Source organism: Sphingobacterium faecale (assembly GCF_016746095.1).
Taxonomy (GTDB): domain Bacteria; phylum Bacteroidota; class Bacteroidia; order Sphingobacteriales; family Sphingobacteriaceae; genus Sphingobacterium; species Sphingobacterium faecale.
Genome location: NZ_JAERTY010000008.1, coordinates 344,261 through 401,931 on the forward strand (window position 1 = coordinate 344,261; position 57,671 = coordinate 401,931).

At 40.2% G+C, this 57,671-nt stretch carries 52 protein-coding genes (2 of these 52 running past the window's edge); 31 read left to right on the plus strand and 21 right to left on the minus strand.

Annotation, left to right across the window (positions count from 1 at the left end; translation table 11 throughout):
• The 4 genes from JKG61_RS15460 to JKG61_RS15475 all read right to left on the minus strand — a co-directional run.
• Positions 1-743: the beginning of an AsmA family protein gene (locus tag JKG61_RS15460; protein WP_202103844.1), read on the minus strand. 2,437 nt of this gene lie to the left of the window's left edge; only the first 743 of its 3,180 coding nucleotides appear in the window; the start codon lies at positions 741-743; its stop codon lies beyond the left edge, outside the window.
• A 675-nt stretch (positions 744-1,418) separates the two neighbouring features.
• Positions 1,419-2,120 carry a L,D-transpeptidase family protein gene (locus tag JKG61_RS15465; protein ID WP_202103845.1) on the minus strand — a complete coding sequence of 234 codons (702 nt, stop codon included), beginning with the start codon at positions 2,118-2,120 and terminating at the stop codon, positions 1,419-1,421.
• Positions 2,121-2,168: 48 nt separating this feature from the next.
• Positions 2,169-2,741 carry a Crp/Fnr family transcriptional regulator gene (locus tag JKG61_RS15470; protein WP_202103846.1) on the minus strand — a complete coding sequence of 191 codons (573 nt, stop codon included), beginning with the start codon at positions 2,739-2,741 and terminating at the stop codon, positions 2,169-2,171.
• A gap of 55 nt (positions 2,742-2,796) precedes the next feature.
• On the minus strand, positions 2,797-4,482 hold the full coding sequence (locus JKG61_RS15475) for an RluA family pseudouridine synthase (RefSeq protein WP_202103847.1): 1,686 nt from the start codon (positions 4,480-4,482) through the stop codon (positions 2,797-2,799).
• A gap of 196 nt (positions 4,483-4,678) precedes the next feature.
• On the opposite strand from JKG61_RS15475, the gene JKG61_RS15480 reads away from it, so the two are divergent.
• From JKG61_RS15480 to fabV, 3 genes are all read left to right on the plus strand, one after another.
• Positions 4,679-5,635: an aldo/keto reductase gene (locus JKG61_RS15480; RefSeq protein WP_202103848.1), complete on the plus strand. Its 957-nt coding sequence runs from the start codon at positions 4,679-4,681 to the stop codon at positions 5,633-5,635.
• Between the two features lie 57 nt (positions 5,636-5,692).
• A complete protein-coding gene (locus tag JKG61_RS15485; RefSeq protein WP_202103849.1) occupies positions 5,693-6,163 on the plus strand; it encodes a Dps family protein in 471 nt (156 codons plus the stop codon).
• Between the two features lie 140 nt (positions 6,164-6,303).
• Complete coding sequence (gene fabV, locus JKG61_RS15490) at positions 6,304-7,506, plus strand: enoyl-ACP reductase FabV (protein WP_202103850.1); 1,203 nt, start codon at positions 6,304-6,306, stop codon at positions 7,504-7,506.
• Between the two features lie 72 nt (positions 7,507-7,578).
• Here fabV and JKG61_RS15495 read toward each other — a convergent pair whose 3' ends face one another.
• A complete protein-coding gene (locus JKG61_RS15495; RefSeq protein ID WP_202103851.1) occupies positions 7,579-9,252 on the minus strand; it encodes a DNA polymerase/3'-5' exonuclease PolX in 1,674 nt (557 codons plus the stop codon).
• Positions 9,253-9,327: 75 nt separating this feature from the next.
• Here JKG61_RS15495 and JKG61_RS15500 point away from each other — a divergent pair, with 75 nt between their 5' ends.
• On the plus strand, positions 9,328-9,543 hold the full coding sequence (locus tag JKG61_RS15500; protein WP_202103852.1) for a hypothetical protein: 216 nt from the start codon (positions 9,328-9,330) through the stop codon (positions 9,541-9,543).
• Between the two features lie 76 nt (positions 9,544-9,619).
• On the opposite strand, the gene JKG61_RS15505 is transcribed toward JKG61_RS15500, so the two are convergent.
• The 6 genes from JKG61_RS15505 to JKG61_RS15530 form a co-directional block, all read right to left on the minus strand.
• Positions 9,620-10,939 carry an NAD(P)/FAD-dependent oxidoreductase gene (locus tag JKG61_RS15505; protein ID WP_202103853.1) on the minus strand — a complete coding sequence of 440 codons (1,320 nt, stop codon included), beginning with the start codon at positions 10,937-10,939 and terminating at the stop codon, positions 9,620-9,622.
• Between the two features lie 175 nt (positions 10,940-11,114).
• Complete coding sequence (locus JKG61_RS15510; protein WP_202103854.1) at positions 11,115-11,447, minus strand: 2Fe-2S iron-sulfur cluster-binding protein; 333 nt, start codon at positions 11,445-11,447, stop codon at positions 11,115-11,117.
• A 71-nt stretch (positions 11,448-11,518) separates the two neighbouring features.
• Positions 11,519-12,523, minus strand: coding sequence for an NAD(P)/FAD-dependent oxidoreductase (locus JKG61_RS15515; protein ID WP_202103855.1), 1,005 nt, complete (start codon positions 12,521-12,523; stop codon positions 11,519-11,521).
• A 4-nt stretch (positions 12,524-12,527) separates the two neighbouring features.
• On the minus strand, positions 12,528-12,965 hold the full coding sequence (locus tag JKG61_RS15520; protein WP_202103856.1) for a MarR family winged helix-turn-helix transcriptional regulator: 438 nt from the start codon (positions 12,963-12,965) through the stop codon (positions 12,528-12,530).
• Between the two features lie 86 nt (positions 12,966-13,051).
• Positions 13,052-13,792 (minus strand): hypothetical protein, encoded by a 741-nt coding sequence (locus JKG61_RS15525; protein WP_202103857.1) that lies wholly within the window; start codon positions 13,790-13,792, stop codon positions 13,052-13,054.
• A gap of 408 nt (positions 13,793-14,200) precedes the next feature.
• Positions 14,201-14,587, minus strand: coding sequence for a hypothetical protein (locus JKG61_RS15530; protein ID WP_202103858.1), 387 nt, complete (start codon positions 14,585-14,587; stop codon positions 14,201-14,203).
• A 246-nt stretch (positions 14,588-14,833) separates the two neighbouring features.
• Between JKG61_RS15530 and JKG61_RS15535 the strand changes: the two genes are divergently transcribed.
• The 5 genes from JKG61_RS15535 (at position 14,834) to JKG61_RS15555 (ending at position 19,340) form a co-directional block, all read left to right on the plus strand.
• Positions 14,834-16,579: a HEPN domain-containing protein gene (locus JKG61_RS15535; RefSeq protein WP_202103859.1), complete on the plus strand. Its 1,746-nt coding sequence runs from the start codon at positions 14,834-14,836 to the stop codon at positions 16,577-16,579.
• A gap of 152 nt (positions 16,580-16,731) precedes the next feature.
• Positions 16,732-17,424 (plus strand): hypothetical protein, encoded by a 693-nt coding sequence (locus JKG61_RS15540; protein ID WP_202103860.1) that lies wholly within the window; start codon positions 16,732-16,734, stop codon positions 17,422-17,424.
• A 12-nt stretch (positions 17,425-17,436) separates the two neighbouring features.
• Positions 17,437-18,093 carry a hypothetical protein gene (locus JKG61_RS15545; RefSeq protein ID WP_202103861.1) on the plus strand — a complete coding sequence of 219 codons (657 nt, stop codon included), beginning with the start codon at positions 17,437-17,439 and terminating at the stop codon, positions 18,091-18,093.
• Positions 18,094-18,102: 9 nt separating this feature from the next.
• Positions 18,103-18,867, plus strand: a complete 765-nt coding sequence (locus tag JKG61_RS15550; protein ID WP_202103862.1) for a hypothetical protein — start codon at positions 18,103-18,105, stop codon at positions 18,865-18,867.
• 86 nt (positions 18,868-18,953) lie between these two features.
• The gene (locus JKG61_RS15555) at positions 18,954-19,340 is read left to right on the plus strand and encodes a hypothetical protein (protein ID WP_202103863.1); all 387 of its coding nucleotides are present in this window, start codon (positions 18,954-18,956) and stop codon (positions 19,338-19,340) included.
• A gap of 53 nt (positions 19,341-19,393) precedes the next feature.
• On the opposite strand, the gene JKG61_RS15560 is transcribed toward JKG61_RS15555, so the two are convergent.
• Positions 19,394-20,833: a fibronectin type III domain-containing protein gene (locus JKG61_RS15560; RefSeq protein WP_202103864.1), complete on the minus strand. Its 1,440-nt coding sequence runs from the start codon at positions 20,831-20,833 to the stop codon at positions 19,394-19,396.
• A 10-nt stretch (positions 20,834-20,843) separates the two neighbouring features.
• A complete protein-coding gene (locus JKG61_RS15565) occupies positions 20,844-22,166 on the minus strand; it encodes a BACON domain-containing protein (RefSeq protein ID WP_202103865.1) in 1,323 nt (440 codons plus the stop codon).
• 329 nt (positions 22,167-22,495) lie between these two features.
• Here JKG61_RS15565 and JKG61_RS15570 point away from each other — a divergent pair, with 329 nt between their 5' ends.
• The 15 genes from JKG61_RS15570 to JKG61_RS15640 all read left to right on the plus strand — a co-directional run bounded on the left by JKG61_RS15570 (position 22,496) and on the right by JKG61_RS15640 (position 41,120).
• Positions 22,496-25,792 carry a SusC/RagA family TonB-linked outer membrane protein gene (locus tag JKG61_RS15570; protein WP_237249499.1) on the plus strand — a complete coding sequence of 1,099 codons (3,297 nt, stop codon included), beginning with the start codon at positions 22,496-22,498 and terminating at the stop codon, positions 25,790-25,792.
• Positions 25,793-25,810: 18 nt separating this feature from the next.
• Entirely contained in the window at positions 25,811-27,625 is a 1,815-nt protein-coding gene (locus JKG61_RS15575; protein WP_202103867.1) for a RagB/SusD family nutrient uptake outer membrane protein, read from the plus strand.
• A 33-nt stretch (positions 27,626-27,658) separates the two neighbouring features.
• A complete protein-coding gene (locus JKG61_RS15580) occupies positions 27,659-29,215 on the plus strand; it encodes a calcineurin-like phosphoesterase C-terminal domain-containing protein (protein WP_202103868.1) in 1,557 nt (518 codons plus the stop codon).
• 62 nt (positions 29,216-29,277) lie between these two features.
• Positions 29,278-30,282, plus strand: coding sequence for a LacI family DNA-binding transcriptional regulator (locus JKG61_RS15585; RefSeq protein ID WP_202103869.1), 1,005 nt, complete (start codon positions 29,278-29,280; stop codon positions 30,280-30,282).
• Positions 30,283-30,313: 31 nt separating this feature from the next.
• Positions 30,314-31,744 (plus strand): sialate O-acetylesterase, encoded by a 1,431-nt coding sequence (locus JKG61_RS15590; RefSeq protein ID WP_237249500.1) that lies wholly within the window; start codon positions 30,314-30,316, stop codon positions 31,742-31,744.
• A gap of 103 nt (positions 31,745-31,847) precedes the next feature.
• Positions 31,848-32,873 carry a zinc-dependent alcohol dehydrogenase gene (locus tag JKG61_RS15595; protein WP_202103870.1) on the plus strand — a complete coding sequence of 342 codons (1,026 nt, stop codon included), beginning with the start codon at positions 31,848-31,850 and terminating at the stop codon, positions 32,871-32,873.
• Positions 32,874-32,906: 33 nt separating this feature from the next.
• Complete coding sequence (locus JKG61_RS15600) at positions 32,907-33,743, plus strand: glycerophosphodiester phosphodiesterase (protein ID WP_202103871.1); 837 nt, start codon at positions 32,907-32,909, stop codon at positions 33,741-33,743.
• A gap of 7 nt (positions 33,744-33,750) precedes the next feature.
• On the plus strand, positions 33,751-34,794 hold the full coding sequence (locus JKG61_RS15605; RefSeq protein ID WP_202103872.1) for a substrate-binding domain-containing protein: 1,044 nt from the start codon (positions 33,751-33,753) through the stop codon (positions 34,792-34,794).
• Between the two features lie 11 nt (positions 34,795-34,805).
• Complete coding sequence (locus tag JKG61_RS15610) at positions 34,806-36,287, plus strand: sugar ABC transporter ATP-binding protein (RefSeq protein ID WP_237249501.1); 1,482 nt, start codon at positions 34,806-34,808, stop codon at positions 36,285-36,287.
• Between the two features lie 10 nt (positions 36,288-36,297).
• On the plus strand, positions 36,298-37,218 hold the full coding sequence (locus JKG61_RS15615; protein WP_202103873.1) for an ABC transporter permease: 921 nt from the start codon (positions 36,298-36,300) through the stop codon (positions 37,216-37,218).
• Positions 37,219-37,221: 3 nt separating this feature from the next.
• The gene (locus JKG61_RS15620) at positions 37,222-38,706 is read left to right on the plus strand and encodes a mannitol dehydrogenase family protein (protein WP_202103874.1); all 1,485 of its coding nucleotides are present in this window, start codon (positions 37,222-37,224) and stop codon (positions 38,704-38,706) included.
• Positions 38,707-38,715: 9 nt separating this feature from the next.
• Positions 38,716-39,600 (plus strand): carbohydrate kinase family protein, encoded by an 885-nt coding sequence (locus JKG61_RS15625; RefSeq protein WP_317192411.1) that lies wholly within the window; start codon positions 38,716-38,718, stop codon positions 39,598-39,600.
• 260 nt (positions 39,601-39,860) lie between these two features.
• A complete protein-coding gene (locus tag JKG61_RS15630) occupies positions 39,861-40,502 on the plus strand; it encodes a hypothetical protein (protein WP_202103875.1) in 642 nt (213 codons plus the stop codon).
• A 49-nt stretch (positions 40,503-40,551) separates the two neighbouring features.
• The gene (locus JKG61_RS15635) at positions 40,552-40,821 is read left to right on the plus strand and encodes a hypothetical protein (protein ID WP_202103876.1); all 270 of its coding nucleotides are present in this window, start codon (positions 40,552-40,554) and stop codon (positions 40,819-40,821) included.
• Positions 40,815-41,120, plus strand: coding sequence for a type II toxin-antitoxin system RelE/ParE family toxin (locus JKG61_RS15640; protein ID WP_202103877.1), 306 nt, complete (start codon positions 40,815-40,817; stop codon positions 41,118-41,120). The genes JKG61_RS15635 and JKG61_RS15640 overlap by 7 nt, the downstream gene beginning before the upstream one ends.
• A gap of 51 nt (positions 41,121-41,171) precedes the next feature.
• Here JKG61_RS15640 and JKG61_RS15645 read toward each other — a convergent pair whose 3' ends face one another.
• Positions 41,172-42,167: an acyl-ACP desaturase gene (locus JKG61_RS15645; protein WP_202103878.1), complete on the minus strand. Its 996-nt coding sequence runs from the start codon at positions 42,165-42,167 to the stop codon at positions 41,172-41,174.
• A 686-nt stretch (positions 42,168-42,853) separates the two neighbouring features.
• On the opposite strand from JKG61_RS15645, the gene JKG61_RS15650 reads away from it, so the two are divergent.
• Positions 42,854-44,077 carry a cysteine desulfurase gene (locus tag JKG61_RS15650; RefSeq protein ID WP_202103879.1) on the plus strand — a complete coding sequence of 408 codons (1,224 nt, stop codon included), beginning with the start codon at positions 42,854-42,856 and terminating at the stop codon, positions 44,075-44,077.
• A 49-nt stretch (positions 44,078-44,126) separates the two neighbouring features.
• Positions 44,127-44,543 carry a SufE family protein gene (locus JKG61_RS15655; protein ID WP_021069960.1) on the plus strand — a complete coding sequence of 139 codons (417 nt, stop codon included), beginning with the start codon at positions 44,127-44,129 and terminating at the stop codon, positions 44,541-44,543.
• 42 nt (positions 44,544-44,585) lie between these two features.
• Here JKG61_RS15655 and murI read toward each other — a convergent pair whose 3' ends face one another.
• Positions 44,586-45,398 (minus strand): glutamate racemase, encoded by an 813-nt coding sequence (gene murI, locus JKG61_RS15660; protein WP_202103880.1) that lies wholly within the window; start codon positions 45,396-45,398, stop codon positions 44,586-44,588.
• A gap of 231 nt (positions 45,399-45,629) precedes the next feature.
• Positions 45,630-47,045, minus strand: a complete 1,416-nt coding sequence (locus JKG61_RS15665; protein ID WP_202103881.1) for a glycoside hydrolase family 125 protein — start codon at positions 47,043-47,045, stop codon at positions 45,630-45,632.
• 287 nt (positions 47,046-47,332) lie between these two features.
• On the opposite strand from JKG61_RS15665, the gene JKG61_RS15670 reads away from it, so the two are divergent.
• Positions 47,333-48,964 (plus strand): gliding motility protein RemB, encoded by a 1,632-nt coding sequence (locus JKG61_RS15670; protein ID WP_202103882.1) that lies wholly within the window; start codon positions 47,333-47,335, stop codon positions 48,962-48,964.
• A 68-nt stretch (positions 48,965-49,032) separates the two neighbouring features.
• Positions 49,033-49,449 carry a type II 3-dehydroquinate dehydratase gene (gene aroQ, locus JKG61_RS15675; protein ID WP_202103883.1) on the plus strand — a complete coding sequence of 139 codons (417 nt, stop codon included), beginning with the start codon at positions 49,033-49,035 and terminating at the stop codon, positions 49,447-49,449.
• Here the strand turns inward: aroQ and JKG61_RS15680 are convergent.
• Complete coding sequence (locus JKG61_RS15680) at positions 49,442-50,641, minus strand: multidrug effflux MFS transporter (RefSeq protein WP_202103884.1); 1,200 nt, start codon at positions 50,639-50,641, stop codon at positions 49,442-49,444. The two genes, aroQ and JKG61_RS15680, sit on opposite strands and share 8 nt — an antisense overlap.
• Before the next feature lie 44 nt (positions 50,642-50,685).
• Positions 50,686-51,549: a prolipoprotein diacylglyceryl transferase gene (gene lgt, locus JKG61_RS15685; protein WP_202103885.1), complete on the minus strand. Its 864-nt coding sequence runs from the start codon at positions 51,547-51,549 to the stop codon at positions 50,686-50,688.
• A gap of 115 nt (positions 51,550-51,664) precedes the next feature.
• Here lgt and JKG61_RS15690 point away from each other — a divergent pair, with 115 nt between their 5' ends.
• From JKG61_RS15690 to JKG61_RS15700, 3 genes are all read left to right on the plus strand, one after another.
• Entirely contained in the window at positions 51,665-52,780 is a 1,116-nt protein-coding gene (locus tag JKG61_RS15690) for a M42 family metallopeptidase (protein WP_202103886.1), read from the plus strand.
• 115 nt (positions 52,781-52,895) lie between these two features.
• A complete protein-coding gene (locus JKG61_RS15695; RefSeq protein ID WP_202103887.1) occupies positions 52,896-53,219 on the plus strand; it encodes a DUF3467 domain-containing protein in 324 nt (107 codons plus the stop codon).
• Between the two features lie 248 nt (positions 53,220-53,467).
• Positions 53,468-54,976, plus strand: coding sequence for a bifunctional GNAT family N-acetyltransferase/carbon-nitrogen hydrolase family protein (locus tag JKG61_RS15700; protein ID WP_202103917.1), 1,509 nt, complete (start codon positions 53,468-53,470; stop codon positions 54,974-54,976).
• 35 nt (positions 54,977-55,011) lie between these two features.
• Here the strand turns inward: JKG61_RS15700 and asnA are convergent, their stop codons facing one another.
• From asnA to JKG61_RS15715, 3 genes are all read right to left on the minus strand, one after another.
• A complete protein-coding gene (gene asnA, locus JKG61_RS15705; RefSeq protein WP_202103888.1) occupies positions 55,012-56,016 on the minus strand; it encodes an aspartate--ammonia ligase in 1,005 nt (334 codons plus the stop codon).
• Between the two features lie 266 nt (positions 56,017-56,282).
• Entirely contained in the window at positions 56,283-56,609 is a 327-nt protein-coding gene (locus tag JKG61_RS15710; protein ID WP_202103889.1) for a HesB/IscA family protein, read from the minus strand.
• Positions 56,610-56,687: 78 nt separating this feature from the next.
• On the minus strand, positions 56,688-57,671 hold the 3' portion of the coding sequence (locus tag JKG61_RS15715; protein ID WP_202103890.1) for a cysteine desulfurase family protein. The gene runs 189 nt beyond the window's last position; the window shows 984 of its 1,173 coding nt (coding positions 190-1,173); the start codon falls outside the window, past its right edge; its stop codon occupies positions 56,688-56,690.

Consider the following 57,671-nt stretch of genomic DNA (forward strand, 5'->3'; position numbering starts at 1 on the left):
ATGCGTATGTCATTTTTTTCAAATACAAAGGAGAGATCATTGGTGTTGATCTGAGTAATGAGCTGCGCATCTATACTTTTGTGTTCGATATACCGTTCGTGGTCAAACATGAAGGAAAATGCTTCAATCTTAGCATTGGTCTTTAGATCAAAAATAGAAGAGGATAGATCTCCCTTACCTTCGTAATCGATGTTTTTAGCTTCGATAAGCATAGGGACAGAGGCGTCGAAGTAGTGGAGGTTGATGTTTTTAAACTTTAACAGTTTGAAAGCTATCTGTCCATCTGACGTTTCGTTGTTTTCGCTTTGTGTCGTAGTATCTGGATTGTTATAGATGTTATAGTTGGCAGCACCTAGTGAATCTACCAATACATTGATGTTCCCGTCTGTGATGATAAGTTTGTCGAGGACAATTTTGTCTTGAAATAAGGACATTACATCAATACCAATACTGATTTCTTTAACATTTAATAATGTGCTGTCCTGAAAAGGTGCGGAGCCCTTTAGTTGTACGTCGTGTACCGAAGTGGTCAAGGAAGGAAAGTGTGTAAAGAAACTGATGTCGATATCGCGGTAAGCAAGTGTTCCGTTGATCGTTTTGTTGGTCATTTCTTTGATGGTCGCATTGATTTGATCTTTAAAAAAGTAGGGGATAGCGACCATTGCTATCAATATGGTGGTTGTTAAACCCAGGATAACGTATAGAATACGCTTTGATATGCTTTTATATTGTTTGTTGGGCATGGTAGTCTTGCTAATGGTGTTGCAAAACTGCTAAATTTTAAGGAGAATAAGGGGACAGGGAGGGAGAAAAATTTTGAATCTTAAGGAGGTGAGGGGGGAAAAGTTTAAGGAAGGTTTATTATCGATATCTTTTTGTTGCTCAAGCCGCGACTGGCTCCTCCTTTTGTCTTGCCAAAAGGAGGTAAAAGCGCGTCACTGTGCCGACTTGCCACAACGGATCACCATTACTACAATTGGCAACCCGCCAAGGTGACATTTTCAAAAGTGTAAGAAGTTGCGAACAATCAGTGTAAAGTAGAACGATCGACCTTGTAGCATATGAAGTCAAAGGCCGTAAAGCTATCGTAGCACAGCAGTACATCTTGCAATAGATAAGGGTTTACCTTTGGTGAGCTCGCAAGCTCGGTTCCAGTCTTGGGTAGGCCAATAGCCCGGGAGACCTAGAAAACCGCCTTGATTGCTTTACGTGCTGTGATGAACATAGGCTACACAGTCTTGATTTAGCTTTGCTGAGCTCCACTTCGTTCCGGTTTTTTTGCTTCGTTTTTTGATCAAGGAAACCCACGAAGAGGTTCTTGAATACCTTTAAAAAGACAAATTGAAATATGAAAAATAATGAAGGCCCCGTTCTGGGAAGGACAAAAGATGTTTTAATGGTTCCTTTAAAACTAATACTTACTTATCAAAACCATATTTCTTTTCAAGAACTTTAAAATGCAGCTCTTTCTTTTCTTTTAGAAGCAGGTCATAACCTTCTTTTAGATTTTTCCAGAATGCTAAAGTTGTTTCGTTGACTTCAGCCTTATGCTTCGTTATGTTTTCATCTGTCATTTCAAAAGGGAAGATATATACCGGAATATTTTGCTGTCCAGCTTCTTTGGCCCATAGGGCATAGAGGTATATTTCTTTAATCAGGTCATCTGTCATTGGCAGGCAACCTACAGTTTCGCATTTTCCATGAATAAAGATGTCTGAACCGGTATAGCCTAGGCTTTTGTCTAGCTCGTTGGGGTAGTTTAAACCTAAAGAAAGATAGTATAGGCTTTGGGGATTAAAACGATCGATATGGTAGAAGCCTTCAGGCACTTGTTTGTCTCCTTCTGCTTTTTTGGGACCTAGTATTCCAGAACGTTTACATATTGGGTAGGTATGCAGGAGGTTATAGGTGCTTTCTGTTGTCGCTTTTGCATACAGCTCCAATTTGTCTGCATTTTTGTAGGCTACGAGCAAGATGTTCAGCTCTTCCATGTTTAGGTTTTTTGAAGCCAAGAGTTTCTTGAGTTGACCTTCTTTTTCCTGCTTTGCCACTGCGACACGGTCTTCAGTATGCTGTTGCTTCGGTTGGTTTTGACAGGAGAGAGTTATCAATAGTATCATTAAACCTGAGATTATTTTGTGCATGGGTTTTTCTTATTTGGCTATTTTTTAGGTGTGGGCGATTTCTTTACGGATACGGCTCAGGGAGGTATCGGTGATCCCCAGATAGCTCGCGATATATTTTAGAGGCGCCTGTTGTATGATCTGCGGCCGTTCGTGCATCAGCTGTAGATAGCGCTTGGTGGCAGGTTCGGTAATCATCTCGGTTGCTCTTTTTTTACTCTGATAAAGCTCAAATGCCATCCATGCCCGTCCCCATTCACGCATTGCAGGTATGTGGTGGAATAGCTCTTGGAAATCGTCAAATTTTACTTTCCACAAAGTGCAGTCGGTCAGGCATTGGATATACTCTTGGGTGGGGACGCGTTGAAATAACGAGGCGACCTCGATAGCCACTTCTTGGTTCCCTTTGAAGTCGGTAGTGATTTCATTGCCTTCGTAATCGTAGAGATAGGAACGAACCAATCCGCTTTCTACAATATAGTATTCGTTGGCGACCTGATCTTTTTGTAACAGGAAATCTCCTTTCGACTTTAGTACTTTCTCATGGGCTTGACCTATTAGCTCGAAGTCTTTTGTTTCAAATAAAGGGTGTTGGTATACGTAGCGTAATATTTCCATTGTTGGATCTAATTTAGCCCAAGTTAAGGAAATGCATCAAAATTCTATAATTCTATTAAAAGGGGTCTTCGACTTGAAATGTGATCTCTTTTTTTGTGCTAGGATGTATAAACTGAATATAACCAGCATGTAGGTGTAGCCGATTGGAACGTTTGCCATAGAGGTCATCCCCGCATATTGGAGCATTTAATCCCTGTTGGTGGGCAGAATGCACCCGTAATTGATGGGTGCGACCTGTGAGAGGAAAGTAGTGGATACGTGTTTTATCTCCCTCGATAGCCACTACCTTGTATTGTGTGCGTGCATTTTTGCCGTGCTCATAACATAGCATTTGGCGGGGGCGGTCCTCGAGGTCGACTCGTAGTGGAAAGTCTATCGTTCCTTCCTGGCTTTCAATAATGCCATCCAATAAAGCGGTATACCTTTTTTTAACGGTATGTCTGATAAACTGGTCTTGTATAAATTGGTGTGCCTCTTTATTCTTAGCCAGAACAAGGATCCCTGATGTTGACATATCGAGCCGATGTATGATCAGCGGTCCGGTTATTTCAGGATTACGTGCCTGTATTCTGGTCTGTACGGAATCTTGGATGTGTATACCCGGAACGGACAGGAATTCTTCGGGTTTGTTGACCACGATGATATCGTTGTCTTCAAATAATATAGGCAATTCTTTTTCTGAGGCAGGGTTTTCCAGTAGAGGATTAGGATCTACATCCAGTCCCTGTAGCATGTGACTTAATATGGGCTCGCATTTTCCTTTGCAAGCCGGATAGAAATATCGGTGTTTTCTGATCTCGGAACCAGGGGAGGCTCCCCACCAGAACTCGGCTATGCAAACGGGGCTGAGTTCATTTTGATAGGCGTACTGTAGTAGCTTGGGTGCGGCGCATTCTCCTGCACCTGCGGGAGGGAGCATGTGTATGGCTTCCTCAAATATCGGTAATAGTGATTTTGAATGACCGTTGGCATTTAAAAAAACATATTGATCAAATAGCTGCTGCTGTAGGTTGGCTGACAGTTGCTTTCGGAACTCCTTCTTTTCTGTAATTTGAAGTAAAAGGGTCTCTAGCTGCCGTTCTATCTTATTGATACTTTCTTTGGTCTGTTGCTTGAGGATATCATATTCGTGTTGATCTCTGTAGCTTTGTTTGACCAGGTCCTGTTCCAGAGTAAGGTATTCTTCATCAGAAAGTAGTGAGCGTTGTGCTGTGCGTATCTCTTTGCGTTGCTTTTTGTTCTGTTTGTGCAGATTTCTCATGTTGCTCAAAGCGCTGGCTGCTTGTTGCTCAGTGTCAGTTAATTGTTTTTGGAGAGCTGGAATATCAGGAAGGGACTCTAAGTTTTCAATCTCCCGGTTGAGTTGATTTATCGTAGCTTCTTGTCGTAAAAAGAAACCATCGGGATTGAGCATGTCAAAAAGTGGAGGGACGAAATATTTATGAATATTGGTGCCTGCTAATTTTCCGGAACAAGCTGCTAGATAGCCTAAAGTGCCTTGTTTGTTTTCAACAACTAATACACCAAACATTTTACCGATAGGATTACCACCCTGTCCTTCATCAAGACCAAAATTGTGCTGAAAATCTTGTTGCTCGGTTAGGTACTGTTGCAATTCCTGCGCAGCCTGTAGGCTGAGCGGATGGGGATCATAACAGAAAGGAAAGGTGAATTTTTTGGGCGTCTCCATCTCGCTGATGTCCTGTTTAAACGTATGGAAAAAAGGTGTCGATTCATTCATCTTACTTCAATTCTTTATGAAATGCAAAAGTAGGAAGAAATATGTTAAGAAGTTATGAGGTTAAGAAGTTATCGAGTTATCAAGTGAACAGGATCGCTCGACAACCGGCTTACTAACTGACTTAAATATTACATGATAACTTCTGAAATGATTCGAAAAATGGGTAACTTGTAATACTTCAAAAAAAGATATACTTATGCGAGATAAAAGACGATTGGGGAGCTCTTCCCTGGAAATAGTTCCTTTGATATTTGGTGGAAATGTATTTGGATGGACCTTGGATCAACAGGCTTCTTTTGGTATTTTGGATGCTTTCAAAGATCTAGGATTTAACGCGATTGATACAGCTAATAATTATTCGCATTGGGTTCCCGGTAACAAGGGCGGTGAATCGGAAACTATTATTGGTAATTGGTTGCAGGATCGGGGAGGCCGCAGTGATATCGTTCTGATGACTAAGGTGGGAGGTCGCTTTGGATATGACAGTAAGCCGAATGTACGGGGAACCTATATTAAGGAGGAGGTGGAGAACTCGTTGAGACGATTGCGTACAGATTATATTGATCTTTATCAAACACATTATGATGACGAAGCTATTCCTGTAGAAGAGACTTTGCGTGCTTATGATGATCTAATACAGGAGGGTAAGGTCCGTTTTATTGGTGCTTCGAATATATCTCCGGAACGTCTGGTAGAAAGTTTGGATACTTCGGAGGAGAAAGGGATTGCGTCTTATGTTTCACTTCAACCGGAGTATAATCTTTATGATCGGTCCAAATTCGAGAACTTGTACGAAAAAATAAGTTTTGAAAAACAAATCGGTGTTATTCCATATTATTCATTAGCAAGTGGCTTCCTGACTGGAAAATATATAGCAGAAGCCGACTTCGGTCAATCTGCTCGCGGGGCGGATATTCAAAAGAAGTATTGGAATGATCGTGGGCGTCGTATTGTGACCGCTCTTAAGGAAGTAGCCGATTCTTATTCTGTTTCTGCCTCAGCTGTAGCATTGGCTTGGTTGCTTGCACAACGTGCGGTTACTGCTCCTATAGCGAGTGCTACGAAGAATCAACATATGGATGCCTTTGTCGAGGCTGTCAGTTTACGATTGGATGCTGCTAGTTTGGCAAAATTAGAACTAGCAAGTAGTTAGAGAAGTTGAAAGGTAGAATTTTAAATAGTTAAGAAGTTAAATCAAATTATACATATAATGAAAGCAAATATTGGAATTAAAGAAAAGGATACAGCAGCGGTTGCTGTGTTATTGAACAAATTATTGGCTGATGAAAATGTATTGTACATCAAAGTCCGTAATGCACATTGGAATATTGAGGGAGTGGATTTTCACGCACAACATTTATTTTTTGAGGGAATATATGATGAGTTGGCAGAATTGATCGATGAGATCGCTGAACGTGTACGTGCTATCGGGCATTATGCTGTGGGCACGATGAAGCAGTTTTTGGAACTTACGCAGCTTACAGAGATGAAATATGGTAAAAATGATAGCCAAGGTTATATCAAAGAGTTGTTAGGAGATTTTGAGAGCTTGATCATTACGCTCCGGGAATATATCGAGACGGCGGAGAAGCATGGCGATGCTGGTACGGAGGATTTCTTGGTGGGTATTCTTGGTAAGCACGAAAAGACAGCATGGATGCTACGAGCACATCTGAAATAGTAGAACTACAAAGGCTTTCGGAAACGGAAGCCTTTGTAGTTATTTAGACAATTAACTTTTTGTATTACCTATTGCGCGAATGCAAAGCATTTTGCATAAGTTTGTACTTTGTTAACATCATTAACATCTAAGTATTAAATATGATTATTCAACCACGTGTAAGAGGTTTTATCTGTTTGACTTCACACCCTGAAGGAACAGCACAGAATGTTAAAAACCAAATTGAATATGTAAAATCAAAAGGCAAAATCGCCAATGGTCCCAAGAAAGTATTGGTTATAGGAGCTTCTACAGGCTTCGGCTTGGCTTCGCGGATTACGGCTGCCTTTGGTTCGGATGCTGCTACTATCGGTGTCTTTTTTGAGAAGCCGGCTGCTGAGGGTAAGCCAGGTACTGCTGGATGGTATAACACCGCAGCATTTGAGAAAGAAGCACAGTCTGCTGGCTTATATGCTAAGAGTATCAATGGTGATGCATTCTCGGATGATATTAAGAAGCAAACTATTGAGTTGATTAAAAAAGACTTGGGTCAAGTTGACTTGGTTGTTTATTCTTTAGCATCTCCTAGACGTACACATCCAAAAACTGGTGTTGCACACGCTTCTGTATTGAAGCCGATTGCTAATCCTTTTACGAATAAAACAGTGGACTTTCATGCTGGGGTAGTTTCTGATATTTCGATCCAACCGGTAGAAAATGAGGAAGATGTAGCCAATACTATAGCCGTAATGGGCGGAGAGGACTGGAAGTTCTGGATCGAAGATCTGAAAGCTGCTGGTGTATTGGCTGATGGAGTGAAGACTGTTGCTTATTCTTACATTGGCCCTGAGCTTACTTATCCTATCTATAGAAATGGTACGATCGGTAAGGCAAAAGATGATTTGGAAAATACGGTGCCGATTATCAACGATTTGTTAAAGGACCTGAACGGTATTTCTTATGTGTCTGTAAACAAGGCTTTGGTTACACAGTCTAGTTCAGCTATTCCGGTAGTTCCTTTATATATATCATTGCTTTACAAAGTGATGAAAGCTAAGGGCATCCATGAAGGTACGATTGAGCAAATGCAACGCTTATTCGCGGAGCGTCTTTACAGTACAGATGGAAAGCTTGCTTTGGATGAAAAAGGGCGTATCCGCGTCGATGACTGGGAAATGCGCGCTGATGTACAGGAAGAAGTTGCAAAACTTTGGGATGAGGCTACTACTGAAAACTTGGAAGAGATTTCGGATATCAAAGGATACCGTGATGAGTTCTTTAACCTTTTCGGTTTCAACTTCCCTGAGGTAAATTACGAAGCAGATACGAATGAGGTCGTTACTGTCCCGAGTATAGAGGGGTAGTCGTAGCTTCCTATCTTAAATATAATAAAAGCCATCTCGAAGTCAATTCGGGGTGGCTTTTATTATAATAGTTTAGATTTTTGCTTTTCTTTCTTTGAAAAACTGAGTGATCTCTTCTAAGTTGAACGCATTGAGACATTTTTCTTTTGTCAGTCCGCCCTTGCGTGCTATATGTATGCCGTAATGCATATCCAAAAGTCCTTCTGTGCGGTGGGCATCGGGGTTAATGGAAAGAAGCACACCTTTTTCTAACGCATAGCGGTGCCAGCGCCAGTCCAAATCGAGACGTAAAGGGTTGGCATTGATTTCAATGACTACCTCGTTCGCCGCACAGGCATCTATAACCTTTTTGAAGTCTAGCGGGTATCCGGCTCTGGAGAGCAACAAACGTCCCGTAGGGTGTCCTAAGATTGTCGTATAGGGGTTTTCAATTGCTTTGATCAATCGAGCAGTGGCCTTTTCCTCATCCATCTTTAGGCTGCTGTGTACCGAGGCGACTACGAAATCAAATTGAGCTAATACTTCGTCGGGATAGTCTAAAGAGCCGTCGGACAGTATATCGCTTTCTATTCCTTTAAAGATCTTGAACGGAGCGAGCTCTTGGTTTAGCTTGTCCACTTCTGCCCATTGTAGCTGTAAGCGCTCTTCTGTCAGACCATTGGCATATACGGCGGTCTTGGAGTGGTCGCAGATACCGAAATAAGAGAGCCCTAAGTTATCTTTGCAGTATAGCGCCATTTCTTTTAGGCTATGCACACCATCCGAGTATGTGGAGTGGTTGTGGACAGTTCCCTTTAGATCGCCAAACTCTATTAATTTGGGAAGGTTATGCGCCTGCGCCCATACGACTTCGTCCAAGCCCTCACGTAGCTCGGGAACGATGTAATCGAGGCCTAAGGCCTTGTATATTTCCGTTTCTGTATTGCCTGTAGGTATGGAAGGATTTATAGCTTTTAGAAGTTCTAAATGGGCTTCTGAACCCGTTTGCGTAAGCCAATCCAGTGCAAAGGTGTCGACTGTGGAACTGAAAACAGTAAATGGATTGCCATTTTCATCTTTAAACGATATGCTGCGATTATTTTCCTGAATCTCCAGTTCATAGTTTAATCCTGTAATAGCCGTTTGGAGGCTAGATAGATCAGTATCTACGATCAGTTCTATTTGTGACAGCACTTCGCATTTTCTACGGAAATCGCCTGCAAATTCTACTTGGTTTTTGGAGAGTACTGCACGTAGTTTGGTTAAAACAGCTTCTGCTGATCCTTCTATTCTAGCATACAAGAACCATCCTTGATTGGCCAAAGAAAACTCAATTGCTTTTTTAATGTCCTCCTGCGTCTTTAAGCCAAAGCCTTTCGCTTCGATAAGTCTGTTTTCATTGCAGGCATAGTACAATTCTCCTACGGATTCTATTTCTAGTTCGTTCCATATAGTCTGCACTTTTTTAGGACCTAGTCCTTTGATCTTAAGCACTTCGAGAATTCCTTCCGGAGTTTTTGCCAGGAGCTCATCGAGTTCTGGGAAGGTGCCTATATTAACAATCTGTATTATTTTTTCGGCTGTACTCTTTCCTATGCCTGGCTGCTCGCTGAGTTTTTCAAAATCAGCTTCAGCTGCCTGAAAGGGTAGTTTATCTATCTTGAACGAAGCACTGGCCACGGCTTTACTACGAAATGGGTTTTCATTGTGTAGTTCCATTAATTGGGCACAAAGCTTAAAAGTACGTGCTATCGTTTTATTGTCCATGTTTATATAAATTTTGAAGGTTGTCCAAAGTTAGCAAACTTAACTTGTGTTAGGAATAGTTGTTGGTTTATAGTTGTGGAGGGACTGAAGTTAAGGGAGGTTGTTTTTGTCGCTCAAGCCGCGACAGGCTCACAGTTTTCTACGGAGATTGCCTCGCAATTTTGTCTTGCCAAAAGTGTGCAAACCGGAACGAAGTGGAGCTCATCGAAGATAAAGCGCGTCACTGTGCCGGCTTACCAAAACGGATTACTAGCACTACAATTGGCAACCCTCCAAGGTGATATTTTCTAAAGTGAACAGGCATTGCGAATAGTCCTATATCTCATAAAAAATGGGCTACCTTTTTGAAATAGCCCATTTTCTTGTCTTACTTTACTTTTTCCTCTTTCTCTTCATTACTGACCGGTAGTGGTCTGTTGTAGCGATTTATGATCAATCGGATTCCAGAATTCTTTGTTAGGAATTTGATAGACCAGTTCACAAACGTGATTACCTTATTACGGAATCCAAAAATAGAAACCAAGTGAACAAACATCCAGGTCAACCAAGCGATAAAACCTTTCATGTGTATTTTGCCCATATCTACGACAGCCCTATTACGTCCTACGGTAGCCATTGAGCCTTTGTCGAAGTATTTGAAACTCTCTTCGTTAGGTTTTCCTGAAATGATATTCATAATATGTTGGGCTACATATTTTCCTTGTTGTTGAGCCGCGGGTGCTACTCCCGGAAGACCGCGCGGGGTGTCTTCTGTGATCATAGCAGAAACATCACCTATAGCATAAATGCCCTCAAAGCCTTCTACTTGACATTGTCCATTGGTGCGGATGCGATTACCTCTTTCGATATAGTCTGCATGTATGCCCTCTGGAAACTGTCCTTTTACGCCAGCGCCCCAGATTACTGTTTTAGTAGGGATGCTTTCGCCGTTGTTGAATGTGATGGTATTGCCATCGTAGCCCGTAACCTGTGTGTTGAGCATAACTTTAACGCCCAATTCTTTGAGGTAACGTTCGGCATCACGTGATGACTTTTCAGAAAGCGCTCCTAATATTTTTCCTGTTCCTTCGACCAGGTATACTTTCATTTCGTTTTCAGAAAGCTCTGGGTAGTCTTTTTTCAACATGTGCAGTTGAATTTCGGCGATAGCACCGGAAAGCTCAACTCCTGTCGGTCCACCACCTACTACAACAAAGTTCAAGTAACGTTCGCGATCGGATATGTTTTTTCGGAGTACAGCTTCTTCTAGATTCTGTAATACATAGCTGCGGATATTCAAGGCTTCTTTGATGCTTTTCATCGGAAGCGAATATTTTTCTACTTCTGCATTACCAAAGAAATTGGATGTTGCCCCTGTGGCAATGACTAGATAATCATAGTCATATGTACCGACTGAGGTGTGTACTTCTTTATTTTCGTTATCGATTCGTAATACTTCAGCCATCCGAAAGCGGAAATTTTGTTGTGACTTGAACATTTTACGGATAGGAAAAGAAATTGCATCATCAGCTAGTGTTCCTGTAGCGACCTGATACATCAAGGGTTGGAAAGTATGAAAATTGTTTCGATCGATCAATACGACTTCTACCTCTTTGTCCTTAAGTTTGCGCGCAACTTCCACACCTCCAAAGCCTCCACCAATAATGATTACTCGAGGGAAAGAACGTTCTGTACGATTCAACAACATATATCGTTAGTTTTATTGTTATAAATTAATGCAAATATCTTAAAAAAATATAATATTTCAATAGCAAATTTTTATTGATATCACGGTATTTTTATGATTAAAACAGTGTTGTATATTGCGTGGAGGCCTTTCTAGTTGTTTAAACAATGTTTACTTAGTGTTTTTTGTACACATTCTATTGTAACGCTCCTCTTAACCTAATCGATAATCCATGGTCCTGATCTGTCAGGTGAATCTGGCAGGCTAATCTACTGTTGTCATCTGCATCCGGCAGGGTGTCTAACATATCAAGTTCTTGATCCTCAGGTTGAGCTAGGTTCTCTCCACCGGACTTAATTTCCACATGGCATGTAGCGCATAGCGCCATTCCTCCACAGGTTGCAAGGATCTCGTATTCGGATGCTTTAAGGATTTCCATCAGGCTAAAATTAACATCCGTCGGTACTTCGATGGTCGTTGTGCTACCATCTCTGTCTTCTATTTTTATTTCGATGATGTGGTTTTCCATTTTTATGTTCTATTGTTATCTTGTTAACATGTTATCTGGTTAACTCGTTCACTTGATAACACGTTCACTTTCTAAAATGCATGTACTCCATTGACGGTTGTATATTTAAAACTCAATTTTTGGTCGGGGTATACATATTTAAATGCCGACTGAACCATTAGGGTAGCTTCATGATAACCGCAAAGAATCAGCTTCAGTTTGCCTGGGTAGGTGTTGATGTCACCGATGGCATAAATGCGCTCCACATTGGTTGAATAGTCAAAGGTATTTACTTCGATTGCATTCTTGTCGATGTTGAGCCCCCAATCCGCTATTGGTCCTAATTTTGGTGTCAATCCATAGAGAGGGATCAGATAATCGGCATCCAGTAAATATTCCTCTTTACTTTTATTGGCTACTTTTACTTGAGCGAGTGATCCATTGCCATGTACGCTGAGTAGATTGTGTGAAAGTAAGAGGTCTATTTTCCCTTTCTGCGCCAGATCGTATACTTTATCTGCAGAATCCGGAGCTCCACGGAAGCTGTCGCTTCGGTGAACTAAAGTCACTTTTTTAGCAATATCGCTCAAGAATATAGTCCAATCGAGTGCCGAGTCACCGCCACCTGCAATGACGAGTGTTTTGTCGCGATAGGTTTCGGGATTTTTGACCATGTAGTCTATACCTTTGCGCTCAAAGGTATCCACACCTTCTAGTTCCGGTTTTCTAGGCTCGAAACAGCCCAAGCCTCCTGCAATTGCTATGGCTTGGCAGTGTACCTGTGTATTGTCAGAAGTGATGACGATGTAAGAGCCATCTTCTTGTTTTTCGACTTTTTCTACGCGTTCACCTAAGGTAAAGGTGGGGGCAAAGGGTCTTATCTGCTCCATCTGGTTGTCTATCAGCTCTTGTGCTTTGACGATGGGGTATCCAGGTATGTCGTATATGGGTTTGTGCGGGTATATTTCGGACAGTTGTCCACCTACCTGTGGTAATACGTCGATCAAGTGGCAGCGCATTTTCAACAAACCGGCTTCAAATACCGCAAATAGTCCAACTGGACCGGCACCTATAATGCAAATATCTGTTTGTATCATAATACTATTTGTGAGTTAAGTTATCGTATATAGTGTTTAATATCCTTGTGAAATGGGCAAAGTCTTCTTCATTTAGATTTTTCCATGCCTGCATACGGAAATCGGCAACTTTGGGAGCGATTTCCTGTATTTTGTATTCTCCTTTTTTTGTTATATGTAGTCGTAAAGACCTACGATCGGAAGGGTGACTGATTCGCTCAGCAAATTCTTTTTTTATCAATAGATCGATGATTCTCGTTAATGTTGGCTGATCTTTGCCACATAGCTCGGCCATTTCCTTGTTGCTGAGGGAGGGGTTTTCGTATATGGTACGGAGGACTATCCATTGATCTACCGTAAGGTCGAACTGTTGTTCGGCAAAGGCGGTCTGTGCATACTGTTTCACCTTTCTCGCTGTTCGATCGAGAATAAAAGAGTATTGATTGTAACTTTCGTTTAGCATAACAATAATTAGTGTGACAAATATAATTATTGCTTTCCATAATTTAAAGAAAGTTGGTCATATGTAAGTAATAGTAGATTTACATATTAGAGGTTATAAGCTGCAATGATGCCGACTGGGTTTAAGTCTTTGGAATTTAATAGGGAGGTATGGTTTCCGTATTTGGTGATATAAAGTATTGCCAGAGATACTACGATACTATTGTATTTGGTGTTGTTTACGTCATGGACGAGAGTCTGGGGATCAATTCCTTCTCCTTGTTGGCTGTATATGGGCAATTCGATTTCGTGGCTCCCGATTGTTTCAAAGTGCCTGAAACCAAAATTAAAACCTACAGTTTCTATTTTTAGAATGATATGGCTACAGTTTTTGGGTATATGAAAATTGCGTTGTGCGTTGAGAGAAGGTAACGATATGGATGTTGTACCGTTAGACTCGAACGTGACTTGCGGATCACAATACAGGTAATCATGGATATGGCATTTTTCATTAAATTGGAAGTCAACCAGTCGTTGAATGTTACCATCACTGACGTTAAGCATTCCGGAGTATCGTTTTCCATACCCGCGCAGCACACGCTGCATGTGCTGCTGTAAGCGATTGTGCATTCCACTATCGTGCATATCCAGATGTAGGGATCTGAAGGCTCGCCGTATTACTGCACCTGCTGCACTAGCGGTTCCGAAATCGGTTGCTGCGTTTTGTGTCCATTGGGTCTGCTTTAGCTTATCCGATGGTTTGGTCTGTACAACATTTTTGTTGCCTACTTTTCGATTGACCAGATTCCCGATCTGGCCTCTCAGATATCCATTCTCTATAATCGCCATAATCTAAAGATAGCTATTTAAATGTTTGAAAAACAATATTTTGTAGCTTTTTCGGAATTGGAAAACGTGATGTATTGGCTGTTGTGAAATTTGAAATTGGTGGTGCTTTACGATTATGAAATTGGCAATTGGATATTATGTCCAAGTACTGTAGCTATAGTATAGATAGTACTTAGATTCGGTTAAGAGAGTAACTGTGTCCGAAGTGTCTTTTAGGTGCTAGTGATTTGCTACTGACTGAGACACGCTGTCAACTCGGAGAGAACACGGACTCAACACGGAGAGAACGGCCTTTTGAATGGCATATGCTGTGCTTTATCCGTGGATGATTAGCGGATAAGACCACTTTGGTGAATATACGATGTTTTGTTGAATAGAATGGTGGATATTGGATCTCGTTTTAGCTTTTTATATTCCTCTCTTGGCATCAGCTAACTCTTTTTCTAACCGTACGATTTTTTCGGATTGAAGTTCTTTTGTCTCTTCTAGTAGTGCTAGTTGCTTTTGTAATAAACTAATCATTGTATTTGGTTCTAATTCATGGGAGAGTAGTGGGTCTTTTAAGACATCTGTTTTGTTGGGTTTTAACATGCTGCCTTTTCCAGTCACTAGCCACTCTGCATTTAATTCTGGATAGCTTTCTAGTATTTTGGATAAATTTATATCTGATATTCCAGATTTTTGATGCGAACGGTCTACAAAACCTTTTGCTAGGCCTGTTTTTAATAAAAAATCTTTTGGCCTAATGGATTGATTTTCAATAAAATCTATGATTCTTTTTCTAGCTGTATCCAAAATATTTGATATTTATTTGTTTTTATCTAAAATATTGGTCTATCTTTGTTTTGTTGATTAAGACAGTTTAACACTACACAAAACTAATAAAAAACGCGATAACTGCTATAGGTGTGTTGTCCATGTTTTGTGCATAAAAAAGATGTTTTGTTCCTGTTTTTAAATCAATGAAAGATACCCGATTATGAACTATTCCTGCCGCAGATTTGCGCGATAGGTGATAATATTAATATAAACTAATTGATTATGGAACTAAACAAAGACTTATTAATCGAACGATTGTCTTCAAAATTGGAGCTACGTGGCGTTTTCTTGTATGAAGACTGGCTTGGAGATACGCGGGTTGAACATCTCATGCTAGTGGTCAGTGCTGTAAAAGGTGTTTCACCTACTACTATGGCGCCTATAGTCAGGTTGTGTATGGTAGATATGCCCGAAATACCCTTTCATATTATTATTGAGGGGGAGTGGTTGAATCAGTTACGCAAAGGGTCGTTGTACCATAGTTATGCCTCTTTGCCTGTACATCGTATCTACTATTCCCGACCTAAGGAGATCGATCTGTTATTAAATAAGAAAATTATCAATTCCATGGCGGAGGTGAACCAAAAGGAATATGAGAAGGCTTTAGGTTATGCGAAGGAATACTTAAGTGCGAGTAGCGAATTTGCATTGAAAGAGAAGTATGACCAAGGAGTCTTTATGCTACATCAGTATTTAGAAGTAAAGATTCGTGCTTTTTATGGGCTAATGGGGGGACAGTTTGGGAAGACACATAACCTCGAGTATATTATCAAGAAAGTCAGAAGTGCTGCTCCGTCGCTTTTGTCGATATTTGCTTATGACGTTGCTGACGTGGAATTGTACAGGTTGCTGGATACGGCTTATAAGTCTTGTGTGAAGGGAGGTTCTACGGAGGTGTCGGTCGAACAATATGAATTTGTAAGAACGCAAAGTGTCTTTCTGGCAGAGATACTTGATGCGATGGTGGGCCGTATGATAGCGGAGGTGTCAACTTACCGCGCTCAATTGCCCACGGATAAGCCGAAGGAGGAGAAGAGGTCTGCTGTCCAAGTTGTGGAGCAGAAAGAGAATTCGAATAAGTCGCATCAGGTGGTTGTGGAGGATTTTTCGGATTTTCCTTGGCCTCAACGATATAAAGATGATGCTAATGCGTTATTGGATGATATTTATTCGAAGCACAGACCCGAACAAATTCTTTTGGTAAATTATAGAACCGGAGGGTTGACCAAAGGAAATCCTTTTCAAGAAAAGGCGTCTAAGCCTATGGAAGAGCTTGAGATGCATTTGGTCGTGTTGATGAAGAACAGAGGGCCATTTCGTTATCGCGAGGTACGACGAGGTGTAGTTTGCGTGACTATGGTTTTTTTGAACGTTTCTTATGTCGAAAGGAGTCTTAAAGAGGGCGGACGATTTGTGAATGCGGTATGGAAGAATGGTTGGCTGTTGCGGAAGAAGGCTACGTTTGGTACGCCTTTGGGTCCTGTTGAGGTCGATTGGAAGGAGAAGGCAGACAGAATGGATACGCTGGTCTGTAACGCTGAGGCTTCTATGAAAAACATGTTGAGTTTGATAAAGGATTCTCCGATTTTAATGGATGATACGAGTTTGCTTTTATTGCATCAGTTGATCGATATGGGAGTTAAGACATATCTGAGATGTGTGGTAGGGTTTATTCCAGAAGGTGTCAATCTGCAGACGTTAATGGATTGGTGTGCTATTGCGGATACACAGGTTATTGATTTCTTTTTCGAGTGGAATGAAGTGGAAAAGAAGGTTCTTGTTCTCGCCATAGAGTCCGAACGGGTTTGTTGGATGGGGGAGGCAAAGAATTTTAGTTCGGAATCTAAGCAAGTTGTTCGAAAGAGGGCAGAAAGATTGATGGAGTTTTTTGTTCAACTGTGCAAGGAGTCCGTTCAATCTATGCAATCCCGTATTGTAGAGCCGATAGCTGAATCGGCAACTATTTAAAAACTAAACGAAAAACTATATGAAAGATACAGTAAAGACGGATGCCACAGAGGCATCTGCAGCCACCGCTTTGCCTAAGCGGAAAGCTTCTGAACCTTTTTTTTATTCAATTGGCGAGGAGAGGGTTGTTTGACTAATCAAAACTATAAATTATGGAAAAGATAGCAATAGGCCGTAACAGCTACGCTGGTGTGATGTATTCATCTGACTTTGTGTATTGGTACACTTACCTGAAGCGACGCATAGCAAAGGGATGGTCTTCTGAAGAATTATCCTTCTTATTGGGGAAGGCTCCTTTTTACTATAATGATTTTGAGCTGATGCATGTTGTTGGAAAGTTTTTACAAAATGAACGTATTATGCTGGATCGGATTTATCAGGACTCTACTGTAGAGCCTATTATGCCTTCAAGGAAGTCTTATGAAACGAATGAGGAGCGTCTAATTCGGGTTAATATTGAGGAGGGAGAGTTTTATCGGGAATTTGAGCTTATTGTTCCTTGGACTTTTTTGCGTGAGGAGCGGTACAAGGATGATGGCGTATCAAAGTGTAAGAAGTATAGGCTGCCCGAGCTAAGATTTAAGGAATGGTTTTTAGAAGAAAGTCTAGAAATGGTTTCGGATGCGACCATCGATATTCGTAATAAGCTAAATAGATTTCTCGATAACAGAGGTCTAAAGGACGGAAAGACAGCGATGGAGTTGTTTCGAGAAGTGGAGTTTACAGGACGACATAACTTCAAGATATATCCGAGGCACCTGAAAAACGGTTTGTATAATCTGATTAAGGCTGGAAAAGTGTATGTGCGGAATATGAATCAACGGTATGTGTTTTTTGAGGCTTAAAGAAGAAAAAATATGGAAAAACAAATAGAACACGTTGGAGAGGGAACGTATAAAGCGACGTGTAAGCCGCAATACATAAGCTTTTTGTACTGCCTGCTTATCAGTAGGATTAGTCGTGGTTGGTCGGCTGAAGAATTATCTTTTTTGTTGGGGCAAGAAGATGATTTTATAGGTAATCTAGAACGGTTTATTGTATTTGATTATAGCGTGGACCTATATGGGCACTTGTTGCAGATTATGCCGGAAGCGCATTTGCTGATGAGTTCCGTAAGGGAGGTCAATGAATTTAATTACAAGCATAGCATTATCATGGAAGGGCATCTGATCCGCTACCGTATGGAACAGTATGTAAATGAGTGGGAGAGTATAACTGTATTTGAACTACTAGAGGAAGATGGGGCATATCGGGATAAGGTTGCGTCAAACTCTATTAAAGAGGAGTTGAGTCAGGCCAAGGCGTATTTGGCCATGCTTATGGAAGAGGGGTATTTCAGAAGGTATATTACAGCGTTAGAGATTTTCATGGTATTGAAAAGTGATTTCTGCAGTCATTTCCAGCCCAAGCAATTAAAAACTGAACTGGATAAATTATGGGGAAGGAAAGGTACAGCCCCCCTTAAACGAACGAAAAGACGGAGTTATGGTTATCGTTTTACCCTGCATAGATAATTTAATAAAATGGATAATAGAATAAATAAGGACGTGTTGGAAGTGCCTATGGACTTTCGTATTGCCTGCGAATCTTTTGGGATCCAAGTGGCGGACTTTTTACAGTTAATGGTGAGTCAGTTTGCATTTGTGAATCTTTTTGGAGAAGATGATTCGGTTTATAATTTGATTGTGAGGAGTTTTATGGAGGCGGAGGAAGTACTTGAGCGACAGGGAGGTTATAAAACCAATTATTCACTGGCTGATAAAGCAAATCAGGCGTTGCCGATCTTTAAACAGCTTTATAAGTTGGGCGCGAACCGTAATTATTCCTGGAATGCGAAGCGAAGCCGATCTAAGAAAATTGTGGATAAGCTATTTTTAATTACGGGGAAGGATATAAGGGCTCAGCCTAAGGTTTACCTAGATGAGGATACTGCTATAACGCTCAGCCGTGATTTCCGAATATGGAGTACAATTCATAACTGTCCAGTCATACCCGTATTGAATGCAATGATGCAAAGGGTGTCTTTGGCTGATTTGTACGCTAGACAGCATCTCGATGAAATCGAATATAATCCAACGTTAGGTATGTATCTCCGAATACAGCAAGGTTACGGTGATCTAGTTAACAGGGACCATTTAAATGGTTTAGGGTTTAAGGATTTTCTATGCGACCTACAAGAATTCGAAATGCGTTACTTTCTGTTTCATAGGTTGGCTGATAGAGTCGAAATGTATAGAGAACAATTTTTGGAAAATTATAATGAAATGAATAAAGCAAATATAATATGAAATATCCATGTAGTAGCAACTGCACAAACACGAATGAATATAGTTTGGATATTCCATATGACAACTGAAAGACAAATTATATACATATGAAAAATTTAGAACAAGTTACGGTCCCAAAGCCTGTTTCGCAGATTTGCGATATTTTTGGTTTGACTGTACAACAATTAGTACAGCGGTTTTTAGATCATGTGGATTTGGGGTTGTATTTCTCTAATCCATTTAGTACTGATCGATGGGCAAATGTTTTTACAACCGAGTGTGTGCTCCAAAATATGGGGGAAGAAAAGTACTTAAAGCGGTATGCAACCTTTGTAGATCGCATTACCGAAGCGGTATTGTCGGGTACAAAGGCAGATGCCTTGGATAAAGTTTATCACATCATCGACGAATGGCATAAAGCTGTATTGGAAAATCGTATTCACGAAATTATGAAGGATGATAGTGATACAGAAGATGGTGAGCTAATTTTTTGAGCTTGTGATAGCAACACTATGGACTGCAATCATTACTGAGCAGTCCATAGTATTTATTTAAGCTTGATTATTATATCGTCAATTAAAAACCGTGTTTTATTTGTGCTTGTTCCTGACGGATCGGAGGAGAATGCAATTCGTGAATTTGGAGATACGTTGGTCAGGGTGACTGTGTAGTTCTCAAATTTTCCAATCGCATCACTTATGTCTAGGGCTTTGCTATCTTTTTTTATGACGCTAGCCAAGTTGGAGATTGCACCTTTGGCCGAAAATTGTGAGCCCTCTATATTTTCGATGACTATCTTATCACAATAGTTGTTAAGTCCTTCCGAATAGACAGCTGCTTTAAAACTCACTTCGACCGTTTTTAAATTTCCACTGTATGATAAAATAGGGGTGTAAAGAATCCCTACAGCTCCTGATCCACCTATTTTGATATATCCAGGTCTTGTGGAAGTATTACCACTTTTGCCCCATCCCTCCATACCGACTCCTTTGGTGTAATCAATTGTAACATTACCGCCATCAAAAACATTGAACTCGGCGCCTAGATCACAGAAACTTTGACCTAAATCTGTGTTTACAGGATTATCGCCCTGGGCTTTATGCCATTGGGCACGTCCGGCAGCTGTAGTGGCATTATATCCACCTGCTTTAAATAATATATCTCCACCATGTATGAAATTTCTAAAATCCTGATGAAGGATAACGTCTCCTGTAACCGTCGGGTTGGAAGCAACCTGTATGCTGGCCGAGTTTGCCGTTTTCATGGCGAATGCAGGAGTCTCGAAGGACGAAGCATTATCTTTTACTTTAAGATAATAGCTAGTGTTTGCAGCTAAGCCTGAAAATGTAAATCTTAAGGGTTTTGGTAAAGACGTGGTCGAAGCTGCAAAAATACCAGTTATATTTTTCCAACTTATTTCTAAATCCGTACAAGCTGGATCTTTGTAAAGGTAAAGGTCAAAGGATTTGGTGATTTCACTGTCCATATTGGCGAAATCTGTAAATGACCATTCTGCTGTTAATGTAGAGTTTGAAGCTTGTATGTTTTTTATGTATATAATTTCAAAATCTTGGTCTACTATGCCGTATTGAGGGATTATTCGTGCCTTTTCAGAGTTTTGTTGGACATAAATCCAATTTGATGTGGCTGAATTTGGATAGTTTGCCCGTACGCGTGCATAGTAAGATTGCCTCGGATTTAGACTGGCGAATTCATAATAATCTTCATCATCGGTTGTATAAGTATATAATGGGTAATCTGAGTCTGGCGAACTTAATAATTGTACGGTATATGATCTTGCATCTTTTATAAAGTCCCAAGCTATCGTTATACTCTTACTATTGTATTCCAGTAATTGGACTTTTTCTGGAGTGTAGTTTTGAAAAGCGGAGCTTATTTCCATGTCTTTATCTGTTTTGCAAGATTGTAGCCCTACACAAAAAGTTATAAATAATAATCCGTCGCGCAATAGTTTCGTTATGTTCATAATGCGTAATTTAATAAGTAACGATAATATCATCAATGTAAAGTCTGGATGCTTGTACGGTTCCATTTTGGTTGGTGTCTTCGGGGAGCATAATAGTTAAAGCAGAAGCATTGGTCGCCGCTTTAATAACACAGCTCACTTCAATCCATTTCATTGTAGCTACATTAAACGGAATTGAAACTTTGTTAGTTAAACTATTGATGTTTGCAAGGGTCACGCCTTGAACTGCTTTAGGGAAGAGGCCTACTAAGATCGATGATGGACCAGGGTTATTATAAAGGGCTGCCTTAAAGGTAACTAAAAGATCTTTGTTCTCTCCTGTTGGGATAGGAAGGGCTGGGGTCAGAATAGAACCAAATTCCGTTGCCGTTGCACTAGCAGCTCCCAGTTGTATATAACCTGGACGCATATAATTCCTTACGCCTAGCCACCCCTCCAGTCCAATCGATTTATAAAACGTTGGATTACTGGTTCGGATTGTAGACGTAACTCCTGAACCATTAGCACCATTTGTACCTACCGCACAAAGTATGGTTTCATCTCCAAGTGCCATTTCTGCAGTTGCTTTTATGGAAGTGATGCCATCCTTATTGGCAATACAGTCACCGCCCCATAAGAAATTATCGAATGATTGCTTTATGATTGTTTGTCCTTGCCCAGCGATAGTCTGCATGGTTCCAAAATCTTGGTTGTCAATTTTAACTGCAATTTCTACTAATCCCTGTGTCTCGGTAAGGCCGTTAAGGGGGATATATAGAAAACCATCTCCAGAAGTCGATACCTGAATTGGCCCCGTTGGTGCGTTTATTCCGGTAGCACCTTTGCCAGATAATTCTATAGTTACCGGAAATTTTTCATCACCAACAGCTTTGCGGTAGGGAACTTTTAATTTAGCAGTTATTGTTTTTCCAACAGTTAAATCGCCCTCGAGCGCCAGATATTTACCGTTAGAATGGGTTGCCCATTCAAATAGTCCATTGTTCTGGTTGATTTTAATGGGTACGTTTTGCTGACTAGATCCACTCAAGTATATAGTGCCTTTACGGGCCTCACTGGTATTTCGAATACAAGTTACTTTTACTTTCTGGTAAGTATTTCCATCTCCAGTACCAGATTGCGGCTCAACTTTGATCCAATTGTCCTCGTCTGGTATCTGTATTGACCAATCGCCTGTGGCTCTTACCGTGAATTCTTTGCTTTCTTCTATATAGTCAAATGAAAGTTGTTCGACGTTCCGCTTAAGAAAGGATTCGGATTTTTCCTTTTCACAGTTGGAAAAAAACAGGACGAAAGCAAAAACTAGATAGAGATTATAAGATTTATAATATTTCATTTCTAATAGTTTTATTTGATTTGTGATAACTCTCAAATAGAACCCTTATAACTGAAACTTGGAAGACTTGCTGGCTCAAATATGGGACAATAAAGTGATATTGTCAAAAATAATGTCGAAAATATTTTTAAAATTTAAACGTTTAACTATATTTGTTTAATCGTTTAATCAATTAAATTGTAAATCTGAATAAATAGTTCCCTTTTTCGACTGATGTAGCAGACTTGCCAGTTGCCATATAATGAACCACGAAAAAAAGAACAATTATGGATATAGTTTTTAAGTTCACTAAACAAAGTGGATATCGGACAATCTTTAAATATTTGTCCATGTGCTTTCTGTGTTTGGGTTTTAGCAGTACAGTAGATGCTCAAATTAAAACACTAGAGGGAAAAGTGTTTGATGCTGATCGTAAATCTCCTTTGGCGGGGATTACAATTAGTATTAAAGGTAAAAATGTAACTACAGTGAGTAATGCAGCAGGTGTGTTTAGTATCAGGATTAATATAGCCGATACACTGTTGTTTACATCATTAGATCGGATTAATTTAGAGCGAATCTATAAAGGCGAGTCTAACATGGAGGTTTACCTGGAGTCTCAAGGGCGTGAAATGGAGGAAGTTGTCGTAGTGGGGTATGGGGTATTAAAGAAGAAGACTGTTGTCGGTGCTGTAGCCGAGATTAACGGAGATGAAATCAAGGACCGGCCGACTCCCAATGTAACTCGGGCGTTGCAAGGGCAGATACCCGGGTTAAACGTCATCCAATCGGATGGTAAACCGAATCACGGAGGAAACATTACTGTTCGGGGGCAAAATACAAGCTTCAAAGCTCGCAAAATGGGCGGTGGCGAACACAGTAATACACTGGGACAAGGGGGTGGTGCCTTGGTATTGATTGATGGTGCAGAAGGGGATATCAATACCGTCAATCCTGAAGATATTCTAACAGTAAGTGTGTTGAAAGATGCTTCGTCAGCAGCGGTTTATGGAGCAAGGGGTGCTTTCGGTGTTATTCTTATTACAACTAGAAAACCGAAAGGTAATGTCTCCAAGTTATCCTATGGTTTTGCGCAATCTTTTATGGAACGCACTGTACGATGGGAAGAAAATGTAGTTTCTGATCCGGTTGCCTGGGTCGAAGGATTTCGCGAATCGTATCAAAATGCTATGCCCAATGGAACTGTACCTTCATTGATGAATAACTATTTTCCTTATTCAGATGCTTGGTATGAGGAGTTAAAGCGTAGACAAGCTGATCCAACACTTGATAATTATAATTTAGATGAAAATGGAAATTATATCTATTATGGGGCTACCAATTGGTTGGAAGAGTTTTATAAACCGAATAATAAAGCTACGGTACATTCGCTGAATTTCTCCGGGGGTAGTGAAGCCGCCAACTATTATCTTTCGGGAAGGATGTATACTCAAGATGGTATTTATAAAATCGGGAATGAAGATTTTGATAAATACAATGTTCGAGGAAAAGGTAGTATCAAAATTAAGCCATGGTTGACCATAGATAACAATACCAGTCTTAATATCAACAATTATCTACAGCCGATGGTGCATTATGGCCAGAATGTTGTGGGAAGACAGGTTGATTTATTCGGTTTTCCTGTGGCAACCGTAAAAAATCCAGACGGAAGCTGGACGCAAACTGCCGCAAAAGTAGGTTATGCTGCTTTTTCAGAAGGAACTTCTTTTCAGGATAATAAATATTTGGAAGTTGCAAACACTTCATCTTTGCTTCTGGACATTGTCCCTGCTATTTTTAATGTTCGTGGAGATTTTACTTATAAAGCTATTCGTTCTCAACGTCAACGTGCTGAAAATCTGTATACCTTTTATACAGGTCTGACTGCATCAGGGAAAGATTATAATGAATCTTCGCTAGAAGATTGGCGTTATGATACTGATTATATCTCTGCAAATGTGGTAGGTACCTATACGCCTGAATTGGGGCATGGGCATAACTTAAATTTAGTTGCAGGTTGGAACCTCGAAGATAGCCATTATAAAAATCAAAAGACTTACCGTACCGGTAATTTATACCCTTCAAAACCTGGTTTTACACTGATGGATGGTGAATATTACTCCACGCTTTCAGGAGGTAATACTTGGGGGCTGATCGGCTTATTCAGCCGGATAAATTATAATTTTCATAATAGGTATATTGCTGAAATCTCCTTTCGCTATGATGGATCCTCGAAGTTTCCGAAAGATTCGCAGTGGGGATTTTTTCCCTCAGCTTCATTGGGATGGAACTTGTCAGAAGAAAGTTTTTTAAAGGAAAGAACCGCTAGCTGGTTAAATAATTTTAAAATCCGTGGCAGTGTTGGGTCTTTAGGGAATGCGAATATTAGTCCCTATCAGTTTTTAGAAACGTTGACATTTGCTAAGTCAAGTGTTCTTATTAATGGAAATAGAGTCCCATATACAGATGCACCTTCATTGATTCCAGAGGGGATAACCTGGGAAACCGTTACGACGTATAATATCGGAGCAGATATCGCGGTATTAAATAATAGATTAAATTTTGTTGGCGATTATTACCATCGTTATACTACCGATCTGTATACGGTCGGTCCCAATCAACCACAGGTACTCGGTAGCTCAGCACCTAGAGGTAATTTTGCTAGTCTCAAGACAAGAGGCTGGGAAGCAAGTTTAACCTGGAAAGATAAATTAGATCTACCTACGTCACCTTTACAATATAGCATCAAAGCGATGGTCTGGGATAGTAGGAGTTGGGTGACCGATTATTTCAATGCAAATGGTGATTTGACGACCTACTACGAAGGTATGGAGCTGGGAGAAATCTGGGGATTCCGTACAGCAGGTATTTATGCAAGTAATTCAGAAGCGAAAAATGGCCCGGCCTATCATTTCTTTAAGAATGGTGAAATGTTTGAAGCCTATGCCGGTGATTTAAAATTTGTGGATTTAGATGGAGATGGTATAATGACCAAAGGAGACCGTACGCTAAATAGTCATGGCGATATGGAAATCATCGGAAATACGTCGCCTAGATACCAGTTTGGATTTAATCTTGCGGCGAATTGGAAAGGTTTTGGAATATCGGGTTTCTTTCAGGGAGTTCTAAAAAAGAACTGGTATCCATGGACAGAATCAGGCTTTTTCTGGGGACAACATAATCGAGCATACGGTTTTCTTATGAAATCACAAACAGGCGATAATATTGTACAAGTAGATAAATCATCATCCGATTGGGTTGTAACGAATATGGATAAAAATCCTTATTGGACACGTCGGGTTTCCTTGGCTGCAAATCGAAATGATGGACCTTTAACTTGGGAAAATACACATTACTTGCAGGACGCAGCTTATATCCGGCTTAAAAATATAACATTAGATTATAGTTTGCCAACTTCGATTCTTGCTAAAGTAGGCGTCAGTTCTTGCCGAGTTTATGTAACAGCGGAAAATCTTTGGACATACTCGCCTATGTTTAAATATACAGCGATGTTCGATCCAGAAGTTATAGATTCAGGAGATAGCGATTTTGCCAGCTCTACAACTAGTGGATTGAGCGGAACAGGTAATGGATACTCCTATCCAATGCTGAAAAATATAACTCTTGGTCTAAATATTAGCTTTTAACCGTCCAATTTATTAGAAATGAAAAAAATAAGCCACGTTATACTATTGAGTCTCAGTCTTGGACTGATGACATCATGTGAAAAGTTTTTCGAACGCGATACTTACGATTCCATTAGTTCTGATAATTTTTTTAAAACAGAATCAGATCTTGAATTATATGCAAATGGGTTTATTCAAAAAATGACCCCATCGGCAACGACAATTGGTTACAGTGACTATCATGCCGATTACTGTGCCATCAATATTCCAACGGACTTGCTACGTCCAGATGGAAATGTTTCACCAGGCAACCAAGGAGGATGGACAGAAAGCTCTTGGAGTAATCTTCGCAACATCAATTATATGCTCACTAATATGACTAAGCTAAAAGGCAAAATAAGTGATGATGTTTACCGACATTATGAAGGAGTAGGACGATTTTGGAGAGCTTGGTTTTACTACGACAAAGTTCAGACTTTTGGTGCGGTTCCCTTTTACGATATGGTGGTAAAATCGAATGATGAAGAGGCCATGAAGAAGCCTCGGGATTCGCGCGAATTTGTCATGCAAAAAGTTTTAGAGGATCTGACTTTTGCAGCAGAGAATTGTCTAAGCACAGATAAGTTTAGAGGAGGAGGAACGCTGATTAACAAGTATGTTGCCTTGGCTGTAAAATCTAGGGTATGTTTATTTGAAGGTACGTATAGAAAATATCATCAAGTAGATCCTTCAACAGGTAAAATCTGGGAGAATGCTGGAAATAATATCAATCTTTTTTTAAACGAAGCTATTGAAGCAGCAGAGGAGTTGATGAATTCGGGAGCATTCAGTCTGGTTACTGGCGATGTTACTAAAGCTTATCGGAGTCTGTTTACTTCAGATAAACTTCTAACTAGTGAAGTAATCTGGGGTCGGATGTTTAGTAAAGATCTGTCTTTATTTCATGACTTGTCGTGGGTTTATTATTCACCTACTTATGGTAATAAGGTTTCTTTAACTAAGTCCTTTGTCAATAGTTACTTGATGAAGGATGGAACGGCCTTTACCAATAAAGGAAATTATAAAACGATACCTTTTGCAGATGAATTTAAAGACCGGGACAGCAGGTTAAGTCAGACTGTTATCTCACCCACCTATACCATGACAAATAATGGCGTTACTGCATTATACCCGCCCAATTGGTTGGTAACGCGTACGGGCTACCATCCGATAAAGTTTTCTTTAGATAATAATGCGGATAATGTGTTGTCTAGGGCAGCAAGTTGGAATAGTCTACCCATTATACGTTACGCTGAGGTATTACTTAACTATGCAGAAGCTAAAGCAGAGTTAGGACAACTTGGGCAGGCGGAGTGGAACCGCTCGATTACTCCTTTACGTAATAGAGCGGGAGTTGCGTCAATTTATCCTTCTGTTGCCGACCCTTATTTAGCAGCGTATTATCAAAATTCTATTTCAGATCCTATCTTGTTGGAAGTGAGGCGGGAGCGTGGAGTGGAACTTTGTTTGGAAATGGGACTGCGCTGGGGTGACTTAATGCGTTGGCATTTGGGTGATCTATTGAGTAGTAGCGTAAACCCATGGACGGGTATGTATATTCCCAATAGCAATGTACCAATGGATTTAAACTCGGACGGGATCATCGATTTCGAAATTGGAACAACAGAAAGTGTTAAGAGTATTGTGGTAAACTCAAGTAATGCAAATCAAACTTTTTCCATCAATGGCGATAATAATCTCCAGTGGAATTACCAAAGAGTTTGGTCAGAGTATAAATATTTACGGCCAATACCTACAGAAGCAATAATTAGAAATGGAAACCTTACGCAAAACTATCTTTGGGAAAGCAAGTAATCCTTTTTTTAGTCGTTATATAATGAAAATACAATGAAACAGTTAAGTAGATTTATATTAGTATATTTTTTATTCCTGTCTTGCGGTAAGGACAAGGTTGCCGAGATAGATTTAGACGCAGTTGAACCGGTAAAGACCGAACTGAATGGATCCACTACATTATATGGATTGATCGTCGATCAAAATAATAAACCTGTAGAAAATATGGTTGTCAGTGATGGCTTTAGTACTGCAAAAACTGATGCTAATGGGGTTTATCAACTGGAAAGACACAAAAAGGCAAAGTTCGTGTTTTATGTTTCATCCGCTGATGTAGCGATCAATGTCGATGAGGATAATTATCCTATGTTTTATCAAAAGCTTGTACTTAAAGACAAAGTCATCAGACATGATTTTAAAGTCGTAAAAACAGATGTGGAGGATAAATTCACGCTCTTCGCTATTGCGGATCCTCAATGTCGCAATATGTCCGAGGTTGCTCGTTTCAAGAATGAAACTATGGCTGATATTAAAACCAATATTTCTAGATACACGAATGTAATAGGGCTTACATTAGGCGATATTGTATTTGATGCTCCCGAATTGTTGTCCGAAATGAAAGGGGCAATGTCCAATCAAGGAATACCCTTTTTTCAGACTATTGGTAATCATGATCACCTACAGACGGCGAGTTCCGAAGATAAATCAGAAGAGGGGTTTCGAAATACGTTCGGCCCAACCTATTATTCATTTGATCGAGCCAATGTACACATTGTTGTGGTCGATAATGTTATTTACGAAGGAAAGCAGTCTTATCGGGGTGGTTTAACGGAGAGTCATTGGAAATGGCTTCAATCCGATCTTTCGCACGTAAGTAAAGATAAAATGATACTTTTTGTTTGTCATATTCCGTTTCGTAATGGAAGTGCGGTTAATCATGTCGATTATTATAATGAAATATTAGACTTGTTAAGTACTTTTAAGGAAGCTCATATTTTAAATGGACATACGCATTACCAAACAAATTATCTGCATAAGCGAAATGGGAAAACTATTTATGAGCATGTTCATGGGACAGCATGTGGGGCTTGGTGGAATTCGACAATTTGCGCAGATGGTACACCTAATGGTTATGCGGTCTATGAAATAGAAGGTAACAGTATGAAAAATTGGAAATATAAGTCGACCAATTACCCGGATAATTTTCAGTTACGTGTTTATGATGCGAGTCAGGCTTTTGGTCCAACAAATAAATACAACTACATTTTTGCGGATTCAGGAAACTTGAATTTATCTGGTGATGGTTGGGTCGTGGCGAACGTTTGGAACGCTGACGATAACTGGAAAATTGAACTTTTCCAAAATGGGGTGAAGGTTCAAGATATGACAAAAAAGACAAGTCGCGATTTATGGGCTACTTACTATCATTTAGAGACATTAGGGAAAACTAAAGGCTCTGATTTTGATAAATCATTGAATCATTTCTACGTGGGTAAATTGAACAGTCCAGCAGGTATCTCAAATTTCGAAGTCCGTGCTACCGATATTTTTGGAAATGTATACAAAGCGACGACGTTAAAAACGGATTTTATGGGAATTGGTGCATATTAATTGAAATTCTTTTTATTTTCATATTTATTAAGAAACAGAAATTCGATAGAACGGGATTGCCCATGATAAAAAAGACATCTTTAAAAGATATAGCACACGAAGCAGGGGTATCTATTGCCCTTGTTTCGTATGTCCTGAACGGGAAAAATACGAAGCGAATAAACGTAGAAACTGCTGAGAAAATAAAGCAAATAGCAAAAGCTCTGAATTATCAGCCTAACCAGATTGCTAAAAGTCTTAAAAGTAACAAAACTTATACCCTTGGGCTTATAGTAGCCGATATTTCTAATTTTTTTTATAGTTATATAGCTGGGCATATCGAAGACGAAGCTAATAGATTTGGCTATAATGTACTCTTTGGGAGTGCCTATGAAGACCCCAAACGATTTCAAAAATTGTTAGATGTTATGTTAGCAAGGCAAGTAGATGCATTAATATTGGCTATTCCGGATGGGGCTGAAGATAGTTTGAATACTATAAAGGATTCCGGTGTTCCTTTTGTCCTTATTGATCGTGAATTTCCAGAATTTGGCGAATTGAACTCGATCGTATTGGATAACTACAATGCCTCGGCTTCTGTGGTACGAAAGTTTGCATCTCTAGGCTGTCGTAAGGTTGCAGCTATTGGATTGGAAAGCAATCTGTTTCATTTGCAAGAGCGGAGTCGCGGATTTACGGAGATCGCGGAGCAGATATTAGGTCCATCTACTGGAAAAGTATATAATCTTTCAGAGGGAAGTTTGCCCGATAAGATCCAACCGCTGATTAAGCAGATTCTTGAAGAAGAGCAGGTTGATGGAATCTGTTGTTTTACCAATAAGATTGCCATGGCCACTTTGCCGCTACTTTTATCGCTTAAGGTACAAGTACCTAAAGAAATAACAATAATCTGTTATGACGAGGTTGAAGCCTATAAGCTTTTTCCCTATCCTATGTCCTTTGTAAGGCAGCCGCTAGAGGAGATGAGTAAGGAGGCAGTTCGATATCTGCTGGGACAAGACAAGCATAAAGTAATGGGGGTACGCAAGTTTGAAGCAGTTTTGATTGATATGCAAGGATATTCCTGATTAGAAATTTACCATTTAAACCTATATAATAATGCGAGTTATTTTATCTTTTTTTTATAGCTGTATTTTGTTGTTTTCTGTGACAACTTTACATGCTCAGTTACGACTGCCATCGTTTTTTTCGGATAATATGGTTCTTCAGCGTGATACGGTTACGAAATTTTGGGGATGGGCAAAAGCTGGATCCAAAGTGAAAGTTAAGGCGAGTTGGTTGTCTGATACACTTGAAGCTGTTACCACGGGTGAAGCCGCTTGGTCTGTAGCATTACCAACAAGTAAAGCAGGGGGACCTTATACCTTAACGGTTTTATCAGGTGCTCAGAAGCTTGAATTGAAAAATTTGCTTATGGGGGAGGTCTGGATTTGTTCGGGTCAATCTAATATGCAATGGAATTCAACTAATGACCTGAAGGAGATGAAAGATCGTTTGCCAAACATCGCGAATTCAAAGATACGTTTGCTAAACGTCAGTAATATAGCTTCGGCGTTTCCACAAGATGATTTGAGGAATAGCTGGCAGGTATGCGACCCTGTTTCAGCGGAGACTTTTAGCGCTATCGGGTATTTTTTTGCTGAAAAGCTAAATCAAGAACTTGATGTACCGATAGGTATTATAAATTCGAGCTGGGGAGGTACCTGTGCCGAAGTATGGACTCCAGAGCAGGTTGTACTGCAGGATTGGACATTACAGGAAGCGTCTCTTTTGAAGAAAACAGCTCCAAGGAAGCCAAATTTACCGGGTAGAGCTTGGAATAGCATGGTTCGCCCCATTGTTGGCTACGCTGTTGCTGGCGTGTTATGGTACCAGGGCGAAGATAATGTAGTTTCTTGGTCTTCTTATGAAAAGTTGTTCAGCGCTATGATTTCCGCATGGCGCGAAGAATGGAAAGATCCATTTCCATTTTATTTTGCACAGATTGCTCCATATAGCTACAATAATAAAGATTTGCCGCGGGCAGCATACCTAAGAGAGGCTCAGGTACACACTGCTTTACACCATGAAAATGTATATATGGTGCCGACTTCTGATTTAGTGCCTGATGTGAAGAACATACATCCAACAAGAAAAAAAGAAGTTGCCGAACGTTTTGCAAATATTGCTTTGGCTAAAAATTACGGTTTGCAGCGAGCACAGGTTTTAGCACCTATTTATAAAAATCATGTCATTGAGGGGAATAAAATATTAATAGATTTTTATCATATGGCGCAGGATGAACTTGTCTCCCCATCAGGAAAACAGATTCCACATTTAATGATTGCTGGAGCAGATAAAGTATTTCATCAGGCTGATTTTAAAATAAAGGGAAGCCAACTTCAGGTTTTTAGTAAATACGTTCCGAAACCTGTGGCAGTACGTTATGCATTTTCTGAAACAGATTTAACCGATTTAAAGGCTACAAATGGGCTGCCTGTATCATTATTTCGGACGGATGACTGGTTGCAGTTTACGGAAGCTCAATAATTTTATGATGATTAAAAAAGTAAATAATATTGCTTTTCCTCCTTGTTTAATCGTTTAAATTTTTTAATTTTAAAGTCTAAACGTAATTCAACAATTATAAATCATGAAACAAGCAATCTTAGTTTCTCCTGAGCATATTGTATTTTCTGAGGTAGCCGAGCCTGCTCAATTGGGGTCTAACGACGTACTTATACATATTAAAAAGATAGGAGTTTGTGGATCCGATATCCATGCTTATAAAGGCAAACATCCCTTTACCCAGTTGCCTGTAGTCCAGGGGCACGAGTATAGTGGGCAGGTCGTACGTGTAGGATCTGCTGTCATGAAGGCTAAGGTAGGGGATAAGGTAACCGGTAGACCACAGCGTGTGTGTGGAAGCTGTGGGCCATGCCGGTCCGGTCGTTATAATGTATGTGCTAATCTTCAGGTAGAAGGTTTTCAGGCGCCTGGGGTAGCTCAAGATTATTTTGTGCTACCTGAAGATCGCTTATATGTCATACCGGAATCTATAGATTTTGACGCAATCGCACTGATAGAGCCTGCTGCAGTGGCTGCCCATGCTACGGCGATGATTCGAGATATAGGTTCCAAAAATATCGTCATTTCTGGTGCGGGGCCAATTGGCAATATCATAGCTCAATTTGCTAAGTTACGTGGTGCAAAGCGCGTGATTGTAAGTGATTTCAATCCGTTTCGTCTTCAGAAAATGCACGATCTAGGTATTACGGAAACAATAAACCTTGCTGAAGAAAACTTTGAAGATGGTTTAAAGCGTATCTTAAAAGATGAATCCTTTCAAGTAGGTATTGAAGCTGTTGGAGTCGAGCCCGCGTTACATAATCTCGTAGATCATATTGAAAAGGCGGGGCAGGTAATAATTGTTGGGGTCTATGAAGAGTTTCCTAGATTAAATATGGGATATGTTGGAGAGCACGAGCTTACTATTCAAGGGAGTATGATGTACAAGGACGAAGATTATCAGGAGGTGATTAGGTGTCTCACCGAAGGTAAATTACAGCTTTCTGCATTGATCACACAGCGATTTCCATTTGAGAACTATAATGAAGCTTATCAATTTATAGAAAAGCAAGCTTCCAGAACTATAAAGGTTTTGATTGATGTAAACTAATAAGAGAAATAAAAACTTTCAAATTTTGAAGAGATGAACAAATTAATAAAAACTACTCGTTTGATAGCAATTGTCGTTTTGTGCTTATCAGGTTATTCCTATTGTTTTGCCCAGAAAGCTGAAGTTAAGCTTTTTGCACATCGGGGTGGTATGGCCGAAACGGATGAAAATACAATCAGTGCATTTGAAACAACCTATAACAGAGGGTTACGCGGGTATGAAACAGATATACGTATTACAAAAGATGGGCATTTGGTTATTTTTCATGATGACTCTTTTGATCGAATGTTGGGAATCAAGGGTTCTATAGAAACATTAACGTTAAAGGAAATTAAAAAGCTCAAAACAAAAAAAGGTAACCCTATTCCAACATTGGATGAGTTCTTGACTTTTTTTAAGGATAAAGATGGGGTTTATATTGAGTTTGAAATGAAAACCAACAAGCCGTTGTATGATGAAACGACGCTGGAAAAATACTGTGATATGTTGTATACCAAAGCATATGCAGCTAAACCTGCTAACTCTGATTATGTGTTAACTTCTTTTGATCCAAGACCACTGAAATATTTAAAGCAAAAATACCCAAATGTGGATCTACTATTGATCAAAAGCGAAGCGTTGAGTCAAAAAGTGTTGGATGAAGCAAAAGGATTAGGGGTTACGCGAGTGGGCTGTAGAGCAGAGAAAACAACACGTAGCATGGTGACAGAAGCAAAGAAACAAGGATTTACCGTAAGCCTTTGGCCGGGGCATAGCGTGGAGGACTTTTTTCTTGGGGTAGCATTAGGCAGTGATTATTTATGCTCGGATGTACCTTATGAAGTTACAGAGAGGGTACGCAATAGTGCACCTTGGATCACCTTAAAATAATTAAGCTATGCGGTTTAAAAAAATAGCTAGCTGTTTGTTGACGAGTATCATCTCTGTTCATGTTCTCCTATTTACCGGGTGTCTACCCAGAGAAGCCAAGCTGCAATCTAAAGCAGAAGAAAGTACATCGTTGACCGATCAGTATCAGTCCAAAAAAGATTTATCCCTTGTTAAAGTTGGTTATTGCGGCCCATCCATGGTTGCTCCCTATTATGTAGCGTTAGAAACAATCATCAAAAAGCAAGTTCAAGCATATGGGATGCAATATTTTACGGCTGATGGTCAAGAAGATGTCGCAAAGCAGGTCGCAGCAATCGAAGATCTTTTGTCAAAAGGGATACAGGTATTAATATTGAATCCGTTGGATTCCAAAGCCGTTGTCCCGGTGGTGAAACGTGCACATGAAGCAGGGGTAATGATATTTATTGTCGATTCAATGATAGATGAATCGGCACCCTACATTGCTTCTATAGTGGCTGATAATACGCTGAATGGAGAATTGTTAGGACTATGGCTTGCCGACCAAAGAAAGGAGGAGTTGAAGATTGCAGTTATATCAGGAAACCAAGGGAATCCGGTAGGACGGGAGAAACGATTAGGCTTCGTACGTGGTTTGGTGGACGGTCAGTTACATCATACTGCGAAGACCAATTTCAGTATTGTTGCGCAAGGCTGGGGAAAATGGAACAATAACGGAGGTGTAAAGGCGATGGAGGACATTTTGGTCGCTCATCCCTACGTAAATGTTTTGTTGGCAGAAAATGATGCAATGGCCATGGGCGCATTGAAGGCAATAAAGGAGATGGGGAAGGATAAGCAGATAACTGTTTTGGGATATGATGGACAAAAGGAAGCCTATGAAATGATTAAGGAAGGTACATTTGCGGCAACTGCTCAAAATAGTCCTAGAATATTAGGAGAAATGGTGGTTGAGACTACAGTTAAATATTTAAATGGAGAAAAGAATATTGAGAAACTCATCTATACACCGTCGGTACTAATCTCTAAAAAGAATGTAGATGCGTTCTACGATCCAAAGGCTTTGTTTTAAACTATATTTTTATGGATACCATGTTATATCTACAGGATATCACTAAATCTTTTGGTGGGGTAAAAGCTTTGAAAGGCGTCAATCTCGAGATTGCTGGCGGTGAAATACATGCTTTATTAGGCGAAAATGGTGCTGGAAAGTCTACATTAATGAAGATTATTTCGGGAGCACACCAATCAGATACCGGTTCACTTATATTTCGAGGAAAGGAGATCAGTAATAACAATCCACATTTAGCAAAAGGTCTTGGTATTAGTATTATATATCAAGAGTTTTCTTTAGTGCCAGAATTGTCTGTGTCCGAAAATATTTATTTGGGCCGTCCTGGTAGCTGGATTGACTGGAAGCAACTTGATAAAGATGCTGAAGCGTTGATCCATTCTTTAGGATTTGAAATCGATGTAAAAAAAAAGGTATCACAACTTCCTGTGGCACAGCAACAGGTTGTAGAGATTGCTAAGGCATTAGCACAGCAAGTAAACCTGTTAATACTGGATGAGCCCTCTGCTGTATTGGGTACAGCAGAGATTAAGAAACTTTTTTCTCTTTTGCAAAAGCTGAAGGAAAAAGGTGTCGGTATAATTTATATTTCACATCATTTAGAAGAACTTTTAGAGCTGTCAGACCGGATTACTGTTTTAAAAGATGGGAAGACTGTACAGACCGTTAAAACCAGTGAAGTATGCAAAGATAAGTTAGTACAGCTTATGGTGGGAAGGGAAATGTCACAGCTTTATCCCCAAAAGATAAACACTATTAAGTCTGACGAATACTTACAAGTTTCCAACTTAAAAAGCTCGTTTAGTAAGGAAGTGCTATCGTTCTCCATACGTAAAGGGGAAATTCTAGGCGTCGGGGGGCTTGTGGGATCGGGGCGGACAGAGCTATTAGAAAGTCTTTTCGGACTACTAGGAGCGAAGGCCGGTATGATCAATTTTGAAACAGGCACGTTGCAGCTACACTCGCCACGTAAGCTGGTGGCGCAAGGATTAGGGATGGTACCAGAGGATAGGAAGCGATACGGAGGTTTATTAGAATTAAGCATTCGAGAGAATGTTAGCCTAGCCAATATGGGAAAGATTTCAAATAAATACGGGTTTTTAGATTTAAAAAAAGAACGAGCAGTTGTTTCTGATTTGATAAAAAAGCTTCAGATTAAATTAGGTGATATGGATGATCAACTCGCTACACTTAGTGGCGGAAATCAACAAAAAGTAATCTTAGCCAAATGGCTGAATTTAGATCTAAAGGTTTTGCTAATTGACGAACCTACCCGTGGGGTAGATGTCGGCGCTCGTTTTGAAATTTATCAGATCATTCAAGAGTTAGCTGATCAAGGAATATATATACTCATGGTTTCTTCAGATATGGAAGAGCTTATTGGACTTTCTGACCGTATTCTTGTACTAAAAAATGGCCATCTACAGGGGATCATTGATCGTCGCGATTTTAGCGAAGAATCGATTTTACGTATGGCTATCGGAGCCAATTAATTTGTGAATTATGAAAGAAAAACTAATTAAAAATAATACCTTCATTATATTTATTGTGTTGTTGCTGGCTTCTAGCTTGCTCTCTGAGTCTTTTTTGACGATGACAAACCTTACTAATCTCTTACGTCAGGTGGCTCCTATAGGCTTGGTGAGTATTGGTATGTTTCTCGTTATCTTAACCGGAGGAATTGATTTATCTGTTGGATCAATCCTTGCATGTATCGGGGTGGTTTTTGCTGTGCTTTCCCATGAAGTCTACTATAGTGCGGGTTTGGTAATCTCTTTGCTGGTAGGTGTCGGAATTGGTGCTTTTTCCGGTTATTTAGTTGCCTATCAAAGAGTAGCACCATTCATAGCTACATTAGCCTTAATGACTATTGTTCGTGGTGCAGGTTTTTTACTCTCAAAGGGTGCTCCAATTACGATAGGAGAACATTCATCTGCGATTTTGACATTGGGTACAGGTAGTTTGTTGGGTATTCCTTATTCTGCTTTTATACTGTTTGTTGTATTTGGAGTGGTATATTGCCTACTTCGCTACCACGTGCTCGGACGTCACATCGTTGCGGTCGGTTCTAATGAAGAAGCCGTGCGTTTATCGGGAATATCAGTTGAAAGGACCAAGTTTGTTGTTTATGTAGTTTGTGCATTTTTGACGGCGCTTGCCGCGTTACTTACTGTTGGTCGAACAGGAGTTGGGACACCCAATATTGGTGTTGGTTTAGAATTGGATGCTATAGCAGCAGTCGTCATCGGAGGAGCTAGCCTTTCCGGAGGTAAAGGAAGTGTCTGGCATACCCTTTTGGGCGTACTTATATTGGCTATGATTGGGAATATCATGAATTTACTGGACGTTACTTCTTACTTGCAGCAATTGATAAAAGGGGTTATCATTATTGTCGCTGTTATTTTTCAAAAACATCAAAAGTAATTTATGAATACGTTAAACAAGGAGACGGCAAAGCAATTGGCTTCCTCTGCTACTATACTCAATGGAGGCGCTTTGGACGTTGAAAATCAAATTGTACACATAGGTATTGGAGGATTTCATCGTTCGCATCAAGCTTTTGCTTTAGCAAAGCTTATTAATACTGATCCGGAACAATACCAAAAATGGCAAATTACGGGTGTAGGGTTAATGCCCAATGATTTAAAGTTAGTCGAGCACTTTAATCAACAAGATCATATTTACGCCTTGCGGACGATAGCTTATGATAAAAAGGAGAAAACATATTTGATATCTACTATCAAGGATATGCTTCATTCCAGTTTAAATACGCAGGGTATAATTGATAAAATTGCAAATCCCAACACAAAGATCATCAGTTTTACGATAACAGAAGGTGGGTATCTGGTTGATTTTGATAAAAATCAGTTTCAGATAGATAATGTTGATATCCAGTATGATTTGCAGCACAGAGGTCGACCTAGAACAGTTTTTGGCTTTTTAGCTGCCGGCTTAGCCGCTCGAATGGCACAGGGAGGGACACCATTAATAATGATGTCCTGTGATAATATCTTAGGGAATGGAGATGTCTTACGTTTGGCCTTGTTATCTTTCCTTGAGGCTTATGATACTCAGATTAGGGAGTGGGTGGCGAGCGAGTTTACCTTTCCCAATAGTATGGTCGATCGGATCACACCTATAACAACAGAAAAAGATAAAGACAATTTTGAAGAACAGTATGGATTGCGTGACAATTGTTTGGTGGTGTCCGAAGACTTTTTCCAATGGGTGATAGAGATGCCTGCTAGCCATGACGATTTCCCTCCACTTGACCAGGTGGGTGTACAATTTGTTCAGCATGTTGCACCGTACGAAGGTATGAAATTAGGCATATTAAATGCAGGACATACCTTGGTAGGTTTGTTAGGAGATGCCTTTGGCTATGATAGAATACACGATGCAGTTCAGGACAGGACAATCTGGAAGTTGTTTGAATTGTTTGTTGATAAAGAGGTGATTCCGGTATTGGAGCCGATTGATGGAGTTGATTTTAAGCAATATTTTGAACAGGTTCGAACTCGTTTTGCTAATCCGATGATCAATGATAGTACGGCAAGGATAATTTCGGGAACCTCAGATAAGTTTCCAAAATTCGTCTTACCGACAATTCAAAAGCAGCTAAAGCGTAATGACAGTAGGATAGATATATCTGCTCTGATTGTTGCACTTTGGTGGAAGTATTTAAACAAACAAATGTGGGATGACAATATGGCGTATGTGCAGGATAGTTTGAAGGAAGAGTGGCTAAGGGTTTTTCAGGACGAATTGGATTCTGCGGACGATTTTTTGGCTTACAGTCCTGTTTTTGGTGAATTATCCGATATTACGAACTTTAATTCGAAATATAAGGATGCCATAGCCGCTATACGGGAGAATCGATTAGGGCAATATATAGATACAATACTATTTTAAGAGATATACGTGGAAAAGAAAGTTATATGTTTTGGAGAGGTGCTTTGGGATAAGCTGCCAGAAGGAGCACGTGTCGGTGGTGCGCCGTTAAATGTCTGTTACCATTTAAGTAAAAACGGCATATCGAGTAAAATTATTTCGAAAGTTGGAGATGATGTTTCTGGCCGTAAGTTAGTTTCAGAAATGAAAAACTTAGAAATCGATCTTGAGTATCTGCGGACGACTGACGATCATCCCACTTCTAGTGTGGAGGTTCATCTTAAAGAGAATGGTTCAGTAACTTATGAGATTGTGGAAGATGTGGCTTGGGATCATATTACCTATGAAGAGCGTGTTGCTACAGCTATCGGTCAAGCAGATGCTTTTGTGTTCGGCAGTTTAGTTGCCCGGACCGAGGTCTCAAGAAGCACGCTATTGATGTATTTAAAATTAGCTAATTGGGTGGTTCTTGATGTTAATTTACGGAAACCTTTCTTTTCGAAAGATATTATTTTCGATCTGATAAGCCATGCTCAAACATTAAAAATCAATGAAGATGAAGTCGTCCTACTGGGGGAATGGTTAGGGACACTTGATCCGAATGAAACGGACATATTAAGAAATATTTTAGTTCGATTTCCTAAATTGAATGAAATTATACTTACCAAAGGGGCCGAAGGTGCTCGGTATTATTCATCGCAGTTTTCTTACCAAGTACCCGCTAAGCAGATAATTCCGAAAGATACGATCGGCAGTGGGGATTCATTTTTAGCAGCATTTTTGGCGAGTAGATTAAATGGGAAAACCATAGAAGACAGTATGCAGAGCGCGGTATTGCTTAGTGCCTTTGTGGCAACGCAAGCAGGCGCTTGTCCAGAATATGATGTTGATACATTAAGAACAGCCTTAATGTAGAATTACCTTTCTCTGTTCCGCTTCGCTGCAATCGAGATGACGGGGATAAAACTTGTTTTTTCATAGCTAGAGAATAGCTTTGCATATACTCTTAACGTCTTTAATTCTAAAGACGTTATTTTTTTGTGGATTTCTGTCCGTATAAAATTGGCTTGACAAACTTAGATTTATGAGAGTAATGATTTTGTTATGGATAAATGAGCAGTTGAATAAACCAATGGTGTATTAACTAGTCTACCTTTGTAAAGAACCTTATGTGTATGAAGAAACTTATAATTATCCTTGCAATGTTATTGTCATCTAGTCTGCTATTTGCGCAGCGAGGTACTGTGGATACTGATATTTTTGGCAATCTCCAATTTAAATCTATTGACGGACAGTATAAAGCAAGTTTAGAGAAAAACATTTTTGATGATCTGGTTTTTACGGATAGCAGGAAGAACAAGCTGCACTACGAAAAGAAATATCTCGATAAAATGGAACCTGGCTTAAGGGCTGATAAAGAGGCGCAGGCTCGTATGCTGAGAAGGTTGGTGCGGGAAAATAAACGGAGTTCGGAGTATAAGGCTACTTTCAAGATAGATATCTTTGATAAGACAATAATTGAGGATAATAAGGGGTATAAATTAGAAGAGGGTAAGGATATATTCGGTAATACCAATATTCAGGAGCAGTTGAATGGGACGAAGTCTATATTTAAAAGGAACTTGAGGGGTGGGTTGGAATATACGGAAGGTAGAAAAACAGCTTCGCTTGAAAAAGATATATTTGATCGATGGATCTATAAAGATAGTTTTGGAAATGAAATCCAATTTGGTAAAGAGACTTGGAGGCGTATATTAAAGCAATATGGTACTGATGAAAAGTTTTTTTGGGACCTGCTTGATCGCTGGTTTTATTGAGATAGAGGAATACTAGCTGAGCAGTTGTTAGATGATTTGTTATATTAAAATGGCTTTACTAACTTTGATTAATAAGATGATAGATAAAGTTATGGCAACAGTTATTGAAAATGAAATGCTTAGCTACTTTACTCAATTGGATGAGTCGGAGAAGAGGTCTGTCGTGCAGTTGCTTAAAACCTTTATCAAAGCGAGAAAAGAAGATAAGACAGTTACGGTCGAAGATTATAATCTGGACTTATTAGAGGGGGAAAAAGAGTTTGAACGAGGAGAGTATATAACTCATGAACAGCTGAAAAATGCTATTAAGTCGTGGTAGCGAAAAAAGTAAGTATTGTATGGACGAAAAGCGCACAATTGCAACTCAAGCATATTTTTGAGCATATCAGTGTAGATTCGGCTAAAAATGCTTTAATGGTCGTGTCTGAAATTGTCGATAGTATAGAGAAAGCCGCTGTTAATCCTGAAGCTAATACTTTAGATAAATATAAAACTGATAATGACGGAACATTTAGGGCATTTGAAATATATAAATATCGTTTGTCTTATCGATATTCGAAAGGAGTAATTCGTGTTTTAAGAGTGAGACACACTAAGATGAAGCCGAGGTCTTTTTGAATAATATTTATGGATAACAAAAAACCGTCATATAAAATGACGGTTTTTTTGTTATCCATATATCCACTTGAACTTGTACTGTAGTTCGGGGATTTTGATGCGGTCGGCCAATCTGGCCAAGCGATCGGGAAGTTTCATCAAATAGTCTCTTGCTTTTTCGCCCTGCTCATTTAATCCTGATACTTGGTCGATTTTCCACTCGCTAAGTAATTCTTTTAGGATGTCGATATAGTCTAATGCTGTATATACTTCCATTCGCTGTGCGGCATCGGAAAAGTGTGCGAATGCTTCTCCTTGTGGGCCTCCTGACTCTCTTAAGAAGTGGGCGGGCATCACAATTTTCTTGCGCATCATATCTTCGAAGGCCAACATAACCTCGCTGGCGTCGACAGTCAGTGCTTTGGAAATAAATGACATATAGGCTTTGGCGTGTCTGGCTTCATCGGCAGCAATAACGCCACACATTTTAGCCAATAATTTGTCGCCGCTTTTTTTGGAGATACCTGCTACGCGGCGGTGTGATACGTTGGTTGCCAGCTCCTGAAAAGAGGTGTATATAAAGTTGCGGTAGGGATCTGCGCCTGTACCTATATCGAAGCCGTCAGCGATAAGATATTGGGTGCTCATCTCGAACTCGCGCATGTTGACCCTGCCGGATAGGTAGAGGTATTTGTTCAGCAAGTCGCCATGTCTGTTTTCTTCTGCAGTCCATGCACGTACCCATTTCATCCAGCCTCCTTGTTCGTTTTTCTCTACGTCCTCTACCATAGTCAGCCAAGACTCATAAGTGGGAAGAGCTTCCTCTGTGACTGTATCGCCGATTAAAACGGCTACTAGGTCATAGGGGAGTTCTCGAGAACTTTCTTGCAAATCGCGAACCTCTTCAAAGAACGTACTGCGGGAAGCATCAGGCAGAAAATCTGCTGGTTGCCACATCTGCTCTATGGGCTTAAGATACTCGCTCATCTCATTGAGCATGAAGGGTTCTAGGTAAGTCATCACTTCCTTACGGGATCCTTCGGGTATATTTAAGGGTTTTTCTTGCATAATTAATACAAAATTAATTAAAATGCTTAGCATTCACGAATGTGGAGGAAAAAAGCTTGATTTAAATATTGGGGTATAGATGATTTTTAATGAAGATTTATTATCGATATCTTTTTGTGACTCAGGCCGTGACTTGCCTGTACTTTTTTTCCGCAAAAAAGTACACAAAAAACTCGTCACTGTGCCGGCTTGCCACAAAGTCTTCCCATACCTGCAGTTGGCAACCCGACAAGGTGACATTTTTCAAAGTGAAAGAAGCTGCGAACAAGGTGTAAAATTTTGAGAAATCGACCTTATAGCATATGGAGTCAAAAGCCGTAAAGCTATCTTTTCACAACGGTACATCTTGCAATAGATAAGGATTTACCTTTGGTGAGCTCGCAAGCTCGGTTCCAGTCTTGTGGGGTGGACAAGCGTAATGGAGACCTAGGAAACCGCCTTGATAGCTTTACGTGCTGTGATGAACATAGGCTAAACAGTCTTGATTTTTTTGCTTCGTTTTTTGATCAAGCAAAAAATGAAGGCCCTGTCCTGTCAAGGACAAAAGATATTTTAATGGTTCCTTAAAAAATGACATACCATTCATTACCTTGTTGCATAACATAAAACCAAAAAGAATACACTATCTTGATACTATTTGGTTATATATATAGTAACTTTGTACCTCAAAATTACTTAGAAACGTCTTGAAAACATTTGATATCCATAAAGTACGTGCTGATTTTCCATTGTTGAAACGAGAGGTGAATGGTAAGCCTTTAGTGTATCTGGACAACGGTGCTACTACGCAAAAACCGCAATCGGTCATCGATGCTATTATCCATTATTATTCGGATATGAACTCTAATGTGCATCGTGGGGTGCATTATCTCAGTCAAATCTCTACGGATGCATTTGAAGTGACTCGCCGTAAGGTGAAAGACTTTATTAATGCTGCGGAAGAGGTGGAGATAATCATTACGAAAGGGACAACAGATAGTATTAACCTTGTAGCTCAATGTTACGGTAAGGCTTTTATCGGTGAGGGTGATGAAATCATTATCTCGGCAATGGAGCATCATTCGAATATTGTGCCTTGGCAGATGTTGTGTGATGAGAAGGGCTGTGTGCTGAAGGTGATTCCTATGGATGAGCGAGGTATGTTGGATATGGAGGCTTATGCGAAATTGTTTTCGGATAGGACTAAAATTGTATCTGTGACTTATGTTTCCAATGCACTGGGTACTATCAATCCTGTCGAGGAAATTATTTCTGTGGCTCATAAGCATGATGTTCCGGTATTATTGGATGCAGCGCAGGCGGTACAGCATATTGCGGTTGATGTTCAGAAATTGGATGTTGATTTCTTGGTGTTCTCGGGGCACAAGATGTATGCTCCTACGGGAGTGGGGGTGCTATATGGTAAGGCAAAGTGGCTGAATGCGATGCCTCCTTATCAAGGTGGTGGGGATATGATCAAGGATGTTTCTTTTGAGAAGACTACTTATAATGAGTTGCCATTCAAGTTTGAAGCTGGTACGCCTAATATTGAGGCGGGAATATGTCTAGCAGCTGCTATTGATTATATCAATGAAATCGGTATTGACAATATCAAGGTCTACGAGGACGAGTTGTTGGCGTATGCTACAGCGAAGTTGGGCGTGATAGAAGGTGTGCGTATCGTCGGAACAGCTGATAAAAAGTCTTCGGTATTATCTTTTGTAGTGGAGGGGGTACATCCTTATGATATCGGTGTTATCCTTGACAAGCAAGGTATAGCGGTCCGTACGGGACATCACTGTGCTCAACCGATCATGGATCAGTTTGAAATACCAGGTACAGTACGTGCGAGTCTGGCGATGTACAATACGAAAGAAGATGTAGATGTTTTTATTGCTGGTCTGGAGCGTGCGTTGAATATGTTGCGGTAAAGGATAGGTGAAAAGGTGAAGTTGTAAAAAGGTAAATTCGAGAATTAAGATGACGATAAACGAAGTACAGGACGAATTGGTGGAAGATTTTGCTTTCTATTCGGATTGGATGGAGAAATATGAATATATCATTCAACTGGGAAAAGAGTTGCCCTTAATAGAGGAGCAGTATAAACAGGAACAGTATATCATAAAGGGATGTCAGTCCAAGGTGTGGTTATATCCGGAGCTGAAAGATGGTAAGTTGTATTTTTCTGCGGATAGCGATGCAATCATTACCAAGGGACTGGTGAGTCTGATGGTGAAGGTGCTGTCTGGACACAGTCCGAAGGAGATATTGGACACTGATTTATATTTTATTGATCAGATAGGCTTGAAGGATCATTTGTCTCCTACGCGTGCAAATGGGTTGTTGTCTATGGTCAAGCAAATGAAGCTTTATGCTTTGGCGTTACAGAATAAATAGAAAGTATAAAAAAGTCCTGGAAAATATCTTCCAGGACTTTTTTTATACTTTAATATGCTTAGCCGTTATATCTTGTCCAAAGAAGATGGTGGCTTTCTGCTCAAAGTCTGCGGCATTATCTGTTGTGTAAAAGGTTGTCTGTTGCTCTTTGCTGCAGCTGTTTTCTATTTCATGGTGTCTCTGTAGGTAATTTTCTAGACTTTTTGCTACTAGTTTGCCCTGTGATAAGATCGTTATGCCTTTGGGTACATATTGTTCAATAATAGGCAATAACAACGGGTAGTGGGTACAGGCTAAGACGAGTGTGTCTATATTCTCCGAAAGGGATAATATGGATTCGATGTCTTTCTGTATAAAATAGTGTGCCCCCTCGCTATGGATTTCGTTGTTTTCAACCAGAGGCACCCAAAATGGGCAGGGATGTTGGAAAACTTCTATTTCGGGATGAAACTTATGTATTTCTATTTTATAGGACTCCGATAGGACTGTACCCTGTGTGGCCAGTATGCCGACCTTGTTGGTCTTGGTGTATTGATCAACTGCTTCGGTGGTAGGTCTGATGACTCCTAGTACTTTTTTTCCGGAAGGTAAATCCCGCTGTTGTATGGTACGAAGGGCTTTGGCTGATGCAGTATTACAAGCTAATATCACCAAATTGCAACCTAGATCGAATAGTTTGAATACGCATTCTTTGGTAAACTCGTAAACGGTTTCGAAGGAGCGTGTGCCATAAGGTACGCGAGCATTATCTCCTAGATATATGTAGTCATATTGAGGTAGTCGCTTTTGTATTTCTTTAAATACTGTTAGTCCTCCGTAACCTGAATCAAAAATGCCTATTGGACCACTCGTCATATGTTTTTTATTTAGTATGGCACGTCACCCCGACCTTGTGGAGAGGTCTATGGACTATCTAGCGGAAACTATGTCTTAAGATCTCTCCGCTAGGGTTCCCGAGGTTAACTCGGGACTTAGCGAGAACCGGTTCCGATATTTCGGAGCAACGGTTATAAAGCGCAAATTAGATTTTTATTTTTTTTAATCTTGGTACAAATCTCCTTAAAAAAAATTAATCTCAAGCAATTATTAAACCAATAAATGAGGCTTTTCTTTATAGGTTTTCCATAGGAGCTCCCCGAATAGGGTATTGGCCCAAGCGAACCAGTGTCGTGTGAATTTTTTTGGGTCGTCTTTGTGGAATGATTCGTGCATAAAGCCGGTGCCACCATGCGTTGCGGCCAGTGTCTTGATACATTCCCTTATTTCATTATCATCGGTTGATGTGAAAGCACGCATAATGATTGCCATGGGCCAAATCATGTCCCGTCCGATATGTGGTCCTCCGACTCCTTCGGCAGCGGTGCCTTTGAAGAAGAAAGGGTTGTTTTTTGAAAGTATATAGTTTCTGGTACGTTGATATACTTCGTCCCTGACATCTATGGATTCTAGGTAGGGTAGGGCAAGGAGTGAAGGTACATTGGCATCGTCCATCATCATATAACTACCGAAGCCATCTACTTCGAATGCGTATACGCGTCCGTGTTGTGGGTGGTTGATGATACCGTATTTCTGCACAGCCTGATCTACTTCATGAGCTAAACTCTCCATTTTTCCTGCCAACTCGGTATTATTGATGCTTCTTAGGATTTCTGCGGATTGACGTAGGCTTTTGATTGCAAACAAATTCGATGGAATCAGGAATAGGAATATTGTACAGTCATCCGAAGGACGGAAGCTTGAGCATATAAGTCCTACTGGATTGACGGGGTATCCCCAGCCATCAACCTGTAGGGTGTCTGTCCCTCGTGATGTGGTACGTGAAAAATTGTAGGGACCGAGACTATCTTTGCGCTGTTGCTCCACAAAGGTTTTGTAAGTACTTTCCTGAGCTTTGATCCATTCTGCATCAAATGGTGTCGTGTCACCAGTTTCTTTCCAATAGCGGTGTGCCAATCGTATGGGGTAGCATAGGGAATCGATCTCCCATTTGCGTTCGTGTATACCGGGCTTCATTTGGGTGTGGTCAGAAAACCATTCACCTTTTTTAGTCGGGTCATTATAGAAAGCGTTGGCATAAGGATCGATATTGATACATTGCGATTGTTTATTGATTAAGCCTAAGATCAAGTCTTTAAGCTTGGGATCCTTTTTCATAAAAGGAATGTATGGCCATACTTGTGCGCTGCTGTCTCGGAGCCACATGGCATCGATATCACCAGTAATGACGTAGGTCAGTTTTTTTTCTGCTGTAGACTCGTCATATATAGTAGTGTCGAGCGTATTGGGGAAGCAGTTGTTGAATAACCAACCTAATTCTGGGTTTTTGACATTTTTTTGAAATTCTTTTATGGCATTTTCGACAATGGGGCTGCTGAAGTGTCTCTTGTCGGCAGCGATACGTACCGTAGGAAATGTCATTGTTCCGGTTGCAAAAGAGAGCTTGCTCGCTAAGGCACCTGCTCCTAAGAGGGCACTCTGTTGTAGGAATGTTCTGCGTTTCATTATAATTTATGTTGTGTTTATGGTCCAAATTTAGACAGCAATATGCAAATAAAAATTTACAGAAACAATAGTAAAAACGTTTTAGCAGTGTTTGTTGTCGTTTGTTTCAATTTTTTAATTGATGACTTGATTTTAGGAGTTCCGTTCTTTGCCCCCACAAAGAGGTGTTAATAAACATTCTTTTAAAAATGACTGTTTTAGTGCGTTTCAGAAAAAAACTTACCTTTGCGCAAGGAATTGGGAATGGATTTTGATAATGACACAGAAGTTTTAAAAAGCAAGAGCATATGAATAGAAAGATTACTACCGGTTTATTGGCGACGTTTTTATTATCCGGTTCCCTGATTAGCTTACGGGCGCAAGTGCAGAATCACCCCTATTCATTTCAGCAAACACAAAAATACAGTGATATTCTATATTCTACAGATACGCGTTTACATACCTCTTCTAAGCCCTTTTTATATAAAGGTAGGCTTTTGGACCGTAGGGATTCGCTAGCATCTGCAAATCCTACGGAGTCTCAAAATTGGTTTATGCGTAAGCTATTCAATGAGCATCTAGTGCAGGTGGAAAAGGAAGATCATACCTTTTACATGGATTTTTTGCCAGATTTTCAGATTGGCTCGGAATTGATGGGGACGGACAAAAGAACGACCTGGCTGAATGGGCGTGGCTTTCAGGCCGGATTGACAATCGGTGATAAACTAACGTTTTATACGAACTTTTTTGAGAATCAAGGGGTGTATCCTAAGTATATTGATGATTATGCCTTAGCAAATGGTGTAATGCCAGGGCATGGTACGGTTAAGAACCAATCAAAAAATGTAAAGGATTGGATGTATGCAACTGCTAGTCTTACGTATGATTTTAGTCCTTATTTTCAAACTACGTTGGCTTATGATAAAAACCATATCGGAGATGGCTACCGTTCGATGTTACTGTCTGATTTTTCAGGAAACTATACGCATCTGAAGTTAACAGGGACAATAGGTAATGTACAGTATACCTCCATATGGGCGTATATGCTCGATCAGAAGAACCCGAGAATAGATCCTGCCGATCCTGCTGCTAGACTAGGCGACGGTATCAAATGGGGGGCTTTTCAATACTTGGATTATAATGCGACCAATAGATTGTCTGTAGGTTTTTTCCAGGCTATCACCTGGGCGAATGAAAATGAGGCTGGACATCGGGGATTTGACTTCAACTACTTGAACCCTGTTATCTTCTTAAGACCTGTAGAATCTAATAATTCTTCTTCTCCGGACAAGATGTTCTTGGGACTGAATGCAAAGTATAAGGTGTTGAAAAATGTGTCTGTATATGGACAGTTTTTGCTTGGCGAGTTTACGGCTAAGGAGTTCTTTGCTAACAACGGCTATGCCCACAATAAATGGGGAGCACAAATCGGTGTGCGTGGGTTTGATGCTTTTGGTGTAAAAAATCTTAATTTCCTTGGTGAGTATAATCTCGCTCGACCTTATACTTATCAGCATTTTTCTTCGATATCTAATTATAGCAATCATGGTGAGCCATTGGCACATCCTCGTGGGGCTAACTTTCGAGAGTTGGTCGGTATAGCAAACTACTCCTGGAAACGTTTTGATTTCTCTTTACAAGGAATGTATAATCTGTTTGGTACTGATCCGGCGGATGGATCGAATATGGGGGGAGATATATTCCAATCCTATAACACCATTCCAAATGTATATGGAAATAAAATCGGACAAGGGGTAAAGAATAACCTATATTATGCTGATGCGAAAGCTGCTTATGTATTGAACCCGAAGTATAATTTGAGGTTGGAGCTGGGCTATACGCAACGGTACCGTAAGATTGAAGATCAGGCGACTCAAAAATCGGGTGTGATCTCTGTTGGATTGCGCTCGTCGTTCCGTAGTTTTTACAACGATTTTTAATATATTTACTTCTTTAAGCGGTAGTTTATTATACGGTGCTTGCTTAAGCTGACAATTGTTCTGGATCTATGAAGAAAATATTGATAATGAATGGACCTAACCTCAACTTGTTGGGGATTAGGGAAAAGAGTATATATGGGGATCAATCCTTTGAAGAATACTTTGAGACTTTGAAAAACAAGTATGGGGCTGTAGATCTGTATTATTTCCAAAGCAATACGGAGGGGATGCTTATTGATAAGCTTCATGAAGTGGGTTTCGATTTTGACGGTGTTGTCCTTAACGCTGGGGCGTATACGCATACGTCAGTGGCTATAGCGGATGCTATCGCCGCAATACATACGCCTGTCGTCGAGGTACATATTTCGAATGTACATCAACGAGAGGCATTTAGGCACCATTCTTATCTTTCGAAGAATTGTAAAGGAGTAATCCTTGGTTTTGGCCTGGATAGTTATCGCTTGGCTATAGAAAGTCTTATTTAACTTCCTGTGTACCCTCGCGGGGAGGTACGGCAAAGAGGTGTAATAGTAAAGCGATACATGCACAGCTGCACATAACTAGCAGCATGGGGGCTTCTGTTCCATTGTGAAAGAGGCTGACTATGCCGGATGAGACGGCCCCTAATCCCATCTGGAGACAGCCTAATAATGCCGATGCACTTCCCGCTGTCCGTTTAAAGGGTGCCAATGCCATGGCGGAGGTATTGGGGAAGATGAAACCTTGGCACAGAAGATAGCCAAAAACTAAAGCTATTAGAACCTGAAGGTTGAGGGTATGTGTCCATACAGTCACTAACATCGCTATGCCTACGAGTGCCTGCCCACAGTTTGCTATCCTGCTAATTTCAGACATTGTCCAGCGTTTCAGAAACTGACGGTTAAGCTGTGTAGCTATGATGAGTGCTGATGCCACAAAAGCAAATATCAACCCATACTCTTTTTTGGAAAGTCCGTATAATTCTTGAATAATAAAGGAAGAACCAGCAAGGTAAGCATACAGACCCGCCGCAGCGATAGATCCAATAAGGCAATAGCTGATAAATGTTCTGTTGATGAAGACGTTCCAGTATTGGCTTACTATGGCGGGTGGGAGCAGAGAAAAATCGGGATTCCCTTTGTAGCTCTCTGGTAGAAAGAAAATGGTGCCAATGATGATTAGCACGCCTAGTGAGGCTAGTGTTATAAAGATGTAATGCCAGTCTAGATGTTCCATTAGAAATGCCCCTGCGGAAGGTGCTAATATCGGAGAGATGGCGACGACGAGCATCAATAGGCTAAAAGTACGAGCAGCTTCCTGCGGCTCATAATAGTCTTGTACCATGGCTCTAGAAGCAACCATTCCGGCACAGCTGCCTAGTGCCTGTAGAAAACGGAGGACAATGAGGCTTTCAATATCTCTGGTGAATACACAGAGTATGGAAGTGGTTATGTAGATACAAAGACCTATGATCAATGGTTTCTTGCGGCCAAATCTATCCAAAAGCGGGCCGTAGATAATCTGTCCAATGGCTATTCCTATGAAAAATGCTGTAAGCGATAACTGAACTTTATCGATGGAGGTGTTGAAGTCTTTGGAAATAGTTTCGAATGCAGGTAAGTACATATCGATAGAGAAGGGGCCTATTGCGGATAGGAGGCCAAGGATAAAGAGGATTAATTTTTTGTTTTTGTGCATACTAATTATCAAAATAAAAGCCCCTTAGTAAAGGGGCTTTATGTTTATTTTTTTACAACGGTATGTTGTTTAGGTTTTCTAAATATAAAGTATAAACCTATAATTATTAGCGGTATACTTAGTAGTTGTCCCATGTTGAACAGCATGTCTGCCTCGAAGTCTTCTTGATTCTCTTTGAAGAACTCCATAAAGAAACGTATAGCAAATAGTACTGCGAAAAATAATCCGAATAATAGTCCTGGTTTTGGACTTTTATTCTTTTGGTACATACTCCAAAGTATAAGGAATAGAATGACATAACCGATGGCTTCATACAATTGTGCCGGATGTCTAGGAATCATATTTAATTCGGCAGGTCTCAGGCCTGCATTTTCGAATATTACAGCCCAAGGTAAGCTAGGGTCAGCAGGTTTACCGATAATCTCGGAATTAAAAAAATTACCTAAGCGTACGAAGGCACCAGCTATAGGAACTACTAGTACGAGGCGATCTGCAATCCAGAGGAAGTCTGTTTTTGTTTTTCTAGCATAAAGGTATAGGGCTATGAGTGTGCCTATTACTGCTCCATGGGACGCTAATCCTTGAAATCCAGTGAAATGCCATTCGCCACGGGCGTCGATTTGGAAAGGGAGAAACATCATCCAAGGCTTGGTGATATATTCGTCAAATTCGTAAAATAGACAATGACCGACGCGGGCGCCGAGAAGTATCCCCACGAAAATGTAGATACTGAGTTTGTCTAGGTCTTCCTGTGTTTTATTTTCTCTTTTGAATACCTTGAGCATAAGCACATAGGAAAGAGCGAAGGCCAGTAACCAACAGAGAGAATAATAACGGATTCCGAAAGAGCCAATTTTGAACAACTCTTGGTCTATATTCCAATGAATAGCATTAAAGATAAAATCCATAGTGTAATTTTTTGCGAAGTAAACTTAGATAAAATGCTTGGCATTCGCCAATTGTTATTGTATATATTTTAGGATTAGCATAATTATTTTTATTTTGTGAGCAAACTAATTAGATATGGCAAAGAAGAGTAGTAAAGAAGTAGAACATCAATCTGTTGTTACGAAAACATCACTGACATTTTTTGAAAAATATATAAATAACCCTTCGCCTACAGGGTTTGAATGGGCAGGGCAGAGATTGTGGTTGGATTATTTAAAGCCTTATGTAGATGAAACTTATATTGATAATTACGGTACTGCGGTAGGTATCATCAACCCAAAAGCGAAGTATAAGGTGGTCATTGAGGCGCATGCTGATGAGATATCTTGGTTCGTCAATTATATTACGAAAGATGGTTTGATCTATGTAATCCGTAATGGTGGTTCTGATCATCAGATCGCTCCTTCAAAACGTGTGAATATTCATACAGACAAAGGAATAGTGAAAGCTGTATTTGGTTGGCCAGCAATCCACACGCGCTCGGGGGAGAAAGAGGAAGCTCCTACGTTGAAGAATATTTTTCTAGATTGTGGCTGTACGTCTAAAGAGGAAGTGGAGGCTCTGGGTATACATGTGGGATCGGTGGTGACTTATGAAGATGAATTTATGGTGCTTAACGATCGCTATTATGTAGGGCGTGCATTGGATAACCGTGCTGGTGGCTTTATGATTGCTGAAGTAGCGCGTCTATTGAAAGAGAATAAAAGGAAGCTTCCTTTTGGTTTGTATATCGTGAATTCGGTACAGGAGGAAATCGGCTTGAGAGGTGCTGAGATGATTGCTGACTACATCAAGCCTAATGTGGCTATCGTGACGGATGTGACCCATGATACGCAGACCCCGATGATTAATAAAATAACCCAAGGAGATCTCGCTTGCGGAAAAGGACCTGTAGTATCTTATGCACCAGCTGTACAGATCAATCTGAACCGTTTGTTGGTGGAAGTGGCTGAGAAAAATGGAATTCCTTTTCAACGTCAGGCTTCTTCACGGTATACGGGAACGGATACAGATGCTTTTGCGTATTCTAATGGCGGAGTCCCTTCGGCGTTAATTTCCCTGCCATTGCGTTATATGCATACTACAGTGGAAATGATCCATAAGGAAGATGTGGATAATGTGATACGTCTTATATACGAGATGGTGCTGACGATACAGGATGGTCAGGATTTTAGAAGTTTTACGAAATAGGTTTATTAAGTCAACAAGTTATCAGGTTAACAAGTTATCGTGTTATCGAGCTATCAGGTTAACAAGTTGTCAGGTGACGATGTAACTAGAGATTGAAATAAAAACATAAAATAAAATGAATAACGATAATAATATGCCAAATGGCGATAATAATGAGATCAGTATTGAGTTAAGTGAAGAGGTTGCGGAGGGAATCTATTCTAACTTGGCTATAATCACACATTCGAATACCGAGTTTGTATTGGATTTTGTCCGAATTATGCCTGGGTTGCCCAAAGCAAAAGTGAAATCTAGGATTATATTGACGCCTGAACATGCTAAACGTTTATTGGGAGCATTGCAGGATAATGTTAATCGGTTTGAGGGACAGAATGGTTCCATATCTTCTAAGGATGTGCCGTTTCCCTTGAACTTTGGAGGAACAAAAGGAGAGGCTTAGGTATTATAGCTTGTTCTGGAGTAAGCGTCTTGTTTGGTTATATGTTCTGCGGTAACTATAGCTAAAAGAGACGCTTTTTTTATAGAATTTCTTTATGCATATTACTCAAGAGTACAGCAAGCACATCCACGTGTGATTTGTTTCTAGTTGTGATTCAGTAGAATTATGAAGTTTTTGTACAGAATGGTATCACTTTTGAATGGGTAATTGAAAACTGTTTAGCTTAAATATATACTGTAGAATATATGATGGATATTAAAGTAAGGTTGCTTTCGAAGGAAGATTATAAAGATCTTAAAAAGTCCATGTCGGAAGCATATCAAGGTGTAGGTGAGGTGTGGACCCGAGAGAATATCGTGGATCTGATAGATGTTTTTCCTGAAGGGCAACTCGCTGTTGAAGTGAACGGTCGCGTGGTAGCCTGTGCGCTATCGATTATACTTAATTCGAAAAAGAGTAATATCTATGATAGTTATTATGAGATTATTGACGACGGTAAGTTTTCCAAACATGATTATGAAGGTGATACGTTATATGGTATTGAGGTGTTTGTACATCCTGATTATCGATCGTTACGTCTGGGCCGACGTTTGTATGACTCTAGAAAGGAATTGTGTGAGGAACTGAATCTAAAAAGTATTGTGGCAGGGGGACGTATCCCCAACTACTTTAATTATGCTGATGAGATGAGTCCTCGGGTCTATATCGAAAGGGTGAAGCGTAAGGAAATATTTGATCCTACACTAACCTTTCAGCTGTCTAATGATTTTCATGTAAAGAAGATTCTTAAGAATTATCTGCCGGAGGACAGTGAGTCTATGGAGTTTGCGACGTTGTTGGAATGGAATAATATCTACTATGAACCGGATGCACGCTCGCACTCTGCTTCTAAGCAGACCATACGTTTGGGGCTGATCCAATGGCAGATGCGTTTGTTTACAGGCTTGGAGGATTTCTATGATCAGGTGGAATTTTTCGTTGATGCTGTTAGTGATTATGGCGCTGACTTTGCATTGTTTCCCGAGTTTTTCAATACACCATTGATGCGGTATTATAATGATCTGCCAGAGCGGGAGGCGATGGAGAAGTTGGCTGGACAGACAAAGGAAATCATCAATAAGATACGGCAGTTTGCGGTGTCTTATAACGTGAATATTATCGCGGGATCAATGCCTTTGTATGAGCGGAATAAGTTGTACAATGTGTCTTATCTTTGTCACCGTAGTGGGCAGATCGATTCGTTCCGTAAAGTACACATTACGCCGAATGAGTTTAAGCACTATGGTATGGTTGGGGGGAATGAAGTGAAGGTGTTTGATACGGATTGTGGTAAGATAGGTCTGCTGATCTGTTATGACGTAGAGTTTCCCGAATTGGGCAGAATACTAGCGGATCAGGGAATGCAAATTCTTTTTGTTCCGTTTATGACTGATACACAGAATGGCTATATGCGTGTTAGGCATTGTGCACAGGCCCGAGCAATAGAGAATGAATGTTATGTAGCGATAGCCGGATCTGTGGGCAATTTGCCTCGGGTAAACAATATGGATATACAGTACTCTCAGTCTGCTGTGTTTACACCATCGGATTTCGCTTTTCCTAATAATGCTGTTAAAGCGGAGGCAACACCTAATACGGAGATGGTGCTGATTGCGGATGTAGACTTATACGCGTTGCGTGATCTACATGAATATGGTACAGTTAAGATTTTAAAAGATAGAAGGAAGGATCTTTATGAGGTGAATCTGTTGAAATAATACAAAAGGTCGGATTCAAAATCCGACCTTTTGTATTAGAGTAGAAATATATTTTCTCCGGCTAACTTTTCTTTACGCTCAGGATCCCAAATGCTAACTTGCACTTCACCGATATGGGCAAGCTTTAGCATAAACATACATACGCGAGATTGTCCGATCCCACCTCCGATGGATTCTGGTAGAAGGTCACTCAGTAGCATCTGGTGAAAGGATAGTTTACTGCGCTCAGTGCAGTTGCGTATTTCCAACTGTTTTACTAAGGCTTCTTTATTAACCCTTATTCCCATAGAAGATAGCTCAAACGCACTATTGAGGAGTGGATTCCAAACGAGTATATCTCCATTTAGTCCTTTGTACCCCGCATCGTTTTCTGTGCTCCAGTCGTCATAATCTGCCGCCCGCCCATCATGGGAAAAACCATTGGAAAGTTCTCCTCCAATGCCATAGATGAATACAGCTCCGTATTCTTTCGCGATAGCATTCTCTCTCTCTTTAGGACTGTGCCCAGGGTATTTGCTTAATAATTCTTCGGATGATATGAAAAATATCTGTTCTGGAAGTATTGCCCTTCTTTCGGGATATTGATGTTCCACGGCTTTTTCTGTCTCTACTAAGGCTGCATATATCTTTTTTACGGTTTCCTTTAAATAGTTGAGATTACGATTTTCACTATGGATCGTCTTCTCCCAATCCCATTGGTCTACATATATCGAATGTATTGGCGAATAGTCTTCGTCGGGGCGTAATGCGCGCATATCCGTGATAATTCCCTCTTCGGGCTCAAGTTCAAGTTCCTTCAGGCGTACCCTTTTCCATTTGGCAAGGGAATGCACGACGACAGCGCGTTCTTCATTCAATGATTTGATGGGGAAGGAGACGGGACGTTCTATGCCATTTAGATCGTCATTTATGCCTGTTCCGTCCAGAACTATCAGGGGAGATGATATTGGTATTAGATTTAAAGCCTGCCTCAAATGAGTCGAAAAAGTTTCCTTAACAAAGGTTATCGCTTGTTCTCTTTTTAATAGGTTGCGTCCCATAAATTATTACACTTTTTTTGCTTCATAGAAGCTTGTATCATCAATTTAGATATTAATATAGCAACATTGCTTTGCAAATGTAATCAAAATGATAATTGTTACAGGGTTTTTGTTGTAATATTTTTAAATCAAAATGTGGGTTGCAGCAATCATAAATAATAGAGCGGGTTGTGTCTATAAAAAGGAGTTGTGTGAAACGGTCAATAAGTTGGGGATATATAGGTAAAACAATAGTTTTGTTTTACCTACTAAGGTGCTTGGATAAGCTATACGGAGAAGCTTTCGCCACAGGCACAGGTCCGTGATGCATTTGGATTGTGAAATTCAAAACCTTTGCCTGTTAGACCATCTGAATAATCTAGTTCTGTACCTGCTAAGTAGAGGTATGATTTTATATCCAGACAGATTTTTATTCCTTTGTCTTCGCAGAATTGATCTCCTTTTTTCTCTTCGTTGTCAAAGTTAAGATGATACGAAAGACCGGAACATCCTCCACTAGTGACCGCTACTCGAACAAAATAGCTTTCATCATACTGTTCGTCCTCGATAATTTTAAGGATGCGCGCTTTAGCTTTGTCTGTAATCGTTACCATAGTATTATTAATTAATCTCTTACAAATTTCGTAAAATATTTGCTAAACGCAAGTACGGCGCGTTAAGGAACTGTCATATTATCCCAAAAGACCATCTTTGTACATTTGCCATATGGGGGAGTAACTTCTTATGTCGTTTACAGCTGTTTTTAATGCTTCTACGGTATGATCTATTTCCTGTAAGGTGGTGTGTTTTGATAGGCTGACACGTAAACTACAAAAGGCGTCTTCATCGCTAAGCCCCATCGCTTTAAGTACATGTGATGGGTTTCTACTGCCGGATACGCAGGCAGATCCGGAGGATATAGCTATATTAGGAATCTTTGTCATGATTTCGCTGCCACGGGCATATTTAAATGTAATATTGCTGGTATTGCAGATTCTGTTTGCCTTTTGGGCGGTGACGGTACACTCTTCGATTTCGCTTAAGATGCGCTTTTCGAAATAATCACGTAATTGGGTTATTTTTGAAGTGTTTATTTCTTTTATTCGTTGGATAGCTATCCCCATTCCAACAATCGCTGGGACATTGTATGTACCTCCTCTAAGTGATTGTTCCTGATTACCTCCAGTAATGAGGGGGGCGACCTGTAGGGGTTTGGTCTTTCGTCGTATAAATAGTGCTCCGACCCCCTTAGGTCCGTGGAATTTATGTGCACTGAGGCAACAAAAATCCAGGTGAAGAGTTGTTAAGTCGAAATCTTGCTTGCCAATGGACTGTGTACTGTCGCAAAAGAAGGCAACATCTTCTTCTCTGCATATCTGTGCGATCTCTTTTATAGGGTGAATGACACCTGTTTCGTTGTTAACGGACATTAAGCTCACTAGGATGGTCTGGGCTGTGATGTGCTCCTTCAGTTCGTTTAAATCTATAGCACCGTTTTTGTCAACGGGCAGATAGCTTATCCGTGCACCTTTTTTTTCGAGGTATGCGCAGGTCGATAGGGTAGCTTTATGCTCTGTCTGGCAGGTGATGATGTGGTTGCCTTTGGATTGATAGCGTTCGAATACACCTCGAAGAACCATGTTTATACTTTCTGTAGCTCCCGAGGTGAAGAAAAT

What these genes read in the sequence shown, in the direction of transcription:
- JKG61_RS15485 (WP_202103849.1), top strand. Translation starts at nt 5,693, where the DNA reads ATGAAAGCAAATATTGGAATTAAAGAAAAGGATACAGCAGCGGTTGCT.
- JKG61_RS15540 (WP_202103860.1), top strand. Translation starts at nt 16,732, where the DNA reads ATGGAAAAGATAGCAATAGGCCGTAACAGCTACGCTGGTGTGATGTAT.
- JKG61_RS15535 (WP_202103859.1), top strand. Translation starts at nt 14,834, where the DNA reads ATGGAACTAAACAAAGACTTATTAATCGAACGATTGTCTTCAAAATTG.
- JKG61_RS15550 (WP_202103862.1), top strand. Translation starts at nt 18,103, where the DNA reads ATGGATAATAGAATAAATAAGGACGTGTTGGAAGTGCCTATGGACTTT.
- JKG61_RS15515 (WP_202103855.1), bottom strand. Translation starts at nt 12,523, where the DNA reads ATGATACAAACAGATATTTGCATTATAGGTGCCGGTCCAGTTGGACTA.
- JKG61_RS15495 (WP_202103851.1), bottom strand. Translation starts at nt 9,252, where the DNA reads ATGGACAATAAAACGATAGCACGTACTTTTAAGCTTTGTGCCCAATTA.
- JKG61_RS15470 (WP_202103846.1), bottom strand. Translation starts at nt 2,741, where the DNA reads ATGGAAATATTACGCTACGTATACCAACACCCTTTATTTGAAACAAAA.
- asnA (WP_202103888.1), bottom strand. Translation starts at nt 56,016, where the DNA reads ATGGGACGCAACCTATTAAAAAGAGAACAAGCGATAACCTTTGTTAAG.
- JKG61_RS15575 (WP_202103867.1), top strand. Translation starts at nt 25,811, where the DNA reads ATGAAAAAAATAAGCCACGTTATACTATTGAGTCTCAGTCTTGGACTG.
- JKG61_RS15615 (WP_202103873.1), top strand. Translation starts at nt 36,298, where the DNA reads ATGAAAGAAAAACTAATTAAAAATAATACCTTCATTATATTTATTGTG.
- JKG61_RS15695 (WP_202103887.1), top strand. Translation starts at nt 52,896, where the DNA reads ATGAATAACGATAATAATATGCCAAATGGCGATAATAATGAGATCAGT.
- JKG61_RS15580 (WP_202103868.1), top strand. Translation starts at nt 27,659, where the DNA reads ATGAAACAGTTAAGTAGATTTATATTAGTATATTTTTTATTCCTGTCT.
- JKG61_RS15665 (WP_202103881.1), bottom strand. Translation starts at nt 47,045, where the DNA reads ATGAAACGCAGAACATTCCTACAACAGAGTGCCCTCTTAGGAGCAGGT.
- JKG61_RS15560 (WP_202103864.1), bottom strand. Translation starts at nt 20,833, where the DNA reads ATGAACATAACGAAACTATTGCGCGACGGATTATTATTTATAACTTTT.
- JKG61_RS15505 (WP_202103853.1), bottom strand. Translation starts at nt 10,939, where the DNA reads ATGTTGTTGAATCGTACAGAACGTTCTTTCCCTCGAGTAATCATTATT.
- JKG61_RS15585 (WP_202103869.1), top strand. Translation starts at nt 29,278, where the DNA reads ATGATAAAAAAGACATCTTTAAAAGATATAGCACACGAAGCAGGGGTA.
- murI (WP_202103880.1), bottom strand. Translation starts at nt 45,398, where the DNA reads ATGACGAGTGGTCCAATAGGCATTTTTGATTCAGGTTACGGAGGACTA.
- JKG61_RS15595 (WP_202103870.1), top strand. Translation starts at nt 31,848, where the DNA reads ATGAAACAAGCAATCTTAGTTTCTCCTGAGCATATTGTATTTTCTGAG.
- JKG61_RS15480 (WP_202103848.1), top strand. Translation starts at nt 4,679, where the DNA reads ATGCGAGATAAAAGACGATTGGGGAGCTCTTCCCTGGAAATAGTTCCT.
- JKG61_RS15620 (WP_202103874.1), top strand. Translation starts at nt 37,222, where the DNA reads ATGAATACGTTAAACAAGGAGACGGCAAAGCAATTGGCTTCCTCTGCT.
- JKG61_RS15710 (WP_202103889.1), bottom strand. Translation starts at nt 56,609, where the DNA reads ATGGTAACGATTACAGACAAAGCTAAAGCGCGCATCCTTAAAATTATC.
- JKG61_RS15670 (WP_202103882.1), top strand. Translation starts at nt 47,333, where the DNA reads ATGAATAGAAAGATTACTACCGGTTTATTGGCGACGTTTTTATTATCC.
- JKG61_RS15700 (WP_202103917.1), top strand. Translation starts at nt 53,468, where the DNA reads ATGGATATTAAAGTAAGGTTGCTTTCGAAGGAAGATTATAAAGATCTT.
- JKG61_RS15520 (WP_202103856.1), bottom strand. Translation starts at nt 12,965, where the DNA reads ATGCTAAACGAAAGTTACAATCAATACTCTTTTATTCTCGATCGAACA.
- JKG61_RS15525 (WP_202103857.1), bottom strand. Translation starts at nt 13,792, where the DNA reads ATGGCGATTATAGAGAATGGATATCTGAGAGGCCAGATCGGGAATCTG.
- JKG61_RS15475 (WP_202103847.1), bottom strand. Translation starts at nt 4,482, where the DNA reads ATGAATGAATCGACACCTTTTTTCCATACGTTTAAACAGGACATCAGC.
- JKG61_RS15610 (WP_237249501.1), top strand. Translation starts at nt 34,806, where the DNA reads ATGGATACCATGTTATATCTACAGGATATCACTAAATCTTTTGGTGGG.
- JKG61_RS15555 (WP_202103863.1), top strand. Translation starts at nt 18,954, where the DNA reads ATGAAAAATTTAGAACAAGTTACGGTCCCAAAGCCTGTTTCGCAGATT.
- lgt (WP_202103885.1), bottom strand. Translation starts at nt 51,549, where the DNA reads ATGGATTTTATCTTTAATGCTATTCATTGGAATATAGACCAAGAGTTG.
- JKG61_RS15600 (WP_202103871.1), top strand. Translation starts at nt 32,907, where the DNA reads ATGAACAAATTAATAAAAACTACTCGTTTGATAGCAATTGTCGTTTTG.
- JKG61_RS15690 (WP_202103886.1), top strand. Translation starts at nt 51,665, where the DNA reads ATGGCAAAGAAGAGTAGTAAAGAAGTAGAACATCAATCTGTTGTTACG.
- JKG61_RS15635 (WP_202103876.1), top strand. Translation starts at nt 40,552, where the DNA reads ATGGCTTTACTAACTTTGATTAATAAGATGATAGATAAAGTTATGGCA.
- JKG61_RS15605 (WP_202103872.1), top strand. Translation starts at nt 33,751, where the DNA reads ATGCGGTTTAAAAAAATAGCTAGCTGTTTGTTGACGAGTATCATCTCT.
- JKG61_RS15465 (WP_202103845.1), bottom strand. Translation starts at nt 2,120, where the DNA reads ATGATACTATTGATAACTCTCTCCTGTCAAAACCAACCGAAGCAACAG.
- JKG61_RS15545 (WP_202103861.1), top strand. Translation starts at nt 17,437, where the DNA reads ATGGAAAAACAAATAGAACACGTTGGAGAGGGAACGTATAAAGCGACG.
- JKG61_RS15510 (WP_202103854.1), bottom strand. Translation starts at nt 11,447, where the DNA reads ATGGAAAACCACATCATCGAAATAAAAATAGAAGACAGAGATGGTAGC.
- fabV (WP_202103850.1), top strand. Translation starts at nt 6,304, where the DNA reads ATGATTATTCAACCACGTGTAAGAGGTTTTATCTGTTTGACTTCACAC.
- JKG61_RS15645 (WP_202103878.1), bottom strand. Translation starts at nt 42,167, where the DNA reads ATGCAAGAAAAACCCTTAAATATACCCGAAGGATCCCGTAAGGAAGTG.
- JKG61_RS15570 (WP_237249499.1), top strand. Translation starts at nt 22,496, where the DNA reads ATGTGCTTTCTGTGTTTGGGTTTTAGCAGTACAGTAGATGCTCAAATT.
- JKG61_RS15565 (WP_202103865.1), bottom strand. Translation starts at nt 22,166, where the DNA reads ATGAAATATTATAAATCTTATAATCTCTATCTAGTTTTTGCTTTCGTC.
- JKG61_RS15630 (WP_202103875.1), top strand. Translation starts at nt 39,861, where the DNA reads ATGAAGAAACTTATAATTATCCTTGCAATGTTATTGTCATCTAGTCTG.
- aroQ (WP_202103883.1), top strand. Translation starts at nt 49,033, where the DNA reads ATGAAGAAAATATTGATAATGAATGGACCTAACCTCAACTTGTTGGGG.
- JKG61_RS15680 (WP_202103884.1), bottom strand. Translation starts at nt 50,641, where the DNA reads ATGCACAAAAACAAAAAATTAATCCTCTTTATCCTTGGCCTCCTATCC.
- JKG61_RS15590 (WP_237249500.1), top strand. Translation starts at nt 30,314, where the DNA reads ATGCGAGTTATTTTATCTTTTTTTTATAGCTGTATTTTGTTGTTTTCT.
- JKG61_RS15655 (WP_021069960.1), top strand. Translation starts at nt 44,127, where the DNA reads ATGACGATAAACGAAGTACAGGACGAATTGGTGGAAGATTTTGCTTTC.